Here is a 57,671-nt window from a genome sequence, read left to right as displayed (position 1 = left end):
CAGAGTAGACTTTTCACCTTTCGGCGTAAAAACCAATATGGCGAAAAATGTTTTTGAAACCAATAATTACCATATTATAAAACCTACTAATGCAGGAACTCCCGCATTTATGACAGGATTTAAAGTGTATCCTAATCTTGGTTTTGATCTTTCTGCAGTTGGAGGATACAATATGGGGGTCTTTCCCGGAAATGGGCAGCTTATCAGGGGAGCTCATTTGGGGCAGTATAGTGATCAGCATCATATTGCATTGTGGACGGCTACCATGGCCCGGCAGTTCGATGCTTCTCCGGCAGTTACCGTTAGAGGGCTTTCAATGATTCCGGATAAGACACAGCCTGATATTCCGGACGCTAATTACCCCAATATCAAAGGACGTTTTTATTACTTTCCCATGTCAGTAATGTATACCTCAGATGCGAACGGATGCAGATGTATAAAAGACCCTTTATATCTCGTTAATGATTATGATTTTCCTACAGAGTATCTGCCTGCAGCCACAGAATATAAAGAAGGGATTGATAATCCGAATACCTATCAGATTGTTAAAAGCGGAACAGCTGCTGTCATTGAAATTCCGGTGAGCAAGGCATTTTCAGTACAAAGTCAATTGTTGAATAATTCAGAGATATTAAACCCTTCCAATTTTAATGATTTAAAAGGAAATGTTCTCTGGACTACGAATACTGGTCTTATCAGTAAAATTTCAATAATAAACCCGTCACCTTCTTCACTGCAGGGTATTGCCAATTCAAAAATAGCTGTAGAAATAGCTCCTGACCAGAGTGGAAATGCTGTAGTAACCCTGCATAACGGCAGTATATCAGCTCCGGTATATTGGAGTTGGCATATCTGGGTTACGGATTCTCCTATACAGTCTTACACTTATACTACAGAATCCCCGGCGGCAGTGACAAATTATGTAAATTATGTAAACAAAGCGGATGTCATATTCCAGACATCTTTCATGGATCGTAATCTTGGGGCAACAGATGCCTTTCCTAATGTTGCAAATCCTCTTGCACCCACTGCGGAAGAACTGATGAAGATACGCGCTTCCACAGGATTGCACTATCAATGGGGAAGAAAAGATCCCATTCCAGCGTTCCAAAATACAGATAACAGAAGTTTCTACAATATTTCTTTAGGAACTGCTGCAGCAAATGGAACTGTTTCCTATGCTGTGCTTACTTCTGCTGATTATAATAACCTTTCCGGTAGTTATATAGTTCCTTACAATACCTACGCTGCTGCATCCAATGTACTGGGTACAGACAAGCCGGTAGATAAGATTTCCAAGATACTGTCTTATTCCGTTAAAAACCCTTTGGTATATATGATTCCAAGTACGTTTGCTCCTTATAACAGCGCAACACCCAACTATACCAACGGAACTGACTGGCTGGCAGCAGAACCTAACATGGCTCCTGACAGATGGGGAAGAGGGGGAAAGAAATCTCCTTTCGATCCTTGTCCGGAAGGCTGGCGAATTCCCGATCTGATGAATGTCGCTTTAGTTTCAGGCAGTGATTTCGGGCAGACTCCCTGGTATAAAAAAGATAAAAATGTAGCCACATCGTATAATATTGCCACTGATTACTTAGGAACCAGAGTGAGAAATTCAACCAATGCTACCGTAGGATATATCTTTAATAATCCTGTATATTCTTTAGGAAACTACCCTGATTCCGGATCAAGAGGCTTCAGAAGCGTGATTGCCAATCAGACAGCGCAGGGAACCTTCAATGTTCTCAATTTTCAATATCCGGCTGTGTGGACAGCGGCTTTAAATTCAAATTATTTGGGAAGACCGATTAATGTACTTTTTGATGCTGCTTCTACTACCAACAGGATTATGGTCTTTCATGATAATAATGATCCGTATTTTGGTGCGGGATGCCGATGTGTGAAAATAGAATATGATGCAAATGGTAATGAAGAAGGGCCAGCTTCCAGAATAACAGTAATCCCTAATAGCCCGACATTGAGTACTGCTAATGCAGAATTTAAAACGACGGACAATAAGATTACTTTATATCCAAGTCCGGTTTCCAATATTTTGTATATAAAAGCTTCAGAAAATAAAGAATATCATTTCCAGATTTTTAATGCTTTGGGACAGATTGTGAAGTCAGGTCAGTTTATAAATAACCAGACGGACCTGTCATCTTTGAATGCAGGAGTGTATTTGATAAGAATAAATAATTCGGAAGCGGTTGTCAAAATTATTAAACGATAAATTCTGAAAATAAGGATTTAGAAAAGCAGAATGAGGTGTCTTGTTCTGCTTTTTTACATGTAAGCATATCTTTTACGTCTATGATGGTTGATGAAAAATTCTATATCATGAAATGTTGATAACTATATAACGCTCTAAAACCTACACTACAAAGGATTTGAATCTTAAAAAAATGGGTGCTGAAAAGGGGTGTAAACCATCAGGATTGTTAAATTAAACCCGTTTTACAAAAAGTATATAATAAAAAAGCTTTACTTTTGCAAAAATTTTTAGTTAGAATGTCGAAAAATTTAGTAATCGTAGAGTCCCCGGCAAAAGCAAAAACTATTCAGAAATATTTAGGAAAGGATTTTGAAGTGAAATCCAGTTTCGGACATATCCGGGACCTTCCTAAAAAAGGAATGGGGATAGACCTTACTACATTCAGTCCCGATTACGAAGTTTCCGCAGACAAGAAGAAATTGGTAACCGAATTAAAGGCCGCAGTAAAGAAAGCAGATATGGTATGGCTCGCTTCCGATGAGGACCGCGAAGGTGAGGCTATTGCATGGCATCTGGCGGATGAGTTGAAATTGAAGCCTGAAAACAGAAAAAGAATTGTTTTCCACGAGATTACCAAAAACGCCATTCTAAAAGCAATCGACAATCCGAGAGATATAGATCAGAACTTAGTAAATGCCCAGCAGGCTAGAAGAGTGCTGGACAGGATTGTAGGTTTTGAAATGTCACCTGTTTTATGGAAGAAAGTAAAACCGGGGTTATCTGCCGGAAGAGTACAATCTGTAGCAGTACGATTAATTGTTGAAAGAGAAAAAGAGATTCGTGAGTTTACACCAAAAGCAAGTTTTAAACTTGACGGAATCTTTTTAAATAAAACAGAGCAGGAAATAGCTGCTAAACTGAAAAAAGACTTCGAAAAAGAAGAAGATGCAGAAAAATTCCTTGAGCAGGCAAAAACCACAGAATTTAAGGTTCTGAATGTTGAAACCAAGCCAGGTACACGTTCTGCTTCAGCTCCATTTACAACTTCCACACTACAGCAGGAGGCTTCCTCAAGACTTGGATATAATGTTACCAATACCATGCGTCTGGCACAAAGACTGTATGAAGAAGGGTACATTACCTATATGAGAACAGACTCCGTAAACCTTTCTCAGGAAGCAATTGAAGGAGCTAAAAAACAAATTACATCAGAATACGGAGCAGAATATTCTTCTCCAAGAAATTATACTACAAAATCTGCTTCAGCACAGGAAGCTCACGAAGCGATCCGTCCTACGGATTTTGGAGTGAAAAGTATAGGAGATGCACAGCTGAATAAGTTATACCAACTCATATACAGAAGAACACTGGCTTCTCAGATGGCCAATGCCAAAATTGAAAAAACTGTGATAGAAATCGGGAATGTATCATTGCCCCATCATTTTGAAGCGCAGGGAGAAGTGATCATATTTGACGGTTTCCTGAAAGCTTATGGTATTGTGAAGACAGAAGATGAAGATGAGGAGAGCAATGATAAATTACTGCCAAAAGTAAGTGTAGGAGAGATATTGAACTATAAAACCATTACCGCTACTGAAAAATTCACAAGACCAAGTGCAAGATATACGGAAGCAGGATTGGTGAGAAAACTTGAAGAATTAGGGATTGGTAGACCTTCTACTTATGCTCCGACGATTCAGACGATTCAGAACAGAGAATATGTGGATAAGAGAGAAATCGAGCCGCATACGCGTGAAGTGATCAAAATGTCTTTAGCCAAAGATAAAATCAAAAAAGTAGTTCTTGAAGAGAAATTCGGAGGTGATAAAAATAAATTCATTCCTACAGATATAGGTGAAGTGGTAAATGATTTCCTGACAGATAACTTCAGGGAAATCCTTGATTATGGTTTCACGGCAAGAGTAGAAGAAAGTTTTGATGAAATTGCAAGTGGTGACCAGAAATGGAAGGAAATGATGACGAATTTCTACTCAAAATTCCACCCAAGAATTGAAGACGTAGAAGAAAATGCAGACCGTGCAACAGGAGACAGACTATTAGGTGTAGATCCAAAGACTGGTAAAAATGTTCATGCAAGAATCGGAAGATTTGGAGCAATGATCCAGATTGGAGAAACTGATGATGAAGAGAAACCGGTTTTTGCTTCATTAATGACTGGTCAGAATATTGCAACCATCACTTTTGAAGAGGCGTTAGAACTATTCAAGTTACCTTTCGATTTAAGTGAAGTTGATGGACAACCAGTTTCTGTAGGTGTTGGTAGATTTGGACCTTATGTAAAATGGGGAGAAACCTATATCAGTATTCCGAAAGGAGAAGACCCTCTTTCTGTAGATCAGAAACGTGCAGAAGAAATCATCAATGAAAAGAAAATTGCTGATGCTCCAATTGCTACCTATAAAGGGGAGCCGGTAACGAAAGGAACAGGAAGATTCGGGCCATTTATCAAATACAAAGCTATTTTTGTAAATGTTCCAAAAAAATATGACTTTGAAAATCTTTCTCAAAGTGATATTAATGAACTGATTGATGCAAAACTTGAAAAAGAAGCCAACCGATATATCCAACAGTGGGAAAAAGAAAAAATTTCCATTGAAAACGGAAGATGGGGACCTTTCATCAAATTCGGAAAAGCAATGTTTAAAATCCCGAAGAAAGCAGATGATACAAAATACGAAGCAGATGAGTTGAAAGAGCTTTCTTTAGATGAAGTTAAAAAATGGATTACAGATCAGGATCCCAAAGCTTTTGCAGAAAAGAAAAAACCAGCAGCTAAAAAAGCATCCACAACTAAGAAGACAACTACAACAGCGAAAAAACCTGCGGCAAAGAAACCTGCAGCTAAAAAATAAATAGTCTTTAATTTAATAAGATAGGAAAGCACAGATTTTGGTCTGTGCTTTTTTGCTTTTATTAAGTCTGGTATTAAATGATGCATGAGGTTTTAACTTGTGCTTTTTTCGTTGAGAATCATTTCAAAAAATATAAAAATTACAGAATGATAATCATTAAATAAATTTCTCAACGTAGGGAATTAATATTTATGCACAGTTATTACTTAGCTCTAAGTATAAATACGTAAATGAAAAATTCAGTACTAAGACTATGATATTCAGTATTTTAATTCTCTAGATTTACATCGTAATATTACAAACGGTGGAGTTCAGAAACCACTTTAAAAACGAGGCGGATTCTGAAAAGCCAAACGAGTAAGAAAAAACAAAACTATAAAATCATGTCAGAATTTAAATTTAGCGAAGAAGCTATTTCGCACGCATTGGAAGCAGCAAAAAGATCACACGAAGACAGTCAGGCAAGCCGCCGTTCATCTGGGGCGGATTCAGATTTAAGCCTTGCCAATGCCAGCGCAGGTTATCTTCTTGTAACAGCAGAGTGTATATCAATTACTGTTGAGAACAATAAAGTTTGTATCAACTTACCTTTAGGTTTTGGGAAATACTGTTTCAGTATCCCATTAAGTATTCCTAATGGAACGGCTGGCCAGGCTTGTTTATCTATATGTACTACCTGGGGAATTCCAACAGGAATCAGAGTTACAATTATTATAGGCGGAATAACGATTATCAGCCAATCATTCGGAAAGTGCTAATTAGCCAGTACACGAATTAGAATAAAATATCCGTCTCATATAGCATGTGAGACGGATTTGTTTTATAGACTTCTATGAATGATCTCAATGGAAATTAGCGATAAACCACAGGATACCATGTTGAAAAGATTTTGAACATAAAAGGACAACTTAATAATGGGTAATCTTTTTGTTTTCTATGAAAATACTTATTTCAAATTTTTCTTTCACAGGAATTCCATAAATGTTTGCAGATTCCCATGTATTTAATTCTTTTAATTTGAACGCTGTTTCAATAGATTTTCTAGTTTCCTGATCGGTATATTTAAGAATTTCTATATTTTCTAATTTATTTTCTGTACCGATGGTGACGAGAATACGGTTTTCACCAGTTGTAGCATTCTTTGGGAGTTTGAATTTATTAAACAAAACCATTCTGAAATTAGAAATTCCTTTTGGGAATTTTGCATACATTGTCATTATATCCTTGTCATCTATACATTCCTTATTTTTTTCTTGTTTACATTTTTCTAAACTTTTCTCAATAGATGAATCTATTTCCCGAATTTTTGCTGAATCTTTTTTATTTGCTGGAAATACTTTTATGCTTTCTATTCCTGGTGAAAGAAAATAAGTAATTGAATGATTGTTTGAAATACAACTTACAAGAAAAAGAGTAGATATTAGCAGGTATATATTTTTCATAGTCTGTGCTTAGAAAATAAAACCTCCAAATTTGGAGGTTTTATTTTATTGTTTTGGCAGCATTCAATTATTGAGGTCCTCCATTTTTATTTGTTAAACCATTTGTATCCCAAAACGTTATACTTTTTATAATTAAACTTTTGTAAAAATTTTCAGCAGTTGTATTCCAAAACCAATGATATTGATTAATAATTGCTGTTGCTTGCTGGAAGTCAAATGTTTGAGTGAAATAAATATCAATGTAAGGGTTAGCATAATCTTTTTTGCGAATTTCAGATCTTGTTTCTGCATCGCCAACAAACATTAATCTTAGATATCCACTATCAGGATAATAAGACTGTATCGACAGATTATTTTGAGATAATTTTTGTAAAAAAGCTGAAAGAGGTTGATTATAATAATTTGTTTTATTAGGAATGATATTATTTAAGTTACTTATCGTTTGGTTATAAAAATTAGGATAATCTACCATAGTAATTGGTTGACCTGTTTGTGATTTAAAAAAAGTAAAAGAAATAATTGTAACTAGAAGTATAAAAATTTTTTTTGTTTTCATAATGATAATATTTGATAGTTGAATATTATGGGCATGGTTGTGCTTTATAGCCTGTTATCTTTTTTCCACCAGATGCTGGAATTATATATTCAAATGGTGTCGATGAAAGTGCTTTTAAGTTTCCGTTTTCATCAGTTTTAGCTAAACTAATTCCACTATTATACTTTTCAAGAATATATGCATAGCCTGATTCTAGACCATCATTTTGGCTATTCCCGGAATATGCAGGTAATCTTCCTGTCATATAGTTCTCTAGTATTTCAAGAAAATCTTTCCCTACCTCTGATTTATCATTAAAAATTCTCCCCTCATTTGTAGTATTACTTGAAAATGGATAAGCAGCCAAAAATTCTGTTACTTTATCTCTATCTGTAATTACAAATGCATATATTGTTCCATTGCTACTAAATACAAATGATGACTGATATGTAAGATATTGTTGACTGCTTTGAAGAGTATTATATAAGTCTCTTACAGAAGGAGGCGGGGCACCGTGACTAGGGTGCGAATGTGCAGAGGCGAGATAATCTCCTATTGAAGGGATGTTTATTGTAACATGACCGGGATCATTAGGGTCATTGTTAGAATATGGATCTTGTGCAATAATAGTTGTACCTGTACTTATAATTGCTGTCCCATATTCATAATGGTCATTTGCTGCATATTGTTTTAATGCATTTAACTCTGAAGATATTGTTGATGTATGTAAAATGGTATTCACATTGTTTGTAGGTATTTTTGCTTTTTTACAAGGGTCTTTACTATCAAGTGGTAGATTAGGTATTGTAGGAGTATCATTATTGTTTCCTCCTGTTCCTCCAAAAGATCCTCCACCGCCACCGGTTCCGTCATCTCCCAATGCTGTAGAAGCGGGAAGTGCTTTACATCTGTGAACAACTACCGTTACTAATGTTGAGGGTTGGTATGCTTTGCAAGGACCTCCCTGTGATTTGGAAGGTTCTCCATTAAAATGCTGACCTTCACTACAGGCAGTATAATAAGATTCTTCAATCCATTCGCAGGAAATGTCAGATTTATTAAGTATACCTCCACTGTATGTTCCTGGATTTAATTCTTCTACGCTTAGTTTACCCTTTGTCTCAATAGAACCTCCATTTGCCAGAATTCCTTTTTCCTGCGGTGTAAAATTATAGGTAATTAAAAGCTCTTTGTAAGTGCCGTCTGGCTGTGAACTCAGGACAAGATTTTCCAACGGAGCATCTGGGGAGGTATTTTCTCTTGTTATATGAAAAGTATAGCTGTGTACATTCGTTCCGCGCTCTATATAGATCACATCATCTGTATTCACAGAAACTCCGTTGCTGTATTTCACTGCTTTTCCTAAAGCATAGGTTTCCTGAGTTTTTAATTTCTCATTAATCTTTTTTAATTCGGGAACAAGGTTGATTTTGTGCTTACTTTCCTCCAAAGAAATCCTTTTATAGGTATACCGGAAAGCATTATTGATAGTAGAATCTTGCTGTTGATCGGGTAAATAATCATTCCTGCAGGATAGCAACATAAGGCTGAAAGCTGTGACGAACAACAGCCACGAAAATAGTTTTTTCGTCATCATTTGTTTGTTTTTTAAGTTGTTAAATATAAACTTTTTTATCACATTGGCGTGATAACAGATGCAATGTTATTTAGAATTTTGATTCTGTACAACAACCAAAGTTTTAAAATCCAAAACAAAAGTTTTAAATTTAGATAACAAAAAATAGTAAATTAGCTAGAAATTATTAGAATATGTCTTTAGGAACTAAACTTCGAGAATTAAGAACCAACAGAAATCTTTCTCAGATGCAGGTAGCGGTAGAGCTTGATGTTTCGCAAACAGCATATGGAAAATGGGAAAGTGATCAGACTAAACCAGGGATAGATAATCTTTTAAAAATTTCAGAATTTTATGAAACGGATATTTATAATCTTCTAAATGACAAGGAAAGTAATCACAACTTTAATAATACATATGATAATTCAAATGTAAATAATGCCGTTGAGACAGTAAATTACTATGTTTCTGAAAAACTAGTAGAACAATACGAAGCACGTATCAAAGATCTTCAGGATAGAAATCAGGAACTGAAAGACCTTGCAGAATATTGGAAAAATAAAGCAGAAGCAAACAAGTAGGAATTTTCTGTGAGTTCTAAAAAATATCAGCCCTCAACAATTTGTTGACGGCTTTTTTGTGAACAATATATAGCACACTCTACTCAGTTCCTATGTTTTTTGTATGTTTGTTATATCAAGCAATTAATCAATTATTATATTTCAAATTAAAATATGGATTTCGAAGACTTTATCATTTCACCAAGAAATTTCAAAACAGAAAGCTGGCAGATAGGAAATCGGATTACAAAAGATATCAAAGAAGATAGTATTGTCCTTTTGTTTGTATCTGATTACAGAGGTGTGGGCGGAGATGCAGAAGTACAGGATTTTACAGCGGTGAGGAATGAGTTTTATAAACTTTCGCAGATGGATTTTGAAATTCCTGTTGTAGATCTTGGAGACCTGGTGTCTGGGAAGTCTGTTCAGGATACCCATTATATTTTGCAGGAAGTCCTGTCAGCATGTCATTACAAAAGAGCAATTCCAGTGATTGTGGGTGGATCCAATGATTTTGCTTTCTCATTATTTTCTGCTTTGAATTTTCATCAGAAAAATATCAATTATACCCAGATCAGTAATATTATTTCCCTTCAACAGGGTGAAACTATCAATGAACATACTTTCTTGGGTAAAATTTTTGGAGCTAAGAATTTCTCTATTAAAAATTATCATCATTTAGGATACCAGAAGCATTTGAATGAAATGGATTCCGTAAGATTGATCAAAGAAGTGGAGTTTGATATTATCCGACTTGCTGAAATGATGAATTCTACAGAAAAAACAGAACCTTTCTTCAGAAAAGCAGATCTGGTGACCGTAAATTGTGATGCTGTGGAAAGTTTCAGCGAACCTTTTTCCATGAATCCACAGGTAAATGGATTAAACAGAAGAGAGATTTGTGCCTACATGAAAGAGATCGGATTGAGTGAAAATCTGAAATCTGTAGGGATTTTTAATTATAATATTTATTCAGAAAACCAGTTGAACCATCAGCTTTTAGCACAAATGTTATGGTATCTGATTGAAGGAATCAATATCCAGCATTCCCACCCAAAGGAAAGACATTATGAGCTGTTCTATGTTTTGATAGATGACAGACAGTACGCCTTCAAGCGTGATACTTTCAGTAATTTGTGGTATTTTGGTGATGATGAAAATATAGAAAATTGCATTCCGTGTTCCAGAAAGGATTTTGATGAAGCTAAAAAAGGATGGCTGAATGCAAGACTGACGAAAATTTAATGTATGACAAATGTTCCCTCAAAAGTATCCATTATTGTTCCTGTTTATAATGTCGAAAATTATCTGACAAAATGCCTTGATTCCCTGGTGAACCAAAGTCTCTCCAATATTGAGATTCTTGTAGTGAACGATGGAAGTAAGGATAATTCAGGAAAAATCATTGAAGAATATGCACAAAGATATCCGGAAAAAATAAAAGCTTTTAGCAAAGAAAACGGAGGTTTAAGTGATGCCCGTAATTTTGGGCTTGACAGAGCTGCCGGAGATTATATAGGTTTTGTAGACAGTGATGACTATGTTTCCGAAACAATGTTTGAAGAAATGCTTCTTTTAGGAGAAAAATATAAGGCAAAAATGGTGATCTGCAATATTCAGAAAGTTGACGAAACAGGGAAGGTTACCCAAAAACTGACTCAGCTTCCCAACATGCCCGAGAAAATAGCACTTGAAAATAATTTTTCAGTGTTCTCGGATATCAGCTATTTTGCATGCAATAAGCTGTTCAAAAAAGAACTTTTTCATCAAAGAAGATTTAAAAAGGGAGTTCATTTTGAAGATATTCAGCTGATTCCACAACTTTTACTGGAATGTGATACCATTGCTCAGACCCAGAATTTCCATTATCAATATCTTGAACGTACCGATTCTATTACGAAAACCCATACAGAAAAAGGACTTGATATGCTGAAAGCAGTGGCTGATGTGGAAAATGTATTCAATGAATCTCAATATTCTCACAAAAAAGAAGAATTAAAAAACTTCCAGATTTTTGAAGGAGTTTACTCATTTCTTGCTTATCTGGCCTTTGTGAAAAAAGAAGAAATATTTTATAGTATGTCTGATCAGTTGGTTCTTTTTATGAAGGAAAGACAAATAAAAATTCAAGATATATTGAAGTATAGTCGTTTTGGTAAGAATTATCTTTTATCTTTGCCTTTGAAGAAAAAAATTTTTTATCTGTTGTTTTTTGGAGGACAGAAAAGATTGATAAGAAAGTTGATTTAATAAACACAAATGTACGTGCTATTGTTTCGAGCAATAGAAAAATAATGATGAAGTTCTTTATAAGTTCTACATTGTGAGTTTTTATTGAGAAATGCAAGTGCTGAATAAGAAAGAATGAAAAATTTTGAATTGTTCTTAAGCGGATCGGGAATACCTATTTTCTATGTAAAAATAGGACTTGGTTTCGTATTCGCCTTTTTAATTACCTTTTTCTCTATTCCTACCATCGTCAAGATCTCAAGAAGGAAGAATCTGATGGATGAGCCTGGGATAAGAAGTTCGCATCTTAGAGAAATTCCTAACCTTGGTGGAATTGCCATTTTCTATTCCATTGGAATCTGCGCTTCTATTTTTGCTTATGAGCTGTTTGACCTCTACAAATTTTTATTTGCTTCATTGATTATCCTGCTTTATGTAGGGGTAATGGATGATATTGTTGTGATGAGGGCTTATAAGAAACTTGTTGCACAGATTGTAGTGTCTTCTCTGGTGGTTATTGGTTCAGATATTAGAATAAGAAGCTTATTTGGAATATTTGGAGTGTATGAATTGGGGTATTTTGTAAGTATACTGTTCAGTATTATCACCTTTATTATACTTATCAATGCTTTCAACCTGATCGATGGGATAGACGGATTGGCGGGCGGTTATTCTGTAATTTGCAGTGCTTTATTTGGAATAAGCTATTACCGGTTAGGAGAATATAATTATCCGCTGGTAGTATTGTCTGTTGTTATTATTGGGACAGTATTGGCCTTCCTGTATTATAACCTGTCCAACTATCGTACCCGTAAAATATTTATGGGAGATACCGGGTCCATGCTGCTTGGCTTTTTACTGGCCTTTACTTCCATTTGTTTCATAGATATTTTTATTGATAAAAACCTGATAGATGTACCAAGGTATCATCTTCAGTCTGCTCCTGTAGTAGCTGTAGCGATCCTGATTCTTCCGATTGTAGATACATTAAATGTAATATTTATAAGGCTTTACAATAAGAAATCACCATTTGACGCTGATAAAAACCACATTCACCATAAGCTGTTGAAGCTAAATCTTACCCACAGAAGATCTACTTTTTATATCATTCTTTACTATTTGATGATCGTGGGAGCCGCTTATTATTTAAGACATATTGATGTCAATCTGTTATTATTGGTGATTATTTCATTAGGCTTTTTCGGAGCTTATCTGCCAGATTTGCTATATCGATTAAGAAATAACAAAAATTAACAATTAAATATTACTTTTGTAAACAATATCCAAATATGATGAAGAATTTTAAATATTTATTTTTAATATTCCCTTTTTTAGTTACCTCATGTATCACAACAAAGGATGTGAGATACTTGCAGCCAAGCGAAAGCCTTGTCATTAACGAAGAAGGTCTTATTCCGTACAATATTCCCGTGTACAGGATTACCAAAAATGACATCCTCAATCTTAATATTGTGACCACTCCCAAAGGAGATGCAGCACAGTTTTATTCCTCTTACAATACTTCAGGCGGAGTTGCCGGCGGAGGGGTAACAAGTTCTGCAATATCAGGTGGTGGTAGTGTAGGAGGTGTGGTGAGTGCCAATGCCGGAGGAGGCAGAGGCGGAAATATGAATTTTTATTTTAACGGACTGAAGGTGGACTCCAATGGTGATATCAATGTGTTCGGAATAGGATATGTAAAAGCTGAAGGAAGAACTCTTGATGATATTACAAAAGAAATACAGGATAAAGTAAACGAGAATTTCCAGGAAGGTAAATCTGAAGTACGACTGAATACAGACGGTATTACATATTATATTCTTGGTGACGTGGAAACTACAGGACTTTCAGGCGAAAAAGTAGCTCACAAAAACACTCTTACGATTACTGAGGCATTGGCTATTAATGGTGGATTGAACAGAACTATTGATAAAAGAGAAGTCGTTATCCACAGAAAACTTCCGGAAGGAATCAAAATTGCCAAAATAGATCTTACCCGTGAAGACCTTATGAACTCTCCGTATTATTATGTACAGAACGGAGATGAAATCTATCTGAATACAAGAGCAAAAAGCTTGAATGGATTCGGAAAAGACCCAATCCAGACTTTGACTACAGGGGTTTCTGTAATTACTACTGCATTATCTATTTATTTACTCCTTAAAAATCTTTAATCATGATTCCAGAAAGAGTAAACACTGCAGAGAAGAATAATGCTCAGAAAGATAAATCCGGGACATTTGCATTATTTGATTTAGAACACTTTTTAAGAAGGGTTCTTAAAAACTGGTACTGGTTTGTATTGATGTTTATCATTGGCTATGCCATGGCGTGGGTATATAGTAAATATTATGCACAGAATATTTATGCATCAGACTTATCATTAAGTACTTCCAGTAAAGCTTCAGAGTTTCTGCCAACTCAGTCTAACCAATCCATTAACTTCATTTGGGGAGATACAGGAAATCAGGATGGGCTTTATTTGAAGAAAATGCTTTTATCCAGATCTCACAATGAGTTTTTGGTGAAAGAATTAGATCTTTTTGTAAACTATTCTACCAAAGGACTTATAAAATCTACTTACCTTGACAAAGATGATTCACCCGTTTTTCTTCAGATTGATAAAAAGCACCTTCAGCAGATCAATTATCCTATTACGCTGATACCAAAAGGAAATGGAGCTTATGAAGTGATTTTACCTGAAGAAGGAGAATCTACAAGCTTATACAACTATGAAGTAGAAGGGTTCCAGGACATTAACTCTTATAAAAGACCAGCAGATAAAACCATCAAAATTAATGAATGGTATAATTCGCCTAACCTGAGATTCAGACTGCTTCAAAACCCTGTTGCTACAAAAATTAAGCTTGATAATATTATTATTAAGCTGAGCTCTGTAAACCAGAGCGTAGATGAAATCGTTTCTACCACAGGAGTAGACTTTGATAAAGAAATCAGGTCTATTATGATTATTACTAAAAAAGGATACAACCTTAATAATACAGTTAACTTCCTGAATAAATCTGTTGCAGAACTGCAGAAAAAGAGACTTGCTGATAAAAATATCGTTAATAAGAATACAGACATCTTTTTAAAAGAAAATCTTGGGAATATCCGTAAAAAACTTGATTCAAGCGCAAATGTGCTTAATTATTTAAAGACTTCTGAAAAACTCTATAATATTAAAGACAGGGATGAAAAATCTCTCGAAAAAATAAAAGAACTTGAAGCTAAAAAAGCCGATATCATTAGCAAGATCAGTTCTCTGAACAATATCAAGAACACACTTCAGTCTCAGAATTTCGATAAAATGATCGGAACAAATGCGGCAGGTTTCGAAGATGGTGTTTTCACAGCAACGGTTTCTGAACTTAAAGCTTTATATACCAAAAAAGCAGAAATGGCCACTATTTATAAGCCGTCATCAGAACCTATGAGAGAAATCAACAGGCTTATTGATGAAGCAAGAATGGGGTCATCCAATAGTTTGAGAAACTATTATAACAGATATTATGAAGAAATCAATAAAATAGATCGTGAAATGGCTGGTGCCAATTCTGATTTAGCAACTTATCCTGAAAAAGAAAGAAGATATCTGGATGCAGAGAGAGGTTATAACATGATTGAAGCTACTTATAACAGTCTTTTAGGTAGACAGAGTGATACCCAGATGAGAATGGCTACCAATCAGTCTGATATAACGGTTATTGACCCGGCTAAAAATTTAGGACAAAGACCCATTGGGCCTAATGTTAAATTGGCAAGAATGGCTATTATTTCAGGAATGTTGTTGCTTCCACTATTATTTATCCTGATTGGTGAAGTGTTTGATAACAAGATCCGAAATATCAAAGAACTTTTAAGTGCCACGAAAATTCCACTTCTTGGGGTTATTGGAAATAACAATAATGAAAATATGCTTACTGTTCTGGAGCAGCCAAAATCATCTGTATCAGAAGCTTTCAGGGGAATAAGAGCCAATATGAGATTTTTGATAGATAATGAAGATCAAAAAGGTAAAGTCATATTAATTACATCATCCATCGGAGGAGAAGGAAAGACTTATATTTCCATTAATCTTGCATCTGTAATTGGATTAAGCGATAAAAAAACAATCTTACTGGGTATGGACCTTAGAAAACCAAAAATCTTCGGAGACTTCAAGATTGATAATAAATATGGTATTTCAAATTATCTTACCGGGGAAGTAGGAATTGATCAGATTATCAACAAAACAAAAATCCCAAATCTGGATGTTGCCACTTCAGGACCTATTCCGCCAAACCCTTCTGAACTTTTAATGAGTCAGAGAAATATTAAATTTATAGAAGAACTGAAAGAAAAATATGATTTTATTATTATAGATTCACCACCGGTAGGATTAGTGGCAGATTCATATGAGCTTATGAAGCATTCTGATGCCAATATTTATGTTGTGCGCCATGAATACACAGAAAAATACATGCTGAAAATGATTACGGATAAGTATCATAATGATGAGATTGATAATTTGGGACTTGTTTATAATGATTATAATACAAAACAGGGCTACGGTTACGGTTATGGCTACGGATATGGCTATGGTTACGGATATTTTGATGAGGATAAAAATTATAAAGAGCCATTGCTGATAAGGATCAGAAATAAAGTACAGGTATTATTTAATAAAAAATAAAGCATTAAACCCTCATTTAATGGGGGTTTTTTCATATTTAATGTATTTTCATTCTATGAAAAAAAGAATATTTTTGCCACTTTGCCGTTTACTTTATAACAAATTATGTTTTTTTGTTTATTTTTAACTAAACATTAAGATTATCATTAATATAAAAATGTTTTATATTTGCAAAAATTAAATTTTAAAATAACCATAAATCCATATTCTTTTATGAATAAAAAATTATTGTTTAGCTTCCTTGCCTTCCTTGGAGTGGTAAGTGTTAAAGCACAAAGAAACGAATTGGGAGTTCGTCTAGGTATGAGTAACCTAGTGGGAGATGTAGGAAGGACAAATTATATTTTACAGAAGCCGTTGGATTTAAACAGAGTGTCAGATTGGGGCATCCCATTTTATGGAGGTTTGTTATATAGATTTAATTTTAACCCGCATCAGACCGTTAGATTGGATTTAGGATACAACCAGGTTCAGTTTAGTGATAAAGCTGCGAAAGAAGATTATAGAAGAAATAGAAACTCATACGGAAAAAATAACGTGTATGAGGCGAGTTTAATGTTTGAATATAACTTTTTCCCGGTAAATAATGAGCAGATCAGCATGCTAAGCCCTTATATCTTCGGAGGTGTTGGTGCTTTGATGTTTGATGCTCCTAAGGCAACTCTTGTGAATGATTTCAGAAGAGATGCAGATGGTGTGGCGCAGGCTCCAATTAATGAATTGGATTTCACCACGAAAACAGATTATTCATTAGGAAAAAAAGTAACAATGCATATTCCTTTTGGGGTGGGTTTGAAGTATAAATTCAACCATTCTTGGGCTATATTTGCAGAAGCTACATTCAGATATACATTGACAGATCAGTTGGATCATAGTAAGATCCTTGACAAAGATGTAAAAACTTCTTTTAATACAGATATTTTGGACCCAGCAACAGGAGGTTCATTATTGCAGTCAGGAAATTATTATGCAGTTTCTAAGGAAAGAGAAGCAGAGTTTATTAAAAAGAGAAATATTGGAGATGGAAGATCGAACGACTGGATGAATACTTTCAGTTTAGGACTCACGTATTCGTTCGGAAGACCTCCATGTTATTGTGAATAATATGTCGTTGATTAAAGATAAAATAAATTCTGAGAATTTACCAAAACACGTAGCCATCATTATGGATGGTAATGGAAGATGGGCAAAATCTCGTGGCGAGGAAAGAACTTTTGGTCACAAAAATGCCATTAATGCAGTAAGAAATGCCATTAATGCTTGTAATGAGATTAATATCCCTTACTTAACACTTTACACATTCTCTTCAGAAAATTGGAGCCGTCCAACTGAAGAAGTGAATACACTTATGAACCTGTTGGTAGAAACCTTACTGCTTGAGGCAGAAGAAATCTTCAGCAAAGGATTGAGAATGCATGTGATAGGTAATCTTGAAAAACTGCCTCCTTTAGTAAAAGAGCAGTTGGAGCGTGTGGTAGAACTCACAAAAGAAAACACAAAAGGAAACCTTGTATTGGCTATAAGCTATGGCTCACAAAATGAAATACTTGAAGCCGTTAAAAATATAAGTTCTGATGTAAAAGAAGGAAAAGTAGAGATAGAAAATATTAACGAAAGTTTATTTGAAAACTACCTTTATACAAAAGATTTTCCTCCTGTAGACTTACTGATCAGAACCAGCGGTGAAATAAGAATAAGTAATTTCCTGCTTTGGCAGATCGCTTATGCAGAACTACAGTTTTTAAATGTTCTGTGGCCGGATTTTACCAAAGATATTTTCTTCCAATGTATTGTAGATTATCAAAACAAAGAAAGAAGATACGGTTTAACCGGTGAGCAAGTAAAAGGCCAATAAAATTTTAAGAAAAGAAAGACTCGATAAAATGAAGTTTAGACTATTACCCATCATTATGTTTGCTGCTTCTGCACATTTTTATGGACAAGTAACTCCACAAGACAGCACAAAAGTAAATAATGCTGTTCATGCAGAAAATGAGGCAGGCACTTATACACTTAAAGACATCGTTGTAGATGGGGTAAAAAAATATACACCAGCTCAGATCTTAAGATTTACAGGTCTTACTAAAGGAGAAAGCGTAGACATTCCGGGGCAGAAAATCAGCAATGCTGTTAAAAAACTTTGGGATACCCAATCTTTTTCTGAAGTGGAAGTTTATGTTCAAAGCATTGAAGGACAGACAATCGTTCTGAAATTTCACCTGCAGGATCTGAAAGAACTTGGAGAAGTGAAATTCGCAGGGAAAGGAATTGGTAAATCTAAGAGTGAAAAGCTGGCAAAGGATAACAACCTTAAACCAGGAACTAAGATTACTCAAAACTTAGTTTCTAGTCTTAAAACAAATGTTCCTAAAGATTACATTAAAAAAGGTTTTGCAGATGCCAAAATCAGCATTCAGGATAAAGTAAATGCAGGAGACCCTGCTTTAGTAGACTGGACCATTAATGTAGAGAAGGGAAAAAGAATTAAGATTGATCATATTGAATTTGAAGGAAACGAAAATGTAACTGATAGAAAGCTTAGAAACAAAGCTTTCAAAGAAACAAAACAAAAACGTTTCGGTATTGGTGGAATTTTGAAATCCTCAAAATTCATTGAAGATAAATATCAAGAAGATAAGCAAAGTCTTATCAGTTATTATAACTCCCTGGGATATAGAGACGCGAAAATCGTTTCAGATTCAGTTTGGAGAAACAAAAGAAATAACTACGAAATCAATGTAAAACTTAATGAGGGTAAAAAATATTATATCGGGGACGTTACGTTCACGGGGAATACGGTTTACGCTACAGAATATTTACAGAGATTATTAGGATATAAAAAAGGAGATATTTATGATGCTGTAGGATTCAACAAAAAAGTTGGAGAAGATGGAGGTAAAGAAGATGACTCAGATATCAAATCTGTTTACATGAACAACGGTTACCTTTTCTCTAATGTTACACCTGTTGAAAAATCAGTATCAGGAGACGCCGTAAACCTTGAAGTTAGAATTAATGAAGGAGAGCAGGCTACATGGAATAAAGTAACATGGCAGGGGAACACTACAACCCATGACCACGTTATCCTTAGAGCACTGAGAACAAAACCGGGAGAGCTATTCAAGAAAACGGAAATTAAAAGAACATACTTCGATCTAGCAGGGATGTCATTCTTTGACCCTCAGCAGATCGGTCAGGATATCCAGCCAAATCAGGTAGATAATACCGTTGATATCAACTGGAAGCTGGTAGAAAAAGGATCTTCTCAGGTACAGCTGCAGGCAGGTTACGGTGGTAACAGCTTCATCGGTACTTTAGGATTAACTTTTAATAACTTCTCATTAAAGAACTTCCTTAAGTTTAAGGACTTCAAACCAGTACCTCAGGGAGACGGACAAACGTTCTCTATTCAGGTGCAGGCAGGACAGTATTTCCAAAACTACGGTGTATCATTTACAGAACCTTGGTTATTTGGTACAAGAGCAACAGCCCTTTCTGTAAGTTTGAACAACTCAAGAGTAAGATATACAGATCAATACGGAGCTGCTCAGAAGCTTAACATCTTCTCTGCTTCGGCTGGTTTAAACAGACTATTAAACTGGCCGGATGATTATTTCTCACTTTATACAGGATTACAGTTCCAGAAGTATGACTTCAATAACTATCCATTCCAGTTTGGAAACACTACTGAAACTAACGGTACTGCCAATAACTTCAGTGTAAACTTAGGATTGAGCAGAAACTCAGCCGGTATCGACCCAATCTTCCCTACAATGGGATCCAATATTGAGCTTTCAGCAAAACTGACGCCTCCATACTCATTGTTTAAAAAGAAAGATTATTCCACAATGTCAGCTATTGATAAGTATAAGTGGATGGAATTCTATAAGATTAAATTCAAGGCAGATGTATACAACGAAATCGTTGGGAAACTTGTCTTAAGATCTTCTGCGGAAATGGGATTCATGGACGGATATAACAGTAAATTGGGAGCTCCGCCATTTGAAAGATTCTATATGGGAGGTACAGGTCTTTTCGGAGGTAGATATGACGGTAGAGAATTGATTCCTTTAAGAGGATATGAAAATGCCAGTACAGAAGGAGGTCAGGCAGATGATATTACTCAGACAGGTGGTGGTACAATCTATAACAGATTTACTTTAGAATTGAGATACCCGATTTCAATGAGCCAGACTGCAAAAATCTACGCACTGACATTTGCTGAAGGAGGTAACGTATGGAACTCATGGAGTTCTTACAGTCCATTCCAATTGAAAAGATCAGTCGGAATTGGTGTAAGAGTTTATATGGGAGCATTTGGATTGATCGGATTTGACTTTGCACTTGGTCTTGATAAAACATTATCAGGTGATAAGTCCGGATGGAGAAACCACTTCTTGATGAACCAAACATTATAATTACAGATATGAAGCACTTTAAAATAACTTTCACGTTCGCATTACTATTGCTTTTTGGATTCAGCAATGCCCAGAAAATAGGAGTAGTGGATACTAATGAAATTTTAAATAAATTACCTCAGTATAAAGAAGCTGAAGCAAGACTGAATTCTCAGATCGATACCTGGGAGTCAGAACTTCAAAGTCTTCAATCTGAATATGAAAGAAAAAAAGCTGCTTTTGAAAGTGAAAAAGTATTATTAATAGGTGACCAGCTTAAATTGAGAGAAAAAGAAGTTGTAGACCTTGATAAAAATATTAAAACTACTACTAGCTTACGTTTTGGAGCTAACGGTGAGATTACAAAACTGAGAACAAACCTTGTTCTGCCTTTTCAGGATCAGATCTGGGGAGCCATCAAAACAATGTCCGAAAAAAATGGATTGGGCATAGTTCTTGATAAAAGCAATAACATTAGTGTTATTTTCCTTCAGTCAAAATATGATTACACCGAGAAAGTATTGTCTGTTTTGCTGAAAGGAACAGACAAGAAGGAAAAAACAAATAGCAAAAGCAAAAAATAAGTTTTAAAAATTAACTTTTGCTATATTTTAAAATCTAAAAACAAATTAAATTATTTATTTACCAGTTATGAAAAAATTAAGTGTATTATTTGCAGCAGTAATGATGGTTGTATCTGTAGGTATGGCAAAAGCTCAAAAAATTGCTACTTTAGATGTAATGGGAGTTCTTAACGCTATGCCGGAGAAAAAGAAAGCAGATGCTGATCTTAAAACATTCTTAGATACTAAACAAGCTGAGATTAAGAAAAAAGCTGACGCAGCTCAAACTAAATATCAGCAATATCAAACAGAAGCTCCGAAAAAAACAGCTGACGAAAACGCAGCAAGAGAAGCTGAAATGAAAAAATTAGCTGAAGAAATCCAACAAATGCAGGATAAAGCTCAAAAAGATCTACAAGCTAAGCAGGATTTGGCTTTCGGACCAGTTGAGAAAAAACTGAACGATGCAGTAGAAAAAGTAGCTAAAGCTAACGGATACGATTATATTATGGATGCTAACTCAACTGCATTCCTTTATAAAGCAGGACCAGATGCTACTCCAGCTGTAAAGAAAGAACTTGGAGTTCAATAATTTCAGCAAATTAACAAAGATTTATAAAACTAACCATCTCTATTAGAGGTGGTTTTTTTATTTTTGCGGAATGGAAAAAGAAGTATCAACTACGGTAAAAGTTAGGTTTAGTGACTGCGATCCGATCGGACATTTGAATAATGTAAAATATCTTGATTATATGTTCAATGCCAGAGAAGATCATGTAGAAACTTTCTATGGATTTACCTATGAAGAATATACCAAGAAAACCGGCTGTACCTGGATTGCCATTCAAAATGAAATAGCCTATTTAAAAGAAGTAAGATATAACACTCAGGTTGTAATCAGCAGCAAAACCATCGATGTACAGGATAGAACTGCAAAAGTAGAAATCCTGATGAAAAGCTTAGATGAAAAGACAATTCATGCTGTACTTTGGGTAACTGTTATTTATTTCAATGTTAAAACAAGAAAATCTGAAGTTCATCCCGAAGATGTCAAAGAAATTTTCGACAAGTTTTATGTAGATTTGATTCAGAAAGACTTCCAGTCCAGAGTGAAGTTTTTAAGAAGCCAAAATGCAAAAAATTCTTAATCAGCAACTCTTATTGAAGATTCCAACTTAAAAATTAATAATATATAAATGAAAAAAATAGCAGTAATAGGAAGCAACGGACAATTGGGAAACTGCATTAGAAAAATAGCTCCAGATTTTGAACATCAATATGAATTCTTATTTACAGACTCATCCACTCTTGATGTTACCAATGAAGACCAGGTGAATGACTTCTTTTATGATAACAAACCTGATTACTGCATTAATGCTTCAGCATACACAGCGGTAGATCTGGCTGAAACCGAAAAAGAAAAAGCCTTTGCTGTAAATGCAGACGGTGTAGCTCATCTTGCCCAGGCTTGTGCAGATTATAAAACTACTCTGATTCATGTTTCTACAGACTATGTTTTTGATGGGACCACAAACCTTCCATATTCTGAAGACGATTTTACAAACCCGATAGGAGTATATGGAGAATCAAAAAGAAAAGGAGAAGAACTTGCTCTGGAAATTAACCCTAAGACAATTATCCTGAGAACCTCATGGCTGTACTCAGAGTTCAATAAGAACTTTGTGAAAACAATGCTGAATCTTTTCTCTCAGAAAAAAGAATTGGGAATTGTTGCTGATCAGTTTGGGCAGCCAACCAATGCAAATGATCTGGCAGAAGCTATCATGGAGATCATTGTAGCTCACCGTAAAACCTATGGAGTCTTTCACTTCTCAAACTATCCGGAAACAACATGGTTTGAATTTGCTAAAAAAATTGCTGAATTCTCAAAATCTTCAGTAAAATTGAATCCATTAACAACCGAACAGTACCCAACCCCTGCCAAAAGACCCGTAAGAAGTACAATGTCTTTGGATAAAATAGAGGAGACTTACAAAATAGAGCCCAAACATTGGGAAAACAGCCTTGAAGAATGTGTTGATACACTTTCACAACAATAATATATATATGAAGAATATTGCAATCATCTTTTCCGTATTGTGTATCCAGCTGTGGAATGCACAGAATGTTTATCTCACTAAAGTTGAAAAAACAAATGATAACCCGGATAAATTCTTTTATAAAAAAGAAGTTGCCGCTGCTGATGCCGTTTATTTAGGAGAAGTAGAAGTTCAGGGCTTTTCAAAAGATGATGCACTTATATTTTCCTTGGTCTATAAAAAAGCAAAAGAGATTGGTGCCAATACTTTTGAATTAAAACCTTTTGAAAACGTGGATGGGACAGCTCAGTCATTCAATGCCGCTAATTATAAGATTGCTTTATATTATACACCTAAAGAAAAGCTGACAGCCCAGCATGGCGAGATGTATATATTTGCATCCTCTGAGAAAGATCAGAAAATAAGCATCAATCGTAAAGATTATACCATCTCTCCCAGATCATTTTTAAAATTAAAAGTTGTTCCAGGGGAAATCTATACAATTTCAACTAAGAAACTTCTGGGTTCTACTGTCAAAGTTCAGCCAAAAGCGAATGATGATAACTTATACTTTCAGGTTTCATCTTTAAAAGTAAAGCCGGATAACTCAGGAGTAGGAGGTTTGAATCTTAAATCCGGCGATATTATTGGTCTGGAAAAGTCCTACGCCGAATTTTTGAGCGTTATTTACAATGAAAACAAATCTTAAGGAGTAAGCTATAACAAGTATTATTACTGATTTGTGTTAAGATGAATTAAAACTCCAAACAAATGTTTAAAATTTTTCTCACTGCGTTCCAGTTGATTAGGGCTTAATATTACATAAAGGTAAAATTTATGTTAAATAAAATTGTTTTGTGTTGTTATAAGTTGTTATCTTTGCCCCACTGAAAAACGAGAGTATAACAGTAGCGCAGAGGAGCTTTTAGCTAAGCATAAAACATTGATATACTTCAAGAAGAGACGGGTAAAAAAACTTCAAAATTTTTCACAAAAAGAGTTGCGGGTTTAAAAAGAGTTTGTATCTTTGCAGTCCCAATTACAGGGAGCGCAGGAGTATAGAGATTGAGGTTTTGGAAGAGGATTAAGGTTACTTAAAAAACTTTAAAATTTTCTTCAGAAACATTTGGTCAAATCAAAATAAAGTTTTACTTTTGCACTCGCAAATACGGAGCGCCACTGACAGAAGAGAGTGCTTCGTTACAAAGCGAAAGATATAAAGATCATTGACATACAATATAACAACCAAGTAAGGAAAAACTAAAGCGTTAAAAAACTTTGAGTGAGTCAGACAAACATACAATGGAGAGTTTGATCCTGGCTCAGGATGAACGCTAGCGGGAGGCCTAACACATGCAAGCCGAGCGGTATAGATCTTTCGGGATCTAGAGAGCGGCGTACGGGTGCGGAACACGTGTGCAACCTGCCTTTATCTGGGGGATAGCCTTTCGAAAGGGAGATTAATACCCCATAATATATCAGATGGCATCATTTGATATTGAAAACTCCGGTGGATAGAGATGGGCACGCGCAAGATTAGATAGTTGGTGAGGTAACGGCTCACCAAGTCTACGATCTTTAGGGGGCCTGAGAGGGTGATCCCCCACACTGGTACTGAGACACGGACCAGACTCCTACGGGAGGCAGCAGTGAGGAATATTGGACAATGGGTGAGAGCCTGATCCAGCCATCCCGCGTGAAGGACGACGGCCCTATGGGTTGTAAACTTCTTTTGTATAGGGATAAACCTACCCTCGTGAGGGTAGCTGAAGGTACTATACGAATAAGCACCGGCTAACTCCGTGCCAGCAGCCGCGGTAATACGGAGGGTGCAAGCGTTATCCGGATTTATTGGGTTTAAAGGGTCCGTAGGCGGATGTGTAAGTCAGTGGTGAAATCTCACAGCTTAACTGTGAAACTGCCATTGATACTGCATGTCTTGAGTGTTGTTGAAGTAGCTGGAATAAGTAGTGTAGCGGTGAAATGCATAGATATTACTTAGAACACCAATTGCGAAGGCAGGTTACTAAGCAACAACTGACGCTGATGGACGAAAGCGTGGGGAGCGAACAGGATTAGATACCCTGGTAGTCCACGCCGTAAACGATGCTAACTCGTTTTTGGGCTTTCGGGTTCAGAGACTAAGCGAAAGTGATAAGTTAGCCACCTGGGGAGTACGTTCGCAAGAATGAAACTCAAAGGAATTGACGGGGGCCCGCACAAGCGGTGGATTATGTGGTTTAATTCGATGATACGCGAGGAACCTTACCAAGGCTTAAATGGGAAATGACAGGTTTAGAAATAGACTTTTCTTCGGACATTTTTCAAGGTGCTGCATGGTTGTCGTCAGCTCGTGCCGTGAGGTGTTAGGTTAAGTCCTGCAACGAGCGCAACCCCTGTCACTAGTTGCCATCATTAAGTTGGGGACTCTAGTGAGACTGCCTACGCAAGTAGAGAGGAAGGTGGGGATGACGTCAAATCATCACGGCCCTTACGCCTTGGGCCACACACGTAATACAATGGCCGGTACAGAGGGCAGCTACACTGCGAAGTGATGCAAATCTCGAAAGCCGGTCTCAGTTCGGATTGGAGTCTGCAACTCGACTCTATGAAGCTGGAATCGCTAGTAATCGCGCATCAGCCATGGCGCGGTGAATACGTTCCCGGGCCTTGTACACACCGCCCGTCAAGCCATGGAAGTCTGGGGTACCTGAAGTCGGTGACCGTAACAGGAGCTGCCTAGGGTAAAACAGGTAACTAGGGCTAAGTCGTAACAAGGTAGCCGTACCGGAAGGTGCGGCTGGAACATCTCATTTTAGAGCGTCTTTAGGGACGATAAACAAAATTAGTACGCAAGTACAAAGTACTTACTTAAAGTAAAGCTTTAGTTTTTTGTTTGGTTGGTTATATTAACAATACAAAACCCACTAGAAATTAGTAAAGGGAAAGAGATTGAGAAATGCAGAAGAGGAAAAGGGATTACTTATTACTCATGGATCATTACTCATACAAAGTCTCGTAGCTCAGCTGGTTAGAGCGCTACACTGATAATGTAGAGGTCGGCAGTTCGAGCCTGCCCGAGACTACTAATTAAAGCGGCTGGCAAATAGCTTATAGCTGAAGGCAATAAAGCCAACAGCAAGGAGCAAATCGCCAACAGCACCTAGAGGGGGAATTAGCTCAGCTGGCTAGAGCGCCTGCCTTGCACGCAGGAGGTCAAGGGTTCGACTCCCTTATTCTCCACAGTTTTGGAAGACTGATTTAAAAGTTACGGATGGAGCCAAAAACAACATCTGTTCATCAGTTGAACAAGAAGACATTAAGATCATTGACATTAACGGTAAAGACATCACAAAGAGAAAACCGAGCGCATAAAGCGCTTGAGTAACCAATAGGAAAGAAATCGTTAAGGGCGTATGGCGGATGCCTAGGCTTTCAGAGGCGAAGAAGGACGTGGTAAGCTGCGAAAAGCTGCGGGGATTGGCACACACGAATTGATCCGCAGATGTCCGAATGGGGCAACCCGTCTGGTTGAAGACCAGTCATCCCTTAGGGGAAGCAAACCCGGAGAACTGAAACATCTAAGTACCCGGAGGAAAAGAAATCGAAGAGATTCCGTAAGTAGTGGCGAGCGAAAGCGGATTAGCCCAAAAGCTGATATATGTTTAATAGAATGTTCTGGAAAGAACGGCCGTAGAGGGTGATAGCCCCGTATATGAAAGGCATATTTGAGTGATAAATGAGTAGGGCGGGACACGTGAAATCCTGTCTGAATATGGGGGGACCATCCTCCAAGGCTAAATACTCCTGAAAGACCGATAGTGAACAAGTACTGTGAAGGAAAGGTGAAAAGCACTTCGAATAGAAGGGTGAAATAGAACCTGAAACCGTACGCCTACAAGCGGTCGGAGCAGCATTAAGCTGTGACGGCGTGCCTTTTGCATAATGAGCCTACGAGTTAATTTTACTAGCGAGGTTAAGGTATTAAGTACCGGAGCCGGAGCGAAAGCGAGTCTGAATAGGGCGCATAGTTAGTAGGATTAGACGCGAAACCTTGTGATCTACCCATGGGCAGGTTGAAGCTCTGGTAACACAGAGTGGAGGACCGAACCGGTTGACGTTGAAAAGTCTTCGGATGACCTGTGGGTAGGGGTGAAAGGCCAATCAAACTGGGAGATAGCTCGTACTCTCCGAAATGCATTTAGGTGCAGCGTCGTATATAAGTTTATTAGAGGTAGAGCTACTGATTGGATGCGGGGGTTTCATCGCCTACCAATTCCTGACAAACTCCGAATGCTAATAAATGTTCTACGGCAGTGAGGGCATGGGTGCTAAGGTCCATGTCCGAGAGGGAAAGAACCCAGACCAACAGCTAAGGTCCCAAAATATATGTTAAGTTGAAACAACGCGGTTGGACTGCATTGACAGCTAGGATGTTGGCTTGGAAGCAGCCATTCATTTAAAGAGTGCGTAACAGCTCACTAGTCGAGCGGTCCGGCATGGATAATAATCGGGCATAAACATATTACCGAAGCTATGGATTTATATTTTAGATATATCTGGTAGGAGAGCATTCTATTTGCGCCGAAGCAGTATCGTGAGGTATTGTGGAGCGGATAGAAAAGAAAATGTAGGCATAAGTAACGATAAAGCAGGCGAGAAACCTGCTCACCGAAAGACCAAGGCTTCCTCAGCCATGCTAATCAGCTGAGGGTTAGTCGGGACCTAACGCGAACCCGAAAGGGGTAGTGGATGGACAATGGGTTAATATTCCCATACTTGCTCACACTAAAAAGGGGACGGTTGGATGTAGCTGCTAAAGACTGACGGAATAGTCAAGGCCTAGCCTTCGGGCGAAGCTGCTGTAGTGTAATCTGATCCAAGAAAAGCCGAAGTGAAGCAACCCGTACCAAAACCGACACAGGTGGTCGAGGAGAGAATCCTAAGGTGCTCGAGTGAGTCGTGGCTAAGGAACTAGGCAAAATAGTCTCGTAACTTCGGAAGAAGAGACGCCATCAGCAATGGTGGCCGCAGTGAAGAGGCCCAGGCGACTGTTTATCAAAAACACAGGACTCTGCTAAATCGAAAGATGCTGTATAGGGTCTGACACCTGCCCGGTGCTGGAAGGTTAAGGAAGGTGCTTAGGGTTAAACCGAAGGCATTAACTGAAGCCCCAGTAAACGGCGGCCGTAACTATAACGGTCCTAAGGTAGCGAAATTCCTTGTCGGGTAAGTTCCGACCTGCACGAATGGTGTAACGATCTGGGCACTGTCTCAGCCACGAGCTCGGTGAAATTGTAGTATCGGTGAAGATGCCGATTACCCGCAATGGGACGAAAAGACCCTGTGAACCTTTACTATAACTTCGTATTGACTTTGAGTAAGTAATGTGTAGGATAGGTGGGAGGCTTTGAAGCTTGCACGCTAGTGTAGGTGGAGCCAACGTTGAAATACCACCCTTTACTTACTTGGAGCCTAACTTCTTTTAGAAGGACATTGCGTGGTGGGTAGTTTGACTGGGGTGGTCGCCTCCAAAAGAGTAACGGAGGCTTTCAAAGGTACCCTCAGCACGCTTGGTAACCGTGCGTAGAGTGTAATGGCATAAGGGTGCTTGACTGTGAGACCTACAAGTCGATCAGGTGCGAAAGCAGGACATAGTGATCCGGTGGTTCCGTATGGAAGGGCCATCGCTCATAGGATAAAAGGTACTCCGGGGATAACAGGCTAGTCTCCCCCAAGAGCTCACATCGACGGGGAGGTTCGGCACCTCGATGTCGGCTCGTCACATCCTGGGGCTGGAGAAGGTCCCAAGGGTTGGGCTGTTCGCCCATTAAAGTGGCACGCGAGCTGGGTTCAGAACGTCGTGAGACAGTTCGGTCTCTATCTATTGCGGGCGTTAGATGTTTGAGAGGGCTTGATTCTAGTACGAGAGGACCGAATTGAACAAACCTCTGGTGTATCAGTTGTACCGCCAGGTGCACCGCTGAGTAGCTACGTTTGGAAGAGATAAGCACTGAAAGCATATAAGTGCGAAACTCGCCTCAAGATGAGACATCTTTTAAGGGTCGTTGGAGATGACGACGTTGATAGGCTACAGGTGTAAAGACAGTAATGTCATAGCCGAGTAGTACTAATTACCCGTAGATTTATAGTCTATGGTTACTATATAAACCAGGTGCTTTATGTGCATTGAAGGTTTTGTCTTTGTGAAAGTTTTTATCGCTTAAAAACGCAATTGGCAACTAGCAGTTAGCGATTGGCAAAAAGCCAAAAGCAATGAGCAAAAAGCCAGATGCTATATACCTTCTTTAGGGTGGTTTTAGCGGTGGGGCTCACCTGTTCCCATTCCGAACACAGAAGTTAAGCCCACCAGCGCCGATGGTACTGCGAAAGCGGGAGAGTAGGCCGCCGCCAGTTTTTATTTTATTTTTAAAAATCCTTTATCTTATGATAAAGGATTTTTTTTTGTTGTATAACCCCACCTATCCGGCTAAGCCCAGTTCGACCCAACCCAGCCCAACTTACAGATAAATGATGAGCAATAAGTAATAGATAATAAGCAATCATCAATATGTAAATAGATCGCTATTATTGCCCGTTACTGATTATCCATTCTCATTAACCATTCTTCATCTTACTAGCTGATACCTCTTTGCTGTCACTATTACCGTTTATTATCCCCAACTTCTTACTCCGAATCTATATCTATACAATCCAGGAACCGTATTTTATCTTTTCTAAGAACTCATCAAATCATAAGTTTTGGCTAAAGCCCGTACCTATTGATCCTTTTTAAGCTTGTAAATCGGCTATTATATACAAGAACTTACATTGTGTAGAAAAGATTTATAATCTCTCAGAATCTATCTTATTTTAAGCCAAAAGAAACAAAAAAACCGCTTCTATAAAGAAACGGTTTCCATTTATAAAATTTTAATTTTTTTAATTACTTAAAAGAAGTTATTAATTGGGACCTATTGTGAAAACTACCTGCGTGCTATAGGTTGTAGCAGGAACTATTACAGAAACACCACTTATCTGCAGCTGTCCATTAATAGACGAATAAGTGACACTGTTACCCAGTCCCAAAATTCCCGTAAAATTTATTGTAAAGAATGCTGTAGCTACAGCTTGTGGTATTTCTACATAGGTTGTCCCACCATTGATAGTTGCAGTACAGCCAAGGCAAAGTCCACTGATACTGGTTGTTCCACCACTTCTTTTGGCATAAAGGTGTAGATTGCTGTTCCAGGTGGTAGGAGTATGATGTACACTTACTCTGGCCGCCCCACTTGTGAGTAGATTTAGGAAAGATCCTGGTAATGTACCGGATAATGTTATCAAATTAGTGGCACTTTCATAAGTTCCACTATAGTTTGTTCCAGCTTCTGTAATAGTTGGTGCACTTACAGTCCAGTTACTGCCGCCAACATTTATAGTCTGCGCTCCAAGACAGCTGCCAATTGTTAAAAGAATGCTGCTTACATATTTTTTTAAACGGATTTTTCTGAAAAAACAACTGTTGATTTTCATTTTTCAATTTTATTCTGTGATGGTGTAGACAATTACAACAGCCGTATTAGCTTGTGCCACTAAGTTAGCATAAGTATTGGTTGTTAGAGAAATGGTGAGAGCATGGCCATTATTAGCCCCATTGCCTGTGTAGGCACCTCCAATACCGCTGATAATTGTAACAGGAGTTGTGGTAAGAATAACCTGTCCTGAAGAAGTTCCCAGTGTTCCTCCTCCTGCTCCGGAAGCGGCGGCTGCCTGTAATCTTATATTAACTCCTGCAATAACTTGATTCACAGATGCAGTAATTCTTCTGGTAAGGCCTCCAGGTGCAATTGCGGAAGTATAGTTTACCCATTTTGAGGTGTTGGGAGTTGGGTTACCAAGGGCATTGCCCGCTTCGGTAGGAGGGGTAAAATTGAGTGTAAAATTTCCTGCAGGCTCTATATCCATTAAGGTTACGATAGGTAAAGTCATGGTGACAGTAGTCTGGGAATAGAATACACCCGACAAGATAAAAGACACTAATAACAATAGGGAACGGATCAAAATCATTTCTTCTTTTTTATTTCATTATATCCTACCTTTAAGGATTCCTGCTGATACTTTATTTCTATTGGTTGCTTGACAATATGAATGTTTAATTTTTTTGTTTCTGAAGGGTTAAGAGTAAACTGAAATTTATCGTTCGAGACTTTATAACGCTTATCAAGGCCATTACGATAGACTTTAACGGTCCAGTCTCCAGGTCTGAGATAAGTAAAATCAAAACCCTCACCTATAAAACAGATTTTACGATAGGTTTGATCCTTACCCGTAGTTTCTATAATAATACTTTCTTTTTTCTTTTTCTCTTTTTTAGCAAGCAATTCAGTAAATCCCGTGTGATCTTTTTCTTCTGTTTCTACAAACTGAATATGACCTTGAATATTAGCCGCTGTAGTTAATCCGAAATTAAAAATATTTTCCTTATTACTCAGAGAAAGGGCTGCTGGAAACGCTAATGTGGGAATATCATTGATCTCTGTTGTTGAACGGTCAATTTCCAGAAAATAACTGCCCGGAATCACATTTTTAAATGAATAATTTCCTTCCTGATCGGTAACAGACAGATAACTTCCTAGCATTAATCTTATCCCTTCTGTCTTTTTGATCCCAAGATTACTGACATTTCCGGATAACGAAATATATTCAGCTGTTTTCTGTACCGGAATATTGGGACGCCATGTATAGCGCATAGAGAATATAAAATCCTTATCCCCGATTTCTCCTCTCTGTAGTGAATATCTGCCGGAAAGATCAATTTCATTTCCGGGAAATAACTGCTGGTGGAAGAGAAGTTCAAACAAGTTTCTGTCTTTAAAATATTCTTCCGGCATATAATTGTTCTGATAAAAAATACTTAAAGTAGTCTTATCAGAAAACCGGCTGTAAATTCTTGCTCCATAATAAAGTTGTTTCTGATTCTGCAGCTGGTATCTTGAACTTATGGCGTAGCTTCCGAATATATTAAAATAGGTCCTGAATTTTTGAAATGAAAGATTGGTAGAATAAAAACTTGAATTACCGCTAAATCCTGTCAGATAATTGTCTGTTTTACCAAACTGTCCTTCAATATTCACCTGAAACATTCCAAGCTGCTGATCAATACTCACTTTGAAAAAACGTTCATAATAATCAAACTGTCTGGGTTCCAAACGATCCTGATACTTTTGATAACCGCTATTAAGGATAACAGATCCATCTGAACGATATTTATATTGTATCCCATATTGTAAATACTGTCTGTAGGGAGCTGCTAAAAACAGAGTATCTCTCTGGAAATTTTTAACATCCTGTGTATAATTGACAAAAGCACTGAGTTTTCTGGAAATTTTGTAGTTAATGTTCCCATTAAAGGTATTGGTATTCGTAAAATATCCTGCAAATTCCGGACTTGCTTTTACATACATTAAACTTCCATTGAACTTTTCAAAAATAGCATCAGCCTGCAGCATATAGGCAGTTCCCTCCGTTTTTTTTGTTTTACTGTAGGCCAGTTCTCCGGAAATATTAATATTTCTTGAGATTTTGAATTTTCCTTTGGTATAAGGAAGATGCGCATCAGAATCCAGCCTTATATCTCCATATCGGATTTCCTCCTTTCTTGGAGTCTTGTAAAGATATCCGACTGAAAGCTCTGATTCTTTTCGGATTTTGAAGCTGGAATAAATATTAAATTCATCCTTAATATCCCGGAAAAACCTGGGATGATTATAGAAACCACCCAGACTCACTTTATTAAAATCATACCGGATTTCTGCCCCGCGGCCATATCTTGCAAACTCCGTTAAATAAGATGAAGAATACGTTTTATCACCAAGATGAATAAAGAAGTTATCCCGTTTATAATTCACAAAATATTCTTCATATTGGGTAAATGTATTGAGATCTACAGGATTGTGGGTAACCGCCCGAAATTCGATCTGATTTTTGTTGTCTTTGTCCAGTGTCCCTTTACCGTAAATTTCTCCCTGAAAGCCATCATTGTAAACTCCCATATTCTGCATTCCGATGAATGATAATGAAAGGGCAACAGGAAGCCTATGGTAGATGTCGTTCTCAGATGGTTTTACCGATATAACCTGAGTACTTACATAAACACTTTGATTTTCCTTAAGATTATCCTTTGTGTACACCGAAAGATTAAGATTCTGAAATTCATTTTGTCTGAGTTCAGGATTTGTTATTTTGTGTATTGTAATGATTTTTGACTCATTGGGTTCTAATACTAATGAAGTCTCATTGTCAAGAATGGCATTTTTACTTTCGAGTCTGATATCTTCTCTTATATTACCATTATTTTTTAAAAGAAAAGCTACTCGGATTATTTCTCCTGCCCTTACAAACTCAGGTGAATTCAGAGCAGTAAGGGAAATATTTCGGTTTCCTGAAACTGTTATTTTTGATGTTTTTGTAAAGGATATTCCGTTGCTGCGGTCAGTAATATTCAGGGTTACAGAATAATTGCCCTGGCTTGTTTCTGTTGCAATACGCAAAGGTACCAGATAGGCAGATGTTTCATGTGGAGCAATCTGAAATTCTCCTTTTGCTAAAATAGGTGTAATAGATGAACTTGAAGTAGAAACTGAAATATCATAAATCCTGTTTTCACCTGAATTATTTTCTAATGTGAAAGGAATAGAAGTTGACATTCCCGGTAATATACTATCTTTTTTACTGGACAATCGATTAGATTGCTGTTGAGAAAAAATAAATATCGGGAATAATAATATGATAATAAATAAAGTCCAAGTTCTAATCATTTTTTACTTCTAATTCCACATTGAGTGCAAATGCATTCTCCTCTTCATCCGTAGCTATTATGGCCGCTTTGTATTTGTCGGGCGGGATTTTACTGATATCTATGTAAAATGTTTTGGAGGTACCAGGCAGCAGTCCCATCGTTAGACTTGAATAAGTTCCTACTTTTTCACCTGTTTTACGGTTATAGATTTCAATGGCTGTTGTTGGCTTGCAATAAAGATTACCATTATTGGCTATAGCAATCTTTACAGTTTGCTTTCCCTCCTGTTTTTCCACTTTTACACTTTCAAACTTAAGGTCCGGTTTGGCCTTTTCTGTTTCAAAATCTGTAATGACCTGAATAGCGTATCGTATAACAGAAGTGATGTTCACTCCCGGCTTATTGTCGTTGGGCTTAATATCCTCTACCGGCTCTACAATAATGACACTCCAATAGCTTCCGGAATCTCTGGCTTGATTGGGAACTGTAATTTCATAAAAGACCTCTGTCTTTTCCTTGCCTTTAAGGGTGATCAAATTGGTATTGAGTTTAATCCATTCTCCATTGGTCCGTTTATTTGTATGCAAAGCAGAATAATTGATCGTTCCGTCAGCATGATAAGCAAAGTCCTGTAAAAACAATTTTACACTTTGAGGATTATTGCTTGTGTTTTCAATGGCCACTTTTCCCTTGTAAACCTTTCCGTTTTCAATTTTGTAAGAATGCGTAAGTCCGTTGAGAATCACAATACCCGCATGTAAAAAGCTGAATTGCAAAATCAGAGTGATCAAGAGAAGGATACGCTTTATCATTATATAAAGTTTGGAGTTAAATCATTAGTAATACAAAAACAGGAAGAAACTGAATAACAACTTCTTCTTGTTTTTGAGACACAAAATAAAATTTCAATTAAATTCTAATTGTCTGATATCGTATAAGTAACGGTTGCTACAGTAGTTGCAGTTGCCTGTAAATCTGCATAAGCTGCTACTCCGCCAGGACCGCTTCCTGCAGCAAGTGCATAAGTAAGGTTGTGGCCATTATTGGCACCATTACCTGTATAAGCACTTCCGATTCCCGAAATAATAGTTTGGTCAGCTGCACTTAATGTCAACAGACCTGCAGATGTTCCTAGTGTACCTGCTCCGGATCCGGTTGCAGCAGCTGCAGTTACATGAAGATCAACTCCGGGAATGATAGCATTCATTTTTACACTTACATTACGGGTAGGGTCTGCAACAGATTTGATAGATGAATAATTAAGCCACAAAGTAGTGTTAGATGTTGCCGGGATGATTGGATTTCCTGCTTCTGTAGGTGCTGTAAAACCAAGGGTAAGGTTTTTTGTAGCAGCTGGCTCAATATCTACCAAGGCAACTTCAGGAATAGAAATTGTGACTGTATGATTGTCTGTATTGGTATCCTGCGCACTCAGATTTGCAGATAGAGAAAGCGCAAATAAAGACATTGCAATAGTTAAATTTAGTTTTTTCATGATGCTGATAATTAGTTAAGTGAATATAACAAAATTCAGCACATTGTGAAAAAAATATATAATAATTTTTATATTGGTGCTTATTTGCACATTGTAATGCATTATAAGTGAAAAATAACTCAAAAAAATCCCGTACGTATGAGTACAGGATTTCATCATTATTTTAAGCGCTTTCTAAGCCCAATGTGGATCAGAAACAGAAACCTTTCCAGTCTCTACTCTTCCGGCAAAATGCCACAGATGATCATTAAACGTTAATATCAAATCATACCAACCTTTATTCTTATCAAGGTCGATAATGATTTTTTCTTCCGGCTTTTGTACTGTGATTGCCTTTTGAGTTTTTCCGTATAAATCTTCCAAATGGATGGAAGCCTTTTTGTTTTTATGAGTTCTGATGATCAGTTCCACCTGATTTTTTGAAGTCATATTTACCAAAATCACTTCCAGATCAGGAATATTATTCCCTTTGAACTTCCTGAAAAAGCCATTGGGCCCAAAAATTTCGTAATCATAAGCTCCGGAATTTACAGTATGTGTTAACTCTTGTTTTGAATATAAGGCATATGAAAAATGATAATGAATACTATTGAATTGAGTCCTGTCATAGATTAACAATGGAACTCCATTCTCTTTTAAATTAGCCATTTTAATCTGTTCACCCTCTAAATTGACATCGAAATGATACGGCAGTGGATTCGAAGGTTTCAATCCTCTTTCCTGGATCTCAAGTAAATTACCATTAAGTTCATTTTCAGAATACCATTTCAGATCCGGAACAGGTTTGTTTTTAGCTGCATTAATGGTCTTAGCATAATCTTTTTGATTCAGATAATCCATCTTTGGAGCTTTTACACTGGAAGAATTGAAAGCAGAAGTAAGGTCTCCGCATACTGCTCTTCTCCAGTCACTGATATTGTCAACATGAACATCTTTCTTATATTTTTTCATGATGAATTTCTCCAGAAACTGCAGTACAGAAGTGTGATCCGATACCTCGGAATTTACAAAACCTCCTTTTGTCCAAGGGGAAGCAATAATCATCGGGACTCTGTAACCCAACCCAACGGTTCCTTCAATTTTTTCATAATTTTTTAAAGAAGGATCAGACATATATTCCTGGGATTGATCTACGTATTCCACACCTTCTTTTCCGTTCATATCAACAGGCTGGCTGGGATTTACAGGCGGGGCAAAAGGCAGTACGTGATCAAAATATCCATCGTTTTCATCATAATTGATGATAAATATTGTTTTCTTCCAAGTTTCAGGATCTTTGGTTAGAATATTCAGAACTTCAGAGATATACCAGGCTCCATACCATGGTGATCCCGGGTGGTCTGAGAAATGCTCAGGAGCTACCAGCCACGAAACCAGCGGAAGTTTTTTCTCTTCAACGTCTTTTCGGAACTGGAACAGGACGTCACCTTCCGGAACAACCAGTCTTTCTCCGTTTTCATCCTTTCCGATTTCCAGTTTCCAGTAATCAGGATCATTGGAGTTGGTGGTGAAGGCTTTTTCGTGAAGGTTTTTTTCTTCTTTTGAAAGTTTTGAATAATTGTCAGGATGATATTTCACCTGATCTTCCTGAACTTCAGCCATCATGGCTTCCAGCTTTTCTTTCTGTTTAGGATTTTTTTCAATTTCCTGTTTCAGATACGCTATGATATTAGGAATATTCTGATAATAGCCTTTTGAAAATTTAACATTGAACTTTGAAAACCATTCAATAGGGTTATCAGTGAAATTACTTAACCAGGCTTCTTGCTCTCCGGACATTCCTTTTGGAAGACTGATTTCGTTCTGATAAATTTTCCATGAAACATTCTGCTGTTCTAAAATTTCCGGGAAACTTTTCCATTTTGCCTGTCTCGCTTTATCATAATCAATGTTTTCATTCACAACATTGGCCTTTACTTTTCCGTTTTGCTGTTCCCTCAAGGTTCCGGACCAAAGGAATAACCTGTTGGGAGTAGTCCCGGTAAGTGAAGAGCAGAAATACTGATCAAATATGGTAAATGCATCTGCCAGCTGATAATAAAACGGAAGGTCTTCACGGTTATAATACCCTAATGTAAGCGGAATATTTTTATAATCTTTATTTCCTGAAGCTTTAGCCTGAAGCCATTGGTCGTATTTTCCCTTGTTCAGTGCTTTTTGCTGATCTGCCCATGAATGAGGCAGCGAGCTCATCCAGGTTGATTTGGTATTTCTTAAATCCAGGCGGGCAGGAGATGCATATTTCCCTTCGTCATTTTTTTGGAAGAAAACGGAATGTCCATCCTGTTTTACAAAAGCTCTTTTATCCAAAAAGCCTCTTACTCCTTTAAGAGCACCAAAGGCATGGTCAAACGAACGGTTCTCCTGCATCAGGATTACCACATGCTCTGCATCATAAAATGTAGACTGGGCAGCCGGATCAATGGCTAAAGCTTTCAAAATAGAAGGATGCAGAACACTTGATGTACCTAATCCAGCTAATAAAAGACTTGATTTCTCTAAAAATTCTCTTCTGTTCATGTTCAATCGTAATAAGAAAGAAACCGCAAGTTAATAGGATTTTCCTGCGATTTCTTTGTTTTTATATAAAAATAATCAGATTTCTATTGTAACCACCAAGGTTTGGAGTTGATATTGTCATTTCCTCCATACTGAGCTGCCAGAGCAGCTTTTAAATTATTACTGTTATAGCTGTATTCCGATTGCGGATATCTGAATCTGAAAGGAGCTGCTACCCCAGCTTTTAGAGGATAGTTGGGATATCCTGTTCTTAAATAGTCATAATATGAAGTCCATTGTGCCTGGTGGAACATGGTCATGTATTTTTGAGTCATGATTTTTTCCAGTTGTGTCTGTAAAGGATCAGCATTATTATAAACAACCAAAGGCGTTGCCAGATACTGATTCACATCAAATCCTGAGAAATATTGTCCCTGATTTTTTACGTAGGTCTGATAAAAACTGAAACTTGCCTTGATAGCATTATCATAATGGGTTTTTGCAGATCCGGAAATCCAGCCTCTTGCAGCAGCTTCGGCAAGGATAAACTCCAGTTCAGAGTAGCTCAATACAGAAGCAGGCTCATTGGTAGGATCTTTATAAAAACGATCGTTTACTTTAGAGATATTCTTAGCTGTGATCAGAGCCGCATTATCAGAGTAAGGAGAAGTAGGATTTCCTCCGTTATAAGCTGTAAAATCGGTGATGGCTTTTCCTGCTTCTTTTGCACCTGTAGTCTGTGCTGCAAAAGTGAACAAACGAGGATCATGTCTGTCTTTGAACATATTAATGAAATAATCCGCCATATACAGACTCGAACCATATCCGCTGTTATTAAACATGCTGTATCTGCTGTCTGCAGCGTCGGCAAACTTAAGCTCACCGTTATCCGCAATTGAAGTCATCAAAGACTGGCTTCCCGCAATAGAAGCAAACTCTGTAGCAATATTGTAACTTCCTACTGTAGTTTTCTTAGACAAAGTGATCAGAATTTTCAGTCGGAATGAGTTGATCAGCTTTTTCCACTTTAAAGCATCTCCGTTATAAACAATATCGCCTTCAATTTTGTCATTGGTATTGATAAGATCATTTGCTTCCTTTAATTCTGATAAAATTCCGGCCATAACCACATCCTGACTATCATATTTAGGTTGTGTAATCCCAGATTCACCCTTTGCTGCTTCAGAATATGGAGCACTTCCTACTTTTAAGCTGATATTGAAGAAATGATAAGCTCTTAAAAACTTTCCAATGGCCAAATAGTTTTTATTTCCTCTTTTCTCTGCTTCCTGCATCATTTTTCCTGTATTCAGGAGCCCTTTTGTATACACTTCAAAAGAAGCATCGTTCCATTTCATATACTGGTATGAATTCTCACCATCGGTACCAATCATCATTCTTGAAGCATACATATTATCACCATTTACCTGGAATGTATATTTTTCAACGTAAGTCAGGAGGTTTTTAGGATCAATGCTGGCCTGGTCATTAGGGTTTTCATTGATAGTATCAAGGCTGGTTTCACATGAAGCCAATGTCAGAAGTCCTGCCGCAAATATAGATTTCATCAACCACTTTGCCGTTTTACCTTTTTGACCTTTCACTTTATTGATATTATTTTTCATTGTTGACGTACTTTTTAGTTAAAACTTAAGATTAAACCCGATTCCGAACCATCTGCTTGACGGATCCTGGATATCATTAGCGATATCTCCACTTCTTCCTGATCTGATCTGGAAATCAGGATCGGAGTAAAGGTTCTTTGATTTTTTCCACATTGCCAGATTATAGGCAGAAATATTGGCGGTGAAACCTTTCACCATTCCTTTCGGATTAAGCAGAGAAGAAAAATCATATTCCAATACTACAGATCTCAGCTTGATGAAAGTTCTGTCGAAAACGTTGGCAAACTCTTCACTTTCATCCTGCGTTACCCTTGCCTGATATGGATAATTCTGTGCCCAGTCCTGGAAGCTGATCGCTTTGGTGTGTGGAGTATAAAGGCCCGTAGAAGGATTGTAATTAACTCCATCTGGTACAAAATAATATGTTCCCGGATTTGCATATTCAAGATCTCTGTACGCTACAGAATTAGGATGTTTTCCTCCCCACCACATCTTTTCAACAACCTGCGACCTCATCACACCTCCAATGCTTCCATCGATTCCTATGTTTAAAGAGAACTTTTTGTATTTAAAAGTGTTGTTGAAACCAAAAGTCCAGTCCGGATTGAAATGTCCCAAGTTGCTTGGAGTGTTGGCTCTTGTTGGCATTCCTGAATTAGCATCAAGAATTACTTTTCCGTCCGGAGATTTTTGCCATGTGTAGTCATAATAGCTGTCCATTCTTTCACCCAACTTAATGTTTTGATAGTTGGGCATATTATCATAAATGGAAGTTAGTTTTTGTTCATAAGTACTCCAGTTGATCAAAGTTTTCCAACTGAAATCGGCCGTTTTTACCGGAACCAAACCAAGAGAAACTTCAAATCCTTTGGTGGTGTATTCATTTCCGTTTACATATTGTGACGTGAATCCTGATGATTCTGCCGCTGGAAACTGAAGAATATTATTATAATCAAGTGTTCTGAAATAAGTAGCATCTAAAGTAATCCTGTTGTTAAGGAAACCGGCACTTAATCCTAGCTCGTAAGATTTTGTCTGCTCAGGTTTCAGAGAGTTTTCTACATTCAGAGTGGTAGGATAATAGTATGTAGGATTTCCATTGAAAGTGATTCCCTGGTTATTCAGATAATAATTTCTGATGGAATAAGGCTGGAAATCATACGCCACTTTAGCCCATGAAGCAGAAAGCTTCAACATATTGATAGACTCAGGTAATTTTACCAGGTTTGAAATAACGGCACTGATGGAGGCAGAAGGATAGAAGTAAGATCTGTTAGCCTTAGGAAGGGTGGAAGACCAGTCATTACGACCTGAAATATTGATGAAGAAAGCATTGTACAAGCCGATATCAATTGTTGAATAGGCACTATAAATCAATTTTTCCTTCAGGTAGGTGTAATTTTTAAGCGCTCCGATAGAGTTTTCAAATGTGTACACTTCAGGAATTCTCAGTCCATCCGTAGATCTTTCATTGTTATTGTTTTTGAAATAAAAAGCTGAACCTCCGGCATTGATGGTGAAATCAAAGTTTTCAGATATCTTTTTCTTGTAAGTAGCCAGAACATCATAGTTAAGATTCCATGTTTTATTATCTTTCAGAATATATCCACCACTTCTTGGCGCGCTGTAATTGAAATAAGAATAAGGACTTAATATTTCCGTTTTGCTGTGGTTTTCCACGAGGGATATTTTTCCCTTTACCGAAAGATCCTGGGTAGCTTTATATTCTAATCCTGTCTGAGCATTGATGATATTCGTTCTGTTCTGATTTTTATAATACTCAGCTCCGAACCATGGGTTGTTGTACCAGGCATAGTTCCAGTTGGCCTGTGCTCTTCCTTCCTGTCCGGGAATCCACATATGATTTTTCAGGGCTTTTCCGTCTACATCGCCTCCCATCCAGATCAGGATGGTATACATATGTCCGCTTGGGTTGTAATCATAGTTAGGAATATTAGGCGTAAAAGCCTGATTGAAATTGAATTTCGTATTAAAGATTAATTTATCTCCCAGGTGGTTTTCAGACGAAAAGTTGAGCCCATATTTCTGAAGATAAGAATTCGGAACCCGGTCATCATAATTCATGAAATTTCCGGAGAATCTGTATATATCTTTATTATCTCTGTAGCTGATCGCAAAATTATTATTATTGATCACTGCAGGCTTTAAGAACGTGCTTAAGTTATCGTGGTATTGCCAGTCAATCGGAACTCTTTCATATCTTGATTTATTATCGTATTGAGTCCCAGTTACTGCTCCATACCATGGAACTACCTGTCCTGTTACTTTATCTCTGATAGGGCTGTTCCATTGGGCAATTTGTAAACCAGGAACGAATTTTGGTCCCCAGATCATATCTCCGTCATTTACACCACCATCGGCTCCGTCCCAGAATTCATATTTTCCATGTGAACCGTTTCCGTATTCAGTCTGTGTTTTCGGAAGATTGGTAAATCCTGCCGTAATCATGGTGTTCTGGGAAAACTCTACAGAGAATCCTTTCTTCTTAGCTGTTTTTGTTGTAATCAAAACGGCTCCGTAACGGCCTCTGGAACCATACAGTGCAGAAGCGGTGGCACCTTTCAGTACGTTGATATTCTCAATATTGTTTGGATCTAAATTCTGAAAAACTTCCTTTTCTACAATTACTCCGTCAATCACAAAAACCACATTGGAATTTCCTCTCAAGGTAAATTGTGGTGCCTGCTGCATTCCTGTTGGATTGGAAACATTCAGACCCGCAACTTGTCCAGAGAATAAATTACCAATACTCGGTGTTGTGATGGTTTCAAACTGTTTGGTTCCCACTTCCTGAGTGGAATAACCGATTTTTTCTTTCTTCTTGGCAATACCTAATGCGGTAATGACAACGCCTTCAATCTGCTTTTCGTTTGGTTTTTTTAAGACAACGGAATACTGTTTTTTTGAAGAAACCTCAACGGTATAAACAGAAAAATCAGGAGCAAAAAACTCAAGAATGTCTTTCGGGTTTGCAGAAATGGTAAAATTACCATATTCATCTGTAGTAGCAGTCTTTCCTGTATTTTTGTCGGTAATGTTTACACCGGAAACACTAGAACCGTTTTCTGATTTTACATTACCGGAAATATTGATCTCTTGTGCGGAAAAATATAGAGGAAGTAAAAAAACGGCAAAAGTAGCTAGAGTCTTCTTCATTTTTTTGAAGGCAAATTTAGCAGAGCACTGTTACCAGTATTTTAATGAAGTATTAAAATAAAAATACGATTTTAATATTTTTTAACAAGAAGAATTAATAGAAAAGTAAAGTGGAAAATGTCCTTTATATAGAAACTTTTGCTTTATTATATAGATATTAATATAAGGTAGGAAGCTGGGAGAGGGAGGCTGGAAGTTATTGTGGTGTTGTCACCTTCTTGAAATCTGCAGTAATAAATTTTTGAAGAAAAGTTTTCGTTTTATGAAAGAAACAGCTTGTGAAACCTAGACTCCGATAATTTCGATCTTCAGCTTCCCTCTTCCTTTCTTTTTTAGAACCTGCTAAGGATTCCCCAGTGAATTTTTGTATCATTAAACTTAAAAGGATTTCCAAATTCATTACCATTAGACAGCTGAAAGCTCATCAGACCAATCGGAATAAAGAAGTTAAAACCGAATCCTACACTATAAAGTTTGGGCCTTACATTTAAGGATTTATTATTGAGCTGCCCATATTGCCCGAAGACGTCGAAGAATGCCTGATTACCGATCAGATACCGGTATTCCAGACTTCCATAATAATAAAAGTCAGCGGCAAGAGACTTTTCATTGAATCCCCGCATGGAGTTCCAGCCTCCGAAACGGTATAATTCATTGGTGGTGAACTCTATTTTAGAATCCATCATGGCACCTTCTCCCTTAATATTCAGGAAGTGATTCCCTGAGATATGGTAATTGTGTTCCCCAAAGAAGTAAAACTGGTTTTGATTGGCTTTGATATTATCTTTGGAATAGGTGGTTGTTAAAAAATCATACCCCGCATTGATTCTTGTCTTATAAAGGAAAAGATCAATATCAGTGGGTTCTGTCATTTCATACCATATCCCGATCCCTTTTTTGTTATAATCTTTCCCCTGAACGTATAAGGTATCAATAATAGTAGAGGATTCCAGGGTTGCTCTCAAACCTATTTTATTTCGGTTGTTGATATGATAATAAAAGGCAGGCAGGAATTTTACATTGGCAAACGTAGAATCCTGACGGTAGATATTTACCTTTGTGTCCATTCCTACATTCGATTTGAACAGATATGGAATATCCACCCTAAGATCAAAAGTCTGTCCTTTATCCGGGTTTCTCTGCCAGTATAAATTGACGGTTTCAAAGCCATTGAACATATTTCTGAAATTGACATTCATTGTTCCGTTTAATGTAAACTTGGAGGTTTTATCATTTCCGAAACCGACTACCCCATCAAAAGTATTCGTCTTTTTCTTTTCCAGAAACAGGTAAATGCTTGTAGAGTCTTTTGTAAATAAAGTTTGTGGCTGCCGTTCGAGAGTCAGAAAAGGATGACTCTGAAATGTTTTATTGATGGCTATAAGATTTTTGTCATCATAGTTTTTGCCTTTAAATTCCTTTTCAAGATTTTTGATGAATCTTTTAGGAACTTTTTCATATCCTTTAACGACGAAATTATTGATCGTTCTTTTATCGTTCTTGTTAATGTCAAGCTCTACAATTGGGTAGCCGTTTTTCTGTCCCTTGTATTTGGATTTGATTCTGCTGAAAGAATACCCGTCATCAATATAAGTTTTGTTGATGCTTTTCTTGGTAGAATCTAAGTTTTTAGTGAAAAAATCTTTCTGAATCTTTAGCTTCTGGACAAGTGAATCGGTCAGGTTTACATAAGTTTCATTAAAATTTTTGCCTTTATCAAAGAAAATTTCTGTGCTGTCACCCTTTACTTTTACATCCTTAAGTTTGGTAAAGAAATAATTATTCTGAGCTAATGAATCCAGGAATTTTACGGCAGAAGTGGAATCTTTTACTTTTTTTCTAATCTTAGTTTCCGTATCAATAAGCCAATACTGCTTTTTCTGCGCTTGTGTAAAAACGCAGAACAGTACAAAAAATATTTTCAGAAACAGTTTCAATCCCAAATATATCTACACCATAGGTAGCGAAGAAATTAAGTATAATTAAGATAAAACCTAAAGCGAAGCTTATCTTAATGATTCTTTACAACTTAATTCTTCTTAATGGCTTAAAATTTTATTATCAAATAGCTTTCTATACAACTGAAACTAATCCAGTTTATTATATTTCTTCATCAAATTCTCGTAAGTTCCCTGCGGAAGAATCCATTTCAAAGGAACCCCAATTTTCTGCCCGAATTTACCAAAATAATAATGAGCTTTCCATTTATTTTTTGCTAAAAGTTTTTCAATGTATTCTGCTACTTCCAAGGGATCTGTTCCGTCATTCACATGAGAATTCATCAGAGCATATACTTTGTCAAAAACATTTTTATACGGCTGGGATACCTGTGCTATAACTCTGTTTTCTGCAATATTGGTTTTAATGTCTCCCAAGTGGAGAGAACACACCTCAATGTTCCATGGGTATACTTCGTACCTCATTGCTTCTGTTACTTTGTCCAGCGCAGACTTTGAAGCAGAATAAAATCCGCGGAAAGGCAGACCCATTTCACTTCCGATACTGGAAACGTTGATAATTTTTCCAAATTTGTACTCACGCATTTTCGGAAGAATTGCGCTCATCATCTGTACAGGTCCGGCAAGATTAAGGCTGAAAAGCTTTAAAATATCTTCTTTCGTAGAATCTTCCACTGCTCCTACCATTCCCATTCCGGCATTATTAATCAGAATATCAATTCTGGTTTCTGTTTTCAATACTTCCGCTATGGCATTCTGAACGGCTGTGTTATCGGTAACATCAGTCGGAATAGATCTGAAATACTGACTTTCTGTATGTTTTCGGCTCAAGCCATATACTTTATGCCCCTTTTTACCAAAATACTCGGCCAATACAAACCCGATTCCTGATGAGGTTCCTGTTATAATGATGGTCATTGAATTCGTATGATTTTTATTGTTTTTTAGTTTTCTTCTGATATCAGTCCGGGTGTTTTTAAAGGTCTGTTTTCAAAAGTAAAATCTATTTTCAGCAAATGTAAAAAAAGAAAAATGAACTCAGTTATTTATTATTCCTGAAATAATCTTTAGTGATTTCTTCATCTATTGTCCTGGTGTGATAATAAACTTAAAATAAAGTTAATCTCAATTCTGCATCCAATATCAGGGGAATGATTACTTTTAATTACTTATGTTATTGTAAAACAGTGTTTTAATTATATTGTGTGGTAGATGGTATCTTAAAAAAGCTAAAATTTCTTAATAAAAACATAAGAAAACCTTAATGAGGTGTGGGAGCTTACTGATCTAATTTTGCACCTAATCAAAAAGGATATCATGAATGTATTTAAAATCCCTGTCTCAGTAACTTATTTAACGGGTAGGGTATTACTTATTGGTGCAATATCAGCTTCACCGATGTTCCTCGCTCAGAAAAAAGACAGCTTAAAAGAAAAATCCATCGACGAGATTGTTGTTGTTGGATACGGAACACAGAAAAAAAGTAAAGTTTCCGGCGCGGTTTCGGAGGCTTCACTGGATAAACTTACTTCCAGATCATTGTCTGGAGTAGGAGAAGTTCTTCAGGGTAAAGCTCCCGGAGTAACTGTAGTGAATGAAGGTGGAGATCCTAACGGAGCACCTAAGGTAAATATTCGTGGTCTGGGAGGAATCAACGGAGAAACTCCTCTTTATGTAGTAGACGGGGTGGTTTTCAACGGAACACCATCTATTAATCCAAACGATATACAGGATATCTCTGTGCTTAAAGATGCTTCTGCAGCAATTTACGGAGCAAGATCTTCCGGAGGAGTTATCCTAATTACCACTAAAAAGGGAAAAAAAGGAAATCTTACAGTAGATTTTGATGTGAAATACGGTGTTAACCAGGCATGGAGGCTAAAAGAATCTCTGAATGCAGCGGAATTTCAGGATGTAATGTACAAAGCATATGAAAATGCCGGGAAACTGGGAAGTTTACCCATAGCTTTTAATCCTACTCAATATCCGGATGGTAGAATTACCAGAACAGACTGGATGAAAGAAATTTTCAGAACAGGAACTATTCAGGAATATAATGTTAATTTAAGTGGAGGAAGCGAGAAGTCCAGATATTTTGTGGGAATGAACCATAGAAACCTGGAAGGGATCTTACTGAATACGCAGGCAAAGCGATACAATTTCAGAGTTAATTCTGAACATAAAGTAAAAGACTGGTTAACGATCGGAGAAAATATGTATTATAATTACTCTGACGGAAATACAGCTGATACAAAAAGCGGTTATACGGGAGCTTTGGTAGCTGCCATGTATTATCCGCCTAATGTTCCGGTATATACTCCTAATGGTGCATTTTCAGGACTGCCGATTGATGTGGCAGGAGGTTATGGAGATATGATCAACCCGGTAGCTTATCTTAAAAGAATCAGTATCAGAAATCCTACTCATGAGATACTGATCAATCCATATGCGGAAATTACACTGGCAAAAGATTTAAAATTCCGTTCCAATTTCTCGCAGACCTTTAAACTGGGGGATGTAAAAAACTTTACCTATAGGGTTTTGGAAGTCGGAAAAATTTTTGATACCAATAATTTGGAATATCAATCCAATAATTCATCTACAGCACTTGCAGAACAATTGTTGACCTATAAAATTTCAGCAGGACAGCATAATTTTGATTTCCTGGGAGGTTTTACTTTCCAGAAGACAATTGATGATGGTTTCGTAGCAAAGGCCTATGATTTCAGAAGTGAAGCAGAGGTTTTCCAACATCTTCAGAATGCGGCCGATACTAATAAAGATGTTTCCAGTTACAGATTCCAGCAATCTTTGGTTTCTTATCTGGCGAGAGTAAACTACGACTATGCCGGAAAGTATATCGTAAGCTTATTGGGAAGACGTGATGGCTCTTCGCTGGTAGCAAAGCAAAACAGATTTGCGAACTATTATGCGGTTTCTGGTGCATGGGTAGTTTCGAAAGAAAACTTTATGAAGGATATTTCATGGCTGTCAAGTCTGAAATTAAGAGGCAGTTATGGTATTCTGGGTAACCTTGGAGGGATTTCACCACAGGCTGTGAATCCGTTAATGACCAGAGATAATAATGTGATTTTCGGTCAGGATCCTTCTCAGAATATTGCTTATTATGCTACCACACGTCCGAACCCGGATCTGAAATGGGGTAAGTCTGAGCAAACTAACTTTGGGGTAGATGCTTCATTCCTTCACAACAGCCTTTCCTTACAATTCGATTACTTTGTGAAGAATTCTAAAGATCAGATTTTCAACGTAAGCTTGCCAAGTACGGCAACGTATAATAATCAGTATGTGAATGCTGGATTATTCCAGGATAAAGGATATGAATTGGGAATCAATTACAACAAAGTGGTTTCAGGTGATTTCACTTTCTCAGTAGGAGCTACCATGAGTCAACTAAAAAACACGGTGAAGCAGCTTGCTAATGTAGATGAGATTTTTATTAATGATAACGGAGTACGAGGAGTATTGAAACCTACCCGTGTGAAAGTAGGTGATCCTCTGTATTCTTTCTATGGTTATAAGACTGGCGGAATTTTCCAGACTCAGGAAGAAATCAACAATTATAAAGATGCCAACGGAAATCTTATCCAGCCGAATGCTAAGCCAGGAGATATAAAATTCCTGAAAAAAGAAGGAAATACCGGAGTGCTTAATAATAATGACTTCGTCAATCTTGGAAGTCCTTACCCTAAGTTCTCTTATGGATTCTCTTACAATATGACCTGGAAAAATTTTGATCTGAATCTATTCTTCCAGGGAGTATATGGAAATAAAATTTTCAACGGGATGAAATTTATTTCTTTTAACCCAGGTGGAACAGGGCAGAACTACAACATGGATAAAGATATCCTGAATGCATGGACTCCTCAGAATACCAATACAGATATTCCAAGACTGGTACATGGTGACCCGAGCGGTAATTATTCCAAAGTATCAGATTTCTATGTGGAAGACGGATCTTATCTAAGACTGAAGAACCTTACCATTGGTTATTCATTACCAAAAGAACTGTACAGCAAGCTGGATGTAAATAAGGTGAGAATCTATATGACTTCCAATAACCTTTTTACGATTACAAAATATACAGGATTTGATCCTGAAGTAGGAATGAATTCGTACGGAGTAGATACCGGAAGATATCCTCAGGCACGCTCATTCATCTTTGGGGTGGAGATCGGATTATAATTTTTAACCAACAAAAAGTAAAAAAATGAAATTTTTCAATAAAATATTTTTAGTATCAGGACTATCTGTAATGCTTTTATCGTGTACAGGAGAGTTGGATGTTCAGCCGGAAGGAACGCCTACCGAAGCCAGTTTCTGGAAAACTGAAAATGATCTGATTACCGGAGCCAATGCCATGTATAAACCTTTATTTGATGGAGAATTTTACGGGAGAGGTCTTTTTTGGTTTATCAATGCAAGTGATGATATGGTAACCGGAAGAGCCAAAAGTGAAGCGGATAACGCAAAAAACTTCAGCAGTAATTACATTGCAGCAGGAGATCTTGAAACTCAATGGAACAAAAGATATAATGTAATTGGGGTTGCCAACCGTGTGATCCGTAATATTGATAACATTCAGACTTCACAGGCCATTAAAAATAAATATCTGGGAGAAGCTTTGTTCATGAGCAGCAGAATGTATTTTGAACTTTCTTATTCTTACGGAAATGAAAAAGCTGGGGTGCCTATTATTGACCGTTCAAAAGATCCGGATCCAAACCCGATTCCAAGAGCAGCCAATGTAATGGAAAATTACACCTACATTGTCAACGATCTGAAAAGAGCAGCAGAATTATTACCTACCCAGGCAGAACTTCCTGCAAAAGATTACGGAAGACCTCATAAAGCTGCAGCATGGGCACTTCTAGCAAAAGTATATCTGTTTATGAAAGACTGGAAGAATGCAGAATTCTGGGCAAATGAAGTAATGACAAAAGGAAACAGAGCCTTATTGGGTAATTTTGCCGATGTTTTCAAAGCTGAAAATAACTACAGTTCAGAATATATCTGGTCTATCCCGGGAACGCCTAAGTTTACAGCATGGGGAAGTATTCTTCCGGGAGTAATGCTTGAAAATAAAGGATGGGGAGAATATAACGGATGGGGATACTTCCAACCTACAAAAGAACTCTATGACGAATATGAAACAGGAGATCTTAGAAGAAGTGCTTCCATCCTGAAAATAGGAGATAAATTTACTTTTAACGGGAAGGAAAGAATATATGCTTCTACCAACTCCCTTACCGGATATCAGTTCAATAAATATATGGACGCTTTCAAATACCAACTGAACAGCGGCCACGTAAGTGCGAATGGAGACTATCCATGTACAGATCTTGCCGTTCCGATCATGCGTTATGCTGAGGTAATTCTAATCAAAGCAGAAGCTTTACTGATGCAGGGGAAATCTGCAGATCAGGAAATCAATATGATCAGAGTGCGTGCTGGTTTATCTCCGAAAAACGGATGCACGATGGCTGATCTGAAGCATGAAAGACGTTGCGAACTGGCGGGTGAATGGGCAGACAGACACAGAGACCTTGTACGCTGGGGAGATGCACAGGCAGCTTATGCTAAACCTCTGCACGGTATCAATGGACAGGTAGTCTGGGCAGCAAGAAACTTTAATCCAGCTGTACATAATGTTTGGGCAGTTCCACAGGCTGAAATCGTAAACAGTCACGGGATCATTAAACAAAATGAAGGCTGGTAAAATTTTAATCTTTTTATATATAAGCCACTATGTCATTGCAGAATTTTCTGTGATGATATAGTTTTTTTCAAAGATATGGAGATGACCGTTTCATCCGGTCTATAGAAACAATAAAGATATACGAATGAAACTATCAAAAATATGGGCTGTATTAGCCCTGGCTGTTTTTTCCGAAAATCAGGCACAGAATTATTTAAACTACAATGTTGGCAATGCACACTCACATAATGATTACATGCAGGAGATTCCTTTTTGGCAGGCTTACTATGCTAACTTCGGTTCCATTGAGGCAGATGTTTTTCTGGTAAAAGGTAATCTTTGGGTGGCTCATACCGAAAAAGAACTTTCTGCTGAAAGAACACTGGAAAATCTTTATCTCGATAATATTTCAAAACAGATTAAACTGAACAAAGGAAATATTTATCCGGATGCCGGTAAAAAGCTTCAGCTACTGATTGATATTAAACAGGATTATAAAACAACATTAGCTGCTTTGGTGGGTACTCTAAAGAAATATCCGGAGATTACCGGAAACCCGGGAATTAAAATTGTCATTACCGGAGGAAGGCCCCAGCCGTCAGATTTTAAGAATTACCCGAACTATCTTTACTTCGATGGAGACCTTGATAAAAACTATTCTGCAGAACAATTAAAAAGGGTTGGAATGTTCAGTGCAGACCTTCCGGGATTGGTAAAGTGGAATGGAAAAGGAATTCCTAGAGACGAAGAAACAGCAAAAATTAAAACTGCTGTTGAAAAAGCACATTCTCAGCAAAAACCGGTTCGTTTTTATGGAGCTCCGGATTTTCCTAATGCATGGGTAAATCTGATGGATTTGGGAGTGGATTATATCAATACCGATCATATCCCGGATCTTAAAAAGTTCATGAATACTATCCCAAAAAACTTTTATAAGAATACAAAAGAATACACTACCTATACACCTACTTATAAATCAGACGGAGTGGAGAAAAAGGTAAAAAATGTTATCCTTCTTATTCCGGACGGAACTTCTTTGCCACAGTATTATGCCGCCTTTACAGCTAATAAAGGAAAGCTGAATGTTTTCAACATGAAATCCACAGGACTTTCCAAAACCAATTCATCTAACGCTTATATTACAGATTCTGCACCAGGTTCTACAGCATTCGCAACCGGTGTGAAAACCAAAAATACTTTTGTAGGGGTAGACAACATGGGGAAAGCTTTGGCACAGATTCCCGATATTATCGCTGAGAAAGGAATGGTTTCCGGATTGATTTCTACAGGAGATGTTACAGATGCAACTCCTGCTGATTTCTATGCACATTCGGATAACAGGAATAGTTCAGAGCCTATTCTGAAAGATTTTGCAGCTTCAAAAACCAAGATCCTGATTGGTGGGCCTACAAGCGGATTATCTGAAAATAATCTACAGAAATTCAAAGAAGCAAAAATAGATCTTTACCAGGATTTGAAATCAGTAACTAAAATAAACAACCGTACTTTGGTTATTGACCCTCTGGCTTCACAAAGAATAACCAATGGAAGAGGAAACTGGCTCGCAGATGCATTTGATCTTACTTTAAATGATTTAAAAAATAATAAAAAGGGATTCTTTATGATGATTGAGGCTTCCCAGACTGATGGCGGAGGCCATAGCAATAATATAGAACAGCTTGTTACAGAATTACTGGATTTCGATCATGTTGTAGGGAAGGCAATGAAATTTGCTGACGAAAATAAAGAAACCTTAGTAATTGTGGTGGGAGACCATGAAACAGGAGGTTTAACGCTTTTGGATGGAAGTCTGAAAGACGGCTGGGTATTCGGAAATTTCAGTACAAATGATCATACCTCTATTCCGTCAAGTGTTTTTGCTTACGGACCGAATTCAAAAGAATTCACAGGATTGTTTGAAAATACGGAGATCTTCAACAAAATACTGGCAGCTTACGGAATTCAGAAATAGCTTTTTAATTTATATTTTTACTTTTACAAAGAGGGACTGTTTCGTTTTTGAAACAGTCTTTTTTTGCATTATTTTAAAGATCCCACAGATTAAGCAGATGTTTGTGGTTAATCTGCAAGAGATAAAAGCAGAACAAAATTCAAAAAGGCTGTCTCAACAAGAGAGACAGCCTTTAAATATATCTAACAAATAATAATTTAGAAGTTGGTCTTAACGATTAATTCAGACAGTTCAGCATTCACAAAGTCAATCGGCATTACTCCGAATGATCCCTGAGTATTCGTTTGAAAGAATGTTTTAAGCCTTGGATTAATATTGTTGGATACTGTAGGAATACTTGGAATTCCGAAGATACCAGGTTTATAACCGCTGGTGAAATTCACGAAAAGCTTACCATTTGTATCATTTTTAGCTTCATTAAGAAGACTGGAAATCCCGTTCCATTTATCATCATTGTTTGTTACTTTGTAATAATCCTGCACTTTGAGCTGTACTCCAGAATTGTTGATGTCAAAAGTAGTATTGTCTGCCCATGGTGAAGCATTGATTCCTTTTGTTGTTCCAGAAGAAAATCTTCTTAATAACTTGATCTTTCCTCTTACAGCGCCAAGTGTAGGAATGTTTGCGCCAAGATCCCACTTAGAAGGGTTTTTCTGTACATAAGAATCAAATGTCTGTTCAAAACTTCTGGTCGTATTGGAAGCATCATATTCTTCCTTTACAGACATGATGATTGTTTCTGATGGATGGCTGCTAAGGAAGGCATAACAGGCATTAAGTACATCATCAAAATTCAGATTTTGGTAAATCGCTCCGTGATGAATGGTGAAAGAATTGTCAATATGTCTGCAACGTATATCCAGAAAACGGACTCCTGCATTCAGTTGTTCTGCAATACTGAGGTCTTGAGTTTTAGCTGTACCTGATACAACAGGGGCATCTATACGTGCTCCGGAATCATGAGTTCCGGGAATTGAGATTCTTGAAATGGAAATATTATCCTGAAGACCTGACATCCAGCTATTCATTTCAATGGGTGCCAAAGAAGTCTTGTAGCTCGATTTTGTTAAAGAAGCTAAATTGTTTTCATTAGAATCTCTTTCGGTAAGGCTGTCGTTAGAACAGGAAAAAAAGATGGATGCAGTAACCACTCCAAGAGCGATTGTTGTCATACATTTCATGCTTTGTTTGAACATAGTTTTTTTATTTTTTAATGTAGCTTAAAAATAAGAATATATCAAAGCATAAGGAGTTAATTTAACTTTAAGAGATGATTAAGTTGGTATAAAGTGATGAAGATGGATGATAGAAGCTGAAAGAGAGAAAAAAGAAGATTGAAGAAAGAAGGCTGTCCATATTGACAAAGCTTTTAGTCTTTTTAAGACAAGCAGGTTTACGATGAAATGATAGTCGACAGGAAATAACTTAACGCTTCCATCTTAAAACACAAACTCCTCCTTCAAACCGGGAAGTCTGAAGTTGTGATCTCCGATAAAGAAATCACTCATTTTAATAAGCCGGAATTTATGGGTAAATTCTTTGTGTAAGTTTTCGGGTACTTTAGTTTCATCATCACAGGATGAATATTCTCTGTCAACAATAACCTTTCCTGTAGAGAAATTGATTTCATTTGTAAAACTGAAATCACAGGTATCTTCAAAATGATCGTGTAAACCTATCAGATAAAAATCTCCGTTCTGAAATCTGAAGGTGTGTTTATATTGTTGGGTATGCCTTGAATTGGTAAAAAATAGCTGTTCAATAATAAGACTGTTATTTTTTATATTGATTGTAAGAGTATTCTCTGAAGGATAAAATCCGAATCCGCTTGAAAAAAGGATGGCAGAATTTTCTTTCCATACTTTTAGACCGCTGTTTTCCTTTTTCAGAATATAAAAAACCCTTTGGTAGTCACTTGTACCTTCCGGGTTTTGCATGTATGATGCTTTTATATCCGTATTAAATATCAGGATAATTTCATCTTTTCCATCTTTGTCAAGATCACCTTTGGCTTCTGCAATCTGAGTATATCCTTTCGGAACCGAAAAACTTTTCAGATTCTGGGCAGATAAGCTTGAAACAGATAAAACAAACAAAAAGGAAAAACAATGTTTCATGGTTATTATATAAAATTAAAATGTGGTCATCCGAAATAAAAAATCATTTTCAAATTACCACATTCTTATATTCTGAAATTAATGAGTCAGTATACTTTCAAGATCTTTCCAGAACATTGGATAAGACTTTTCTACCACATCTTCATCCTCAATATTGAGTTCCCCGATCAAACAAAATGGGGCAAAACTCATTGCCATTCTATGATCCTGATAGGTTTTGATCGAAATATCGACTTGTGGATTTCCGAAACTGATAGATTTAATGGTTAAATCCGTAATTTCTGTTTCAGTACCAAGCTTTTTAAGCTCATTATATAATGCAAGAAGTCTGTCGGTTTCCTTTACTCTTAATGTTCCCAATCCGGAAATATTAAAAGGAATTTTTAAAGCGGCGGCTGTTACACAAAGAGTCTGTGCAATATCAGGGCAGTTATTCATATCCAGGACAATTTTTTCCGGGAAAGAAAAATTTGGCTGAGGTTCCAGAGTGAGTTTATGCTCGCCTTCAGAAAAAGTTGTTTTGATCCCAAAGAACTTTTCATAGATATTGGCAATTGCAGAATCTCCCTGCGTTGATTCTTTGTAAAAACTTTTCAGGTGAATCGTTTCTCTTCCTAATGCACAGATAGAGTAGAAGTAAGAAGCCGAACTCCAGTCGCTCTCCACTTCATAATGTACTGCTTCAGCATTGTTGCCAGGAGTGAAAGGTTCTACTTTGATGGTATTTCCTTTAAAGCTGCTTTGGATTCCAAATTTTGTCAGAATATCAAGGGTCATTTCAATATAAGACCTTGAGGTAACTTCCCCTACAAGATTAATTTCCAGTCCGTTTTCAAGCTTTCCGGCAATAAGAAGTAGAGATGTGATAAACTGGCTTGAAATATTGGCCGGAACATTCACGGAAGTCCGTGTGATCTTTTTTCCTGTAATTTTTAAAGGAGGAAAACCTTCATTCTCCAAATACTCAATTTCTACCCCAAGATCTCTCAAAGCATTTACCAGATTTTTGATCGGTCTTTCTTTCATTCTTCCCGAACCGGTAAGGATCGTCGTCTTACCTTCCTGGATAGAATAATAAGAAGTAAGAAAACGCATTGCCGTTCCTGCATGGTGGATGTCTACCACTTCAGTATTTTCAGATAATGCTTTTTTTAGCAACTGAGTATCCTGAGAATTGGATAGATTTCCGATTTTTATATTGCTAAACAGACTTTCCAGAATCAATAAACGATTCGAAATACTTTTCGAACCGCTGATCTGTACTGTTTTATCTCCTAATAATTTTGATTTTTCTAGCTTCATTATGATCTACATTATCTTTAAAAAATGATGAGTTAAAAATTTATTTGTAATTCATAACTCATCATTTATAATTATTTTAATTTTTCATTATTCTGATGCCGGTCTTTATCCCGGTCAGTCTTGATTTTCATTTTTCTGTCAAAAGCGTCCTGCAGGTTCACTCCGGTTTGATTGGCCAGACATAACGTTACAAAAAGTACGTCTGCCAGTTCTTCACCAAGATCTTTGTTCTTGTCACTTTCCTTTTCGCTTTGTTCACCATACCTTCTGGCAATGATTCTTGCTACTTCGCCTACTTCCTCTGTCAGCATTGCCATATTGGTAAGTTCATTAAAATATCTTACACCAATGGTTTTGATCCATTCATCTACCTGCTGTTGTAACTGGGTAATTTCCATTATTGATAAGCTCCTAGAGTTGGGTTAGTCGTTCTGGATACATTGACAATATCGAAAGGTACGGTTGCTGCAACAGCTGCATTCCCTTTTCCAATGGCTGGCGAAGTAGATTTTACCCTTAAATTCATTTTAGCCATAAAATAATTGACAAACTGAGGATCGGTATTCTTGGTTGTTTGTATCACACCTGGATTATTGTCAAAAGTGAATCCTGACCCGGTTGCACTGGTATATTTTATGAGTGAATTTTGAAGTAAGAATTCGAATTGCTGTCCTGGGGTCTTTTCAAAATGAATGGCATCATCCCTGTCAGAATATATAATACTGTTTTTTATATCAAGTTGTTGTAAGGCGCCCTGGTCTGTTTGCCCTGCATCATTCTTCCATTCATTAGCTGCAAAAATTCCTGTTCTGTCGAAAGAACTCATTGTTTTAGAATAGTTTGCTATCGTAGCATGAGTATAGCTGTGTTTTCCACCCAGGAAAATTCCTATACATGATAGACCACAGTTGTTCATCACAAGATTGTTGGCATTCACGGTAGAACCTACCGCATAGATTCCGTATTCAAAGAAAGTATGGATGAAGGAATTGGTAATCGTAGCATTGGTTTGTTTCATATCCAATCCTCTCGTACCTCCGAAAAGCCTTGCATGATTCATTTTAAGCGTGGAATTTGCTTCCATTTTGATAGAATTCCAGTTTTTAGGAATGGTATCATAATAAGGATCATTTCTGTCTCCACGAAGAATAACCTGATCAGTCTGGGTTCCATTGATATTTAAGACCGCTCCGGAAGAAACTTTCATTCCGCTGTTCTTGTGGAAATACACTTTAGTTCCAGGGTTTATATCCAGTGTTACACTTGGATTGATGGTAAGATTTCCATAAATGATCTTTGCTTTATTGTTATTCCATGTAGTGGAATTGGTAATCACATTCGGATTGCCGGGAGTCTGAATAAAAAATTCAGCATCCTGAACCACAGAAAATAAAGTCACATGCTGTTGTCCTGTTGGGCTGGTGAAAAGAATTTTATCCTCTGCAATAGCTTCTGGGCCGGTAGCTTCTGGCGCAATTTCAACAAATATATAAAGGCTGTCCTTTTTTCTCAAAGGAACATTTTTAAAATCATATCCCGGTTTTCCATCTACATTGATTCTATATAATGAAGCTGCTCCTTTTTCAAGGTTCACTCTTGGGATCAGGATATCCTTATCTTCATTATTATATACTTTTACAACGTAAGTTTCTGAACGTACCTGATGATATACCGTGTCACAAAATACCGTATCTCTTGAGAAACGTAATTCCTGCGTAGGGCTGTCAAACGTAATGTCATCTTTATTACATGATACTGCTACAAGTAACATCCAGAAGGAAAAAGCCAGTAATAATTTGAATTTCATTGAAATTAAAGTTTAAGTAAGTTCCAAATTTAACGAAAATACTTTGAATTTCTTATCAATAAAAAAATATTGAATTCAGTATTTGGAAATTT

The 57,671-nt window shown here is 37.1% G+C and carries 38 protein-coding genes, 2 tRNA genes and 3 rRNA genes (1 of these 43 running past the window's edge); 25 read left to right on the top strand and 18 right to left on the bottom strand.

What is annotated here, in order from left to right:
* The 3 genes from KIK00_RS13615 to KIK00_RS13605 all read left to right on the top strand — a co-directional run.
* On the top strand, window positions 1-2,239 hold the 3' portion of the coding sequence (locus KIK00_RS13615; protein ID WP_255812921.1) for a T9SS type A sorting domain-containing protein. The gene continues 1,181 nt to the left of window position 1, outside the view; the window shows 2,239 of its 3,420 coding nt (coding positions 1,182-3,420); the start codon falls outside the window, past its left edge; its stop codon occupies window positions 2,237-2,239.
* A 278-nt stretch (window positions 2,240-2,517) separates the two neighbouring features.
* Window positions 2,518-5,094 carry a type I DNA topoisomerase gene (gene topA / locus KIK00_RS13610; RefSeq protein ID WP_255812920.1) on the top strand — a complete coding sequence of 859 codons (2,577 nt, stop codon included), beginning with the start codon at window positions 2,518-2,520 and terminating at the stop codon, window positions 5,092-5,094.
* 383 nt (window positions 5,095-5,477) lie between these two features.
* On the top strand, window positions 5,478-5,852 hold the full coding sequence (locus tag KIK00_RS13605; RefSeq protein ID WP_149835532.1) for a hypothetical protein: 375 nt from the start codon (window positions 5,478-5,480) through the stop codon (window positions 5,850-5,852).
* Between the two features lie 150 nt (window positions 5,853-6,002).
* On the opposite strand, the gene KIK00_RS13600 is transcribed toward KIK00_RS13605, so the two are convergent.
* From KIK00_RS13600 to KIK00_RS13590, 3 genes are all read right to left on the bottom strand, one after another.
* Window positions 6,003-6,536, bottom strand: coding sequence for a hypothetical protein (locus KIK00_RS13600; RefSeq protein WP_255812919.1), 534 nt, complete (start codon window positions 6,534-6,536; stop codon window positions 6,003-6,005).
* A 67-nt stretch (window positions 6,537-6,603) separates the two neighbouring features.
* Window positions 6,604-7,092, bottom strand: a complete 489-nt coding sequence (locus tag KIK00_RS13595) for a hypothetical protein (RefSeq protein ID WP_255812918.1) — start codon at window positions 7,090-7,092, stop codon at window positions 6,604-6,606.
* Between the two features lie 25 nt (window positions 7,093-7,117).
* A complete protein-coding gene (locus tag KIK00_RS13590) occupies window positions 7,118-8,668 on the bottom strand; it encodes a hypothetical protein (protein ID WP_255812917.1) in 1,551 nt (516 codons plus the stop codon).
* Between the two features lie 173 nt (window positions 8,669-8,841).
* Here KIK00_RS13590 and KIK00_RS13585 point away from each other — a divergent pair, with 173 nt between their 5' ends.
* The 19 genes from KIK00_RS13585 (at window position 8,842) to rrf (ending at window position 29,527) form a co-directional block, all read left to right on the top strand.
* Entirely contained in the window at window positions 8,842-9,228 is a 387-nt protein-coding gene (locus KIK00_RS13585) for a helix-turn-helix domain-containing protein (RefSeq protein ID WP_255812916.1), read from the top strand.
* Window positions 9,229-9,381: 153 nt separating this feature from the next.
* Window positions 9,382-10,452: a formimidoylglutamase gene (locus tag KIK00_RS13580; protein ID WP_255812915.1), complete on the top strand. Its 1,071-nt coding sequence runs from the start codon at window positions 9,382-9,384 to the stop codon at window positions 10,450-10,452.
* Between the two features lie 3 nt (window positions 10,453-10,455).
* Window positions 10,456-11,457 carry a glycosyltransferase gene (locus KIK00_RS13575; RefSeq protein WP_255812914.1) on the top strand — a complete coding sequence of 334 codons (1,002 nt, stop codon included), beginning with the start codon at window positions 10,456-10,458 and terminating at the stop codon, window positions 11,455-11,457.
* Window positions 11,458-11,571: 114 nt separating this feature from the next.
* Entirely contained in the window at window positions 11,572-12,690 is a 1,119-nt protein-coding gene (locus KIK00_RS13570; RefSeq protein ID WP_255812913.1) for a glycosyltransferase family 4 protein, read from the top strand.
* A gap of 35 nt (window positions 12,691-12,725) precedes the next feature.
* Window positions 12,726-13,610 carry a polysaccharide biosynthesis/export family protein gene (locus KIK00_RS13565; RefSeq protein ID WP_255812912.1) on the top strand — a complete coding sequence of 295 codons (885 nt, stop codon included), beginning with the start codon at window positions 12,726-12,728 and terminating at the stop codon, window positions 13,608-13,610.
* A gap of 2 nt (window positions 13,611-13,612) precedes the next feature.
* The gene (locus tag KIK00_RS13560) at window positions 13,613-16,111 is read left to right on the top strand and encodes an exopolysaccharide transport family protein (RefSeq protein ID WP_255812911.1); all 2,499 of its coding nucleotides are present in this window, start codon (window positions 13,613-13,615) and stop codon (window positions 16,109-16,111) included.
* 213 nt (window positions 16,112-16,324) lie between these two features.
* A complete protein-coding gene (locus KIK00_RS13555; RefSeq protein ID WP_255812910.1) occupies window positions 16,325-17,215 on the top strand; it encodes a DUF6089 family protein in 891 nt (296 codons plus the stop codon).
* 1 nt (window position 17,216) lies between these two features.
* A complete protein-coding gene (locus tag KIK00_RS13550) occupies window positions 17,217-17,966 on the top strand; it encodes an isoprenyl transferase (RefSeq protein ID WP_255812909.1) in 750 nt (249 codons plus the stop codon).
* Between the two features lie 28 nt (window positions 17,967-17,994).
* Window positions 17,995-20,529, top strand: coding sequence for an outer membrane protein assembly factor BamA (gene bamA / locus KIK00_RS13545; RefSeq protein ID WP_255812908.1), 2,535 nt, complete (start codon window positions 17,995-17,997; stop codon window positions 20,527-20,529).
* Window positions 20,493-21,092 (top strand): OmpH family outer membrane protein, encoded by a 600-nt coding sequence (locus tag KIK00_RS13540; protein WP_370647710.1) that lies wholly within the window; start codon window positions 20,493-20,495, stop codon window positions 21,090-21,092. Before bamA ends, KIK00_RS13540 begins: the two co-directional genes overlap by 37 nt.
* A gap of 67 nt (window positions 21,093-21,159) precedes the next feature.
* Complete coding sequence (locus KIK00_RS13535; protein WP_047377419.1) at window positions 21,160-21,663, top strand: OmpH family outer membrane protein; 504 nt, start codon at window positions 21,160-21,162, stop codon at window positions 21,661-21,663.
* 70 nt (window positions 21,664-21,733) lie between these two features.
* Complete coding sequence (locus tag KIK00_RS13530; protein WP_047377420.1) at window positions 21,734-22,219, top strand: thioesterase family protein; 486 nt, start codon at window positions 21,734-21,736, stop codon at window positions 22,217-22,219.
* A 48-nt stretch (window positions 22,220-22,267) separates the two neighbouring features.
* Window positions 22,268-23,131 (top strand): dTDP-4-dehydrorhamnose reductase, encoded by an 864-nt coding sequence (gene rfbD, locus KIK00_RS13525; RefSeq protein ID WP_255812906.1) that lies wholly within the window; start codon window positions 22,268-22,270, stop codon window positions 23,129-23,131.
* A 7-nt stretch (window positions 23,132-23,138) separates the two neighbouring features.
* Complete coding sequence (locus tag KIK00_RS13520) at window positions 23,139-23,819, top strand: hypothetical protein (protein ID WP_255812900.1); 681 nt, start codon at window positions 23,139-23,141, stop codon at window positions 23,817-23,819.
* A gap of 590 nt (window positions 23,820-24,409) precedes the next feature.
* Window positions 24,410-25,926 (top strand): 16S ribosomal RNA (locus KIK00_RS13515).
* A 196-nt stretch (window positions 25,927-26,122) separates the two neighbouring features.
* Window positions 26,123-26,196 (top strand) — tRNA-Ile (locus KIK00_RS13510).
* A gap of 83 nt (window positions 26,197-26,279) precedes the next feature.
* Window positions 26,280-26,353, top strand: a tRNA-Ala gene (locus KIK00_RS13505).
* A gap of 153 nt (window positions 26,354-26,506) precedes the next feature.
* Window positions 26,507-29,264: ribosomal RNA gene (locus KIK00_RS13500) — 23S ribosomal RNA — on the top strand.
* Between the two features lie 155 nt (window positions 29,265-29,419).
* A 5S ribosomal RNA gene (gene rrf / locus KIK00_RS13495) occupies window positions 29,420-29,527 on the top strand.
* The 16S, 23S and 5S rRNA genes sit together here with 2 tRNA genes alongside, the layout of an rRNA operon.
* 546 nt (window positions 29,528-30,073) lie before the next feature.
* On the opposite strand, the gene KIK00_RS13490 is transcribed toward rrf, so the two are convergent.
* From KIK00_RS13490 to KIK00_RS13445, 10 genes are all read right to left on the bottom strand, one after another.
* Window positions 30,074-30,643 carry a hypothetical protein gene (locus KIK00_RS13490; protein WP_255812899.1) on the bottom strand — a complete coding sequence of 190 codons (570 nt, stop codon included), beginning with the start codon at window positions 30,641-30,643 and terminating at the stop codon, window positions 30,074-30,076.
* Between the two features lie 9 nt (window positions 30,644-30,652).
* Complete coding sequence (locus KIK00_RS13485; RefSeq protein ID WP_255812898.1) at window positions 30,653-31,177, bottom strand: hypothetical protein; 525 nt, start codon at window positions 31,175-31,177, stop codon at window positions 30,653-30,655.
* On the bottom strand, window positions 31,174-33,816 hold the full coding sequence (locus tag KIK00_RS13480) for a hypothetical protein (protein ID WP_255812897.1): 2,643 nt from the start codon (window positions 33,814-33,816) through the stop codon (window positions 31,174-31,176). Before KIK00_RS13480 ends, KIK00_RS13485 begins: the two co-directional genes overlap by 4 nt.
* 103 nt (window positions 33,817-33,919) lie before the next feature.
* Entirely contained in the window at window positions 33,920-34,720 is an 801-nt protein-coding gene (locus KIK00_RS13475; protein WP_255812896.1) for a WxL protein host-binding domain-containing protein, read from the bottom strand.
* A 104-nt stretch (window positions 34,721-34,824) separates the two neighbouring features.
* The gene (locus KIK00_RS13470; RefSeq protein ID WP_255812895.1) at window positions 34,825-35,403 is read right to left on the bottom strand and encodes a hypothetical protein; all 579 of its coding nucleotides are present in this window, start codon (window positions 35,401-35,403) and stop codon (window positions 34,825-34,827) included.
* Window positions 35,404-35,577: 174 nt separating this feature from the next.
* The gene (locus tag KIK00_RS13465) at window positions 35,578-37,923 is read right to left on the bottom strand and encodes a phosphocholine-specific phospholipase C (RefSeq protein WP_255812894.1); all 2,346 of its coding nucleotides are present in this window, start codon (window positions 37,921-37,923) and stop codon (window positions 35,578-35,580) included.
* A gap of 83 nt (window positions 37,924-38,006) precedes the next feature.
* A complete protein-coding gene (locus KIK00_RS13460; RefSeq protein WP_255812893.1) occupies window positions 38,007-39,527 on the bottom strand; it encodes a SusD/RagB family nutrient-binding outer membrane lipoprotein in 1,521 nt (506 codons plus the stop codon).
* Window positions 39,528-39,545: 18 nt separating this feature from the next.
* Entirely contained in the window at window positions 39,546-42,704 is a 3,159-nt protein-coding gene (locus tag KIK00_RS13455) for a SusC/RagA family TonB-linked outer membrane protein (RefSeq protein ID WP_255812892.1), read from the bottom strand.
* Window positions 42,705-43,036: 332 nt separating this feature from the next.
* The gene (locus tag KIK00_RS13450) at window positions 43,037-44,641 is read right to left on the bottom strand and encodes a hypothetical protein (protein WP_255812891.1); all 1,605 of its coding nucleotides are present in this window, start codon (window positions 44,639-44,641) and stop codon (window positions 43,037-43,039) included.
* Between the two features lie 150 nt (window positions 44,642-44,791).
* A complete protein-coding gene (locus KIK00_RS13445) occupies window positions 44,792-45,580 on the bottom strand; it encodes an SDR family oxidoreductase (protein WP_255812890.1) in 789 nt (262 codons plus the stop codon).
* 399 nt (window positions 45,581-45,979) lie between these two features.
* On the opposite strand from KIK00_RS13445, the gene KIK00_RS13440 reads away from it, so the two are divergent.
* The 3 genes from KIK00_RS13440 (at window position 45,980) to KIK00_RS13430 (ending at window position 52,353) form a co-directional block, all read left to right on the top strand.
* Window positions 45,980-48,868: a TonB-dependent receptor gene (locus tag KIK00_RS13440; RefSeq protein ID WP_255812889.1), complete on the top strand. Its 2,889-nt coding sequence runs from the start codon at window positions 45,980-45,982 to the stop codon at window positions 48,866-48,868.
* A gap of 25 nt (window positions 48,869-48,893) precedes the next feature.
* Window positions 48,894-50,402, top strand: a complete 1,509-nt coding sequence (locus KIK00_RS13435; RefSeq protein ID WP_255812888.1) for a RagB/SusD family nutrient uptake outer membrane protein — start codon at window positions 48,894-48,896, stop codon at window positions 50,400-50,402.
* A gap of 124 nt (window positions 50,403-50,526) precedes the next feature.
* Complete coding sequence (locus KIK00_RS13430; RefSeq protein ID WP_255812887.1) at window positions 50,527-52,353, top strand: alkaline phosphatase; 1,827 nt, start codon at window positions 50,527-50,529, stop codon at window positions 52,351-52,353.
* Window positions 52,354-52,550: 197 nt separating this feature from the next.
* On the opposite strand, the gene KIK00_RS13425 is transcribed toward KIK00_RS13430, so the two are convergent.
* The 5 genes from KIK00_RS13425 to KIK00_RS13405 all read right to left on the bottom strand — a co-directional run bounded on the left by KIK00_RS13425 (window position 52,551) and on the right by KIK00_RS13405 (window position 57,579).
* A complete protein-coding gene (locus KIK00_RS13425; RefSeq protein WP_255812886.1) occupies window positions 52,551-53,525 on the bottom strand; it encodes a phosphatidylinositol-specific phospholipase C in 975 nt (324 codons plus the stop codon).
* Window positions 53,526-53,792: 267 nt separating this feature from the next.
* A complete protein-coding gene (locus KIK00_RS13420) occupies window positions 53,793-54,470 on the bottom strand; it encodes a hypothetical protein (protein WP_255812885.1) in 678 nt (225 codons plus the stop codon).
* A 78-nt stretch (window positions 54,471-54,548) separates the two neighbouring features.
* Window positions 54,549-55,772: a 3-phosphoshikimate 1-carboxyvinyltransferase gene (locus KIK00_RS13415; RefSeq protein WP_255812884.1), complete on the bottom strand. Its 1,224-nt coding sequence runs from the start codon at window positions 55,770-55,772 to the stop codon at window positions 54,549-54,551.
* A 71-nt stretch (window positions 55,773-55,843) separates the two neighbouring features.
* Window positions 55,844-56,170, bottom strand: a complete 327-nt coding sequence (locus KIK00_RS13410) for a nucleotide pyrophosphohydrolase (RefSeq protein ID WP_034692883.1) — start codon at window positions 56,168-56,170, stop codon at window positions 55,844-55,846.
* Window positions 56,170-57,579 (bottom strand): hypothetical protein, encoded by a 1,410-nt coding sequence (locus KIK00_RS13405; RefSeq protein ID WP_255812883.1) that lies wholly within the window; start codon window positions 57,577-57,579, stop codon window positions 56,170-56,172. Before KIK00_RS13405 ends, KIK00_RS13410 begins: the two co-directional genes overlap by 1 nt.
* Between the last annotated feature and the right edge of the window lie 92 nt (window positions 57,580-57,671).

Origin of the sequence: Chryseobacterium sp. MA9 (assembly GCF_024399315.1) — a bacterium.
Taxonomy (GTDB): domain Bacteria; phylum Bacteroidota; class Bacteroidia; order Flavobacteriales; family Weeksellaceae; genus Chryseobacterium.
The sequence above is the reverse complement of the archived record's forward strand: the minus strand, read 5'-3'. Positions and strand labels throughout refer to the sequence as shown.

Coding starts and splice junctions, on each gene's coding strand:
- topA (WP_255812920.1), top strand. CDS start 2,518: ATGTCGAAAAATTTAGTAATCGTAGAGTCCCCGGCAAAAGCAAAAACT.
- KIK00_RS13605 (WP_149835532.1), top strand. CDS start 5,478: ATGTCAGAATTTAAATTTAGCGAAGAAGCTATTTCGCACGCATTGGAA.
- KIK00_RS13600 (WP_255812919.1), bottom strand. CDS start 6,536: ATGAAAAATATATACCTGCTAATATCTACTCTTTTTCTTGTAAGTTGT.
- KIK00_RS13595 (WP_255812918.1), bottom strand. CDS start 7,092: ATGAAAACAAAAAAAATTTTTATACTTCTAGTTACAATTATTTCTTTT.
- KIK00_RS13590 (WP_255812917.1), bottom strand. CDS start 8,668: ATGATGACGAAAAAACTATTTTCGTGGCTGTTGTTCGTCACAGCTTTC.
- KIK00_RS13585 (WP_255812916.1), top strand. CDS start 8,842: ATGTCTTTAGGAACTAAACTTCGAGAATTAAGAACCAACAGAAATCTT.
- KIK00_RS13580 (WP_255812915.1), top strand. CDS start 9,382: ATGGATTTCGAAGACTTTATCATTTCACCAAGAAATTTCAAAACAGAA.
- KIK00_RS13575 (WP_255812914.1), top strand. CDS start 10,456: ATGACAAATGTTCCCTCAAAAGTATCCATTATTGTTCCTGTTTATAAT.
- KIK00_RS13570 (WP_255812913.1), top strand. CDS start 11,572: ATGAAAAATTTTGAATTGTTCTTAAGCGGATCGGGAATACCTATTTTC.
- KIK00_RS13565 (WP_255812912.1), top strand. CDS start 12,726: ATGATGAAGAATTTTAAATATTTATTTTTAATATTCCCTTTTTTAGTT.
- KIK00_RS13560 (WP_255812911.1), top strand. CDS start 13,613: ATGATTCCAGAAAGAGTAAACACTGCAGAGAAGAATAATGCTCAGAAA.
- KIK00_RS13555 (WP_255812910.1), top strand. CDS start 16,325: ATGAATAAAAAATTATTGTTTAGCTTCCTTGCCTTCCTTGGAGTGGTA.
- KIK00_RS13550 (WP_255812909.1), top strand. CDS start 17,217: ATGTCGTTGATTAAAGATAAAATAAATTCTGAGAATTTACCAAAACAC.
- bamA (WP_255812908.1), top strand. CDS start 17,995: ATGAAGTTTAGACTATTACCCATCATTATGTTTGCTGCTTCTGCACAT.
- KIK00_RS13540 (WP_370647710.1), top strand. CDS start 20,493: ATGGAGAAACCACTTCTTGATGAACCAAACATTATAATTACAGATATG.
- KIK00_RS13535 (WP_047377419.1), top strand. CDS start 21,160: ATGAAAAAATTAAGTGTATTATTTGCAGCAGTAATGATGGTTGTATCT.
- KIK00_RS13530 (WP_047377420.1), top strand. CDS start 21,734: ATGGAAAAAGAAGTATCAACTACGGTAAAAGTTAGGTTTAGTGACTGC.
- rfbD (WP_255812906.1), top strand. CDS start 22,268: ATGAAAAAAATAGCAGTAATAGGAAGCAACGGACAATTGGGAAACTGC.
- KIK00_RS13520 (WP_255812900.1), top strand. CDS start 23,139: ATGAAGAATATTGCAATCATCTTTTCCGTATTGTGTATCCAGCTGTGG.
- KIK00_RS13490 (WP_255812899.1), bottom strand. CDS start 30,643: ATGAAAATCAACAGTTGTTTTTTCAGAAAAATCCGTTTAAAAAAATAT.
- KIK00_RS13485 (WP_255812898.1), bottom strand. CDS start 31,177: ATGATTTTGATCCGTTCCCTATTGTTATTAGTGTCTTTTATCTTGTCG.
- KIK00_RS13480 (WP_255812897.1), bottom strand. CDS start 33,816: ATGTCAACTTCTATTCCTTTCACATTAGAAAATAATTCAGGTGAAAAC.
- KIK00_RS13475 (WP_255812896.1), bottom strand. CDS start 34,720: ATGATAAAGCGTATCCTTCTCTTGATCACTCTGATTTTGCAATTCAGC.
- KIK00_RS13470 (WP_255812895.1), bottom strand. CDS start 35,403: ATGAAAAAACTAAATTTAACTATTGCAATGTCTTTATTTGCGCTTTCT.
- KIK00_RS13465 (WP_255812894.1), bottom strand. CDS start 37,923: ATGAACAGAAGAGAATTTTTAGAGAAATCAAGTCTTTTATTAGCTGGA.
- KIK00_RS13460 (WP_255812893.1), bottom strand. CDS start 39,527: ATGAAAAATAATATCAATAAAGTGAAAGGTCAAAAAGGTAAAACGGCA.
- KIK00_RS13455 (WP_255812892.1), bottom strand. CDS start 42,704: ATGAAGAAGACTCTAGCTACTTTTGCCGTTTTTTTACTTCCTCTATAT.
- KIK00_RS13445 (WP_255812890.1), bottom strand. CDS start 45,580: ATGACCATCATTATAACAGGAACCTCATCAGGAATCGGGTTTGTATTG.
- KIK00_RS13440 (WP_255812889.1), top strand. CDS start 45,980: ATGAATGTATTTAAAATCCCTGTCTCAGTAACTTATTTAACGGGTAGG.
- KIK00_RS13435 (WP_255812888.1), top strand. CDS start 48,894: ATGAAATTTTTCAATAAAATATTTTTAGTATCAGGACTATCTGTAATG.
- KIK00_RS13430 (WP_255812887.1), top strand. CDS start 50,527: ATGAAACTATCAAAAATATGGGCTGTATTAGCCCTGGCTGTTTTTTCC.
- KIK00_RS13425 (WP_255812886.1), bottom strand. CDS start 53,525: ATGACAACAATCGCTCTTGGAGTGGTTACTGCATCCATCTTTTTTTCC.
- KIK00_RS13420 (WP_255812885.1), bottom strand. CDS start 54,470: ATGAAACATTGTTTTTCCTTTTTGTTTGTTTTATCTGTTTCAAGCTTA.
- KIK00_RS13415 (WP_255812884.1), bottom strand. CDS start 55,772: ATGAAGCTAGAAAAATCAAAATTATTAGGAGATAAAACAGTACAGATC.
- KIK00_RS13410 (WP_034692883.1), bottom strand. CDS start 56,170: ATGGAAATTACCCAGTTACAACAGCAGGTAGATGAATGGATCAAAACC.
- KIK00_RS13405 (WP_255812883.1), bottom strand. CDS start 57,579: ATGAAATTCAAATTATTACTGGCTTTTTCCTTCTGGATGTTACTTGTA.